Raw genomic sequence first — 57,671 nt, 5'->3', positions numbered from 1 at the left:
ATTTTCGGAACACGATATTCCTGATTCAGTGATATTGGGAGTTGGAACCTCAAAAATAGTTCTAAATAAAGGGTCTACCACTACAGGGGTATCTCCAGCCAGAAGGCTGAATTTAGACCACTTGTTAGGATGAATCGTTTGGCTATCAACTTTGACCTGGAACAGAAAACCGATATCATTTTTTTGCCATGTAAATTGTGCTGCTCTAGTCATTCATATACTCCCTGTATGACACTGATATCCCCGTCAGGTCATGAATAAGAACTGATAATTTATGTTGCCACCTTCCCTTTTCACTACCTCTATGGGCATCTGTGTAATCAGCCCAGTTCACTAAACTTTCCCTATGGTATTTGTTTAAGTAAAGATTAGGACGCTTATTGCTTTCGTCCCACACCCTGTAACTTCCTGAGTGGCTCCATTCTGTAATTAGAACGCCATTAACAACCATTATTAAAGCACTATGCCGTGGTTGGGCTCCTGACAGCTTGGCGTATGTGTTACGCCCGCCTTGCAGGAAGTTGCTTGCTTCTCCATAAGCACTAGTGCCTAAAGCTACCCATGCTTCTTGGATATGGCCGTTTTTCAGATACGCATTCCAGAATCGCTTTCTGTATTTCCAATGTTTATCGGCCATGGAGTCTGTTTTAGCAACATGACTCAACAGATTGAAGAAGTCGTGCATAGTGTTCTCCACCATCCAGCTTTTCATAACATCTACAGTAGTTGAATTTACACCGAGCCACGATGACTTTGATGTTCGAGGATCTCCATATTGGTCTAGAAAAAAGTCTGTAAGAATATTTTTTAATTGTGGGCTGGTCTGATGTTGCGAGAATGACGAAAGTAGCCCTTCAGCGAGATTTACTCTCAAGGATGGGTATTTTAATGAATCATCTTGATTAAGGAAAAAACGGATACAATCAGAAGTGATCTTTAACTGTAATCCGTCATTAAATGAACTTAAATCTGACTCTAGTTGCTTCAACAAATGGGAGAGGCTGGCTATCGCGAACCTCCCATACTCCAATCCTTTGGATAGTCTGTAAGTGGAGAAGGAAGATTGAAAATCTGAATCGATGATCTGCTGGCTACAAAGCTTATGGCCTCCCTCATCCAAAATTCGTGTGCTGTTTACCCATTGTTTTACGGGATTAAGTCTAATGTGCTCGCTCCCAATGACTAGGTCTAGAAGCTGATCCCTTAACCGATTAAACTGCTTTGACTTTAGGGGATACTCCTGAAGAAATACCTGTATAAAAGGGTTCACTGTATCTAACTTAGATTTGCGTTTGATATAGTTAAACAACAAGGGGGTGAAGTCTTCATTTTGAAAGAGGGGCGGGTTGCCATCGATTGGCAACATGAATGCCCAAGGAACCAACCTCCATTCCTTTTTCGACAAGGAGAGCGAGAGCAATTGATATTGAAGAAATTTGTGCAGCTTCGTATAAACGGCTTTGATGTCAGTTTGAGCGGGCGTTTCTACTAAAAAAAAACCATGTCGATCCTTGACTTTCGCTACCTCGAAGACAAGAAGTGATTCTGAAATGTCTGGTGCTTTTCTTGACCTGAGAGTCGTGAAGTCACTTAGATATTCTTTTAAAGACACTATTTAACTCCCTTAGCGACTAGAGCTCTTTGCGGCTCAGTCAGAGCTGGTGGAGTCATGATAAAACGCAAGTCAATTCGTCGGTTTGCACCATCTGGTGTTGGTTTTTCGTGGTTGTGACCAGCTACAGGTCTTCCTTCTCCGTATCCACTCACTGAGAAGATGGGCTGTCCCGAGGTGTTTTGAAGATTTTCTAACACGCTGTTAGGTACTACTAATCGATAGGCAGCTATGGCTCTATTTGCTGAAAGTTCCCAGTTGTCATTCATGCGGCTTGACCTCATCGGAACGTTGTCGGTGTGCCCTTCTATAAAAATCGCATCGATTTTACCTGTAGTATGACTGAGAGCTGAGCACGGTATATCATTTGGGGGATTTCCTGCATAGCAGGGGATTACCTCATTTAAGACGTTACCAATAATCTTAATGTTATTTTTGTAATGGTCGCTCAAAGTATCTGCTGCGGTTTTGAAGAGAACGGCTTTTTCAGTTAGCCTTAGCACACCATGATGTGTATCGATCTCAACTTCAATATTCTCTTTCTTGAGTCTATCTTTAAGGTTTTGTAAGAGTTCATTTCGAACTTGCTCAGAGTTTGTTAGCTTTCGAACAACCTCTTTTCGTGTTTCTGTCACCTCATTTTGTTTTTGCACGGCATCTTGAAAGTTGATGATGAAGGCGACAAGGGTAATGATGAAAACCAGAAGTAACCCCGACATCATGTCAGATACTGAAATCAGGTAACCAGCACCTTCGTCTTCTAAGAGTTCATGGTGTTCGCTCATGCATTATCTCCTTTACTGCTCAGACTGAAGGTTGGCTTTAGCCATGCCACGAAGATCTACTTCAAAGCTTTTCAACTTTTCTTCAGCGGAGTTGGAGATAGTAGTTACAGATGACTCAAATATTTCTACTTTCGAATCCAGAGCTTCTCCTAACGAGTCGACAGCTTCAGATATTTCCTGAGCGGCGGCAGCAAGGCTTTGAACTACATCTGAAGCGTGCTTATCAAGCCCTAAAACATACTCATCAGTTTGTGATGCGTAACGCTCTAAACCAGTGCTGACATTCTTAAATACATTTTCAAGAGTTGTGTCTAAGCCAGAGAAGCGTTCTTCATAATCACTCCAGATATGGGTCATTTCCTCTTGCACTCGTCGTAAAGTATTTAGCGTTGAATCGACACTTGAGGTGGACTCAGTGAGTTGAGCTGATGTTTGGTTTAGTGACTGAATATAATCTTGAAATGTACTAGCAGTACGTTGAAAGTCCAAATTTGTTTGATTGGCCTTCTCCGAAAGCTCACCAATGGTTTCAATAGATTGAGAAATTTCGCTGTAAAGAGTCTTGTTAGCATCAGTCATTGTTTGATATTGAGTTGCTGTTTCAGTAAGTTTTCCTAGAATACCATCAAACTCCTGTAAACCTTCCTTCAGGTTGTCTGCCAGTTTTTGTGAGGCGGTATCAAGCTGGATTGTTACGTTATCAATGGATTTTTCGACGCTTTCTAGCAAGGCATCAACAGCTTCATCAATTCCAGCATTTATTTTTTCACTTCCCTCGGTCATCGCCACTGACATGCCTGTAACGGCACTTTGTGCCGCCTTTTGCATCTCATCTTGTCCTTTTGTTAAAGAATTAACTTGCGACTCAAGGCTATCGCTCATAGTTTTGATTGTGGAAGCGAAGGCTTTCATTTCATCCCCCGCAGCTCCTGCAATTTTGTCTGCAAACTCACCCATCACTTTTGTTACCGTTTCATCGCTAGCCGATTTTTGATCAGTTCTTAATTCATCTATGGCTCTAATCATAGGTTGAGTTACATGTTGCTCTATGACTTGACCTAGGGATACCGCAAGATCATTGGCAAATGTTTGAAGGGCCATCGATTGCTTTTGAGCCTCGGCTAAACTCTTACTCGCGAGGCGTTCAGCTGAGAAATACTCTACACGTGCATCCAATGCTGAGTTCAATTTCTGGCAACTACTATTGAATAGGTGGATGTATTTTTTTTCGTAAGCTGAGAAAACTAACGATGTTAGTAATCCCACAATCGATGTAATAAAGGCGAGTGATGCTCCATCAAGAAGTATGTTTAGAGCTTCTTTTGCATCCTTTATATCGTTTGAGTTTAGTCCTGGAGCTGCAAGAGATATCCCGACGGTTAGGCCTATGAATGTACCGACGATACCGAGCCCAGTTAGGATATTTGGTAATGCGTTATAGAAACGCACGTTGATATTCGGCAAGAGAAGGTTTTTCTGATTAAAGTATACAGAAGGGAGGTGAGTATTCATGATGACCTCTTTGTCATCATCAAAGTCTTCTCCTGGCAGCAATAGCGTTTCTTCGAATTCCCTCCAAGAATCTTTCAGATACTTATCACTACTCATCCACTCGCGAAGTTCATCGTAATATTCAGGAAATTCGAGTTTGTTTTTAGGTGTTGATTTGATTTTTTTAAGAGCGCTGTTTAATGAATTTCTTACAGGAGAAAATCTAAGCCAAAAACCCACACCACTCCAAATCGCGATGACAAAAATGATGCCGCAGTAGAAATATATAAAGTTTGTAGACGTGATGAAAATCATCACGTCATTTAAATTCATGTTCATTAAGTTGTGTTCCCAGCCATTAATTATGCTGCGTTGCTATTTGTAAAAAATGCACACAGTTTCTTATCGTTCAGCATCATATTAGAGCAGGCTTAATGTGAAAGAAACTGATCAGGCGTCAAGGAAATAAGTATTGATTATTCAGCTAGATGGGAATTAGTTGGGGTAAAGTGATGTTCGAGGTTATAACCCTCCTTTCATAATTTGATGCATAACCCAGTAAAGTGTACTTGGCCAACTTCGTAAACTTAAAGGGGGAACGCCTTGGAATTGTCATAGGCCGAGTTACTTGGACGAATCTGGTCGACTAAAAGTTCTGATGCACCTTGTTTGAAAGAAGTTATTGATTGCAATAATTAGAGTCTTCATCTAATCGGATTTCAACCTCTTCGCCATTCAAGTATGTTATGTCTTTTTTTAACTTACCATTACTACAATAAACGGTGTAATTTCCATTCATCTTACCATTTAAGTAGTTACCTTTTAGAAAGATGTTACCATTCGAATATATGTTCTCAAAATCCCCATGTCTTACGTTATTCTTGTATGATTTTTTCCTAATGGAGCCATCAGTACGGTACACTATAATTTCACCATCATAAGCGAATTTATCTCCAAACATAATACTTTCGATTTTATTAGAAGACTTAAAAGGCCTTGCGTCGTCAGATTCTAAATAGCCTATTTTTCCGACTAGTTTCCCTGTCTCTTGATTGTAGCGTTTAGCTGATCCATTTTTAAAAGTTGTTACTCGCCTTAAGCTGAAGTCAGCGGCATACTCTTTCATCGACTGTATATTTCCCTGATTGAAGATAATTTCTGACTTTTTATAACTTGGTTCCGCATAGGAACCGACTCGCTCAACATAAATAGTTGTTATTCCATCTCGTAAACCTTTATTGAACTCAATACTATAACGGTAGATCAAAGACCAGTCGTTATCTTCATTTTGCTTGTATTCGTACTTTCCTTCGTAAACGCCACTAAACGGAGACTGTGTATTTAAATCATAATAGACACCTTCACGATTTTGAACATTGTCATTTGCATAACTAAACATAGATAGTGTCATTAAAAATATAACAAAAGTGTTCTTCATAAAAGTCTGTCCTATATAACGTATTAAATACAAGTGGCTAAAAGTAGATTGGCCTCAGAGGTTAGGCATACAAGCAAACAACTAAACCTTCTAAACCGCAGCCAATGTCAGAGATACTCGATGAAGGTTTTGTCGTTTTAACAACCTTCTCCATCGACGCTAATCAGTGTTCAGTGGTCGATCAGTATAATTCGTTCAACTCTATATGGAATGATGGAAGCGAATCTGCTTTCAACATCAAAATCACAAGATACAGACGAAACACCAACCGTGTGTCCTTCGACTTTTATCGGTTTTGCTAGCTCTGAATTATACTAATGAACGTTGAAATGATCTTGGCTCAGAATGAGTATCAAACGAACCAATTGCAGTACAAAAAGCACGACAAGCGCTTCTATAGCGTCCATTGATGTCGGTATCAAAACCTTCGAGAAACCTGGCTAATGTTTATACAATACTTTAAACAGATCTCCTTTGGTAGTCATGCTTTCTTTTTGTTCTTCATAAAAAAGAATACGCCTGTCTTCTAAGAAGGTGACTAATTTTGTTGCTAACTGCTTCTCGGTATCTTTTGGATACTGAAAACCAAGGACAATATAATTCTTATAGCGTAGAGGGTAGATGAAAGGGCATTGGATAGTAGGCCTCTGTACAATTTCCCGTCCACCGATCGTACATTCGCAAGCTGCGCCGTTCTGCGTTTTACAATATCCACAAGTTATTTAAAGGCTAGATTGTAACTGAAAAGCTCAACTAGCTTATGACTATAAGCTAGATCCATCCCTCTATCTAAAGTTAACGACTTTCGATATCCAGCAGGCATATTATTAAAAACAATTAACAGCGCTGTATAGACCGACTCAGCGTCTTTTTCTGCAAGTTTTAGGATGACCTGCGCTTGAGGGAAAAATAGATGTGTTTAATGCAGAGGTGAGGATATAGATAGCGCTGCTTCCGCATGAAAGTTAGATTGGGGCTTTGTTGCGAAATTCGGACAGAAAAACAAACTGCCTGAAATTGAGCGATTCTTATTCAACATACTGAGTTTCAGGCATACCAAGCCCTGCAAGCTTGTTCAGCGCTTTAATCATGGCATAATTTTCACTAACTTGAGCATTGTAATTTCTCAGGCTTCACCTTCAACCTAGCAACTGATTCACTATGATACCATTCACTTTCTCTGTAAACATTAAAGCCTTTAGCATCAATGGCTAGGTGTAGTATCGCATTTCTGGTTTTTGTCTTAAATGAGACTTCAAGTTGCTTAGCTCTAAGAATGATACAACTGTAATGTGAACAGGTAAGAGGAAATTTAGCCAACTTAATCAGAGAGTCTATAAATCTCTGCAATGTTCTCAGTGGCATTTAGAAGACTCGTATCACTATCAGTGTGGTAGTAGTGATAGAAGTAGCAGAAACGGCGGCGTCTGAGACGCTTATTCTGCTTGCTTTGTTTTCACTCACTTTGGATTCTTCACTATTACAGAAATTGAGTGAACCACGGTTGATAAGGCTTTGTCGTCCTATTTCCAGTTTGTTGTTTTGTAAAGAGGTTTCGACATAGGACTACGCTGGTTGACCGATGTAGCCGTTCAGATCGTAAGTTCCTGATTCAGTTCCAGCGAATTATGCAACTAAACCCCGTAGATCTTGACGACAACCGTAAAATGCTAACCAAGATGCTTGTTGAATGTGACTTGACCTAGTATTTAGTCTTATCGTTGCAGATCATTCAGGTTAATTGTTACTGTCAAAAATTAACCAATCGGAAAAGATCAGTTGAACCCTACAAAAAGCTGCTGATACTTTGTCAAGTAGTGACAACAAATTTGAAAACGCCTAATGAGATGACTTGTTAGTGTTGATCTTCCGTTGGTCTTGTTAAATAAACTATGAAACCAGTAATAACGATTATTGGAACAGCAACATAAGTTAAGTAAACTCCAACGTAGCTTACAAAATATAGTGTTAAAGCATAAGTGACGAAGGTCAACCAGAAAATCACTAAACATTTATCATATAGCCATTTTTTCATGCAAATACGCCTTTAGAAGTACTTTTTATCAAATGTTCAATTGAAATGCCTATCGTAACAAATCGACATGATAAAAGCCTTCAATTTGGGGCAAAGCTGAAGAGTTTATAGTGAGTCAGGCAAGCAACAGGTAAGGATTTCTTACCTGTTGCGGTAAAGTTTAACAGAGCCCGAACCAAACAAGCTCACTTAAACTTAAACTTAAACTTAAACTTAAACTTAAACTTAAACATTAAAAATGAGGAGAGCAGGGTACCCTCCTTATGAAAGTTAGACTTGAGGGATTACCTGAGGGCTGAGTCGATCTATAAGCTCAACGTGCCCTCCAAATATCCTAATACTTAAAGCGTCAATAACAACGCCACTAGCCACTTGAAGTAGATCTAACTGTTTAAATTGATTCTTATACTCTTCAATGATTTCAAGTTTTCGAGCAGCATTAAGCTCAAATCGATATTGAGGATGGCCATCTTGGTCTTCGTATAGAATGACCAGATACTGAGAGTTGCTATCAAACAACGACTTGAAAATTTCGAACAGCTCTTCAACGCGTTCAGCATCCTCGGGTAAAAAAGAGAATGCTTGGTTACCAAAATCAAAATCTTCAATTTTTAAATTGTTAATAAGCGTTAGCGTTATCATGTGACAGATTAACCTTGGGGCTAGAATGTAGTTTAAATCTTCGGGAGATCTTTCTGATATGTGCAACCTTGAGATGTTTTTGTACTTACGATAATGAAGAAAGGCGAGTTCAAGAGCTTCGTTTATATTGAATTTTATCATTTATATCACCTTGTCGGACGCGTTTGAAGGGGCGTGTTAAGCACCCTCCGTTTTATTTGAACGAGCTAGTTATTAGCCAACAATGAACATAGATTTAGTTAGTTTTGCTATAACTAAAAACCAAGTTTTTGAAGTGACTAAAACCGCCTAGCAGTGATCTGATTTTTTGAGTTGAGAACTTCATAATGTGGCAAAACTGATCCTCTGTGATTTTTGGGTGCTCTAGAATCATTAGAGTTGCATCAGTTAGCTCTTCAAGCTGTACGCTGGAAATTCCAAGATCTGTTGAGTTCGGATATTGTGAGAAAGTTTGTTTCTCGTCTGTTTCTGCACAAATGCGGCACACAGCCTGCTGTCGCTTACATAGAGACATAGTCAACATGTTATCTTCCTTTGCTAGATTTATAGTCATTGGCAAAATGAAGGAACAGCGAGTACCACCGTGAAATAACAGTGCACTAATTATGAGATTGTTTGCGAAGATTTTTGATTTCAGGCTCATTTTAGTTCCTCCATTTAAATGCCAATACGAATATCATGTGGCCGTTTAGACCAAGGTGCATTGCGCACCATACATTTCTCTTATTCGTATTTTTATCTCAATGTGGATACCGCTGAACCAGAAGTATCTATAGCTCGGAAAGGACAATAAAACTAATCCCACTAAAAGTTTCTATTCGTCAGTGGAAGTTGCATTTATGCCAAAAGCTCATTTTAATATACTGTATGTTATAACAGTGTGCAATAAGTAAGTCATTAGTTTTTCGATAATAACTAATTTGAGTGAAGTCAATCACATACCTATAACATGGAGTAAGTTGTACTGATGTTTAGATAAAAATCGTGATTAATTCTTCTGATTATGCTCTGGCGACAGAAAAACTAGTTTGACAGTCTGGCTAGGGTGCTTGGACACAATTGTCAAAGAGCGATCTAACGTCGTTTTGCGGTTTGTAGACAATGAAGGCTGATTGTAGAATGCGGTTTTGATAGTTCTTTACGGTTCTAGGCAAAGGTGTGGAATAAAAAAGCCCCCTTGAAGCAAGGCATTGCGCTTTGCTGGTGCCAGCAGACTAAATAAATCCCTCTAGGAATGGTTCTTAGTGAGATTTTTTGTGACAAATATCAGGCTAGGTGTCATTACTGAGGGATCCTGACAGGACAAGAGCGATTCTTCTAACTCAAAGATGGACAGTTTCGTGTTAGGAATGGAACCTGTAATAATGCTGTTTATATACGAAAACATAAAACCTATAGACGTGATCAATTTCTTGCTGAGCCATCACAAGCAAACTAAAGAGCATCGTTTGGCTTTTTTTGATGTGATTGATTTTTCCATTCATCAACAGCATTTTGTTGCTCTGTGGTTAACTTTAAATCCCTTCTTTTTAGAAGGTGTATCCCGATTCTCTTATTCAGCCTTTGTTCCTGTTCAGACTCCCATTTTTCTAACTCTTTCTGAAGATGTGTTTCTCTAACTTGCGACTTCTTAAGAGACTCTTCAGCTAAGTTAGCTATACTTTTATCGATGGATTTGATCCCATCTTTCATAGCCTTAAAAAGGTTAGTTGAACGACTATTAGTATTGATTTGCTTAGAATATTTTTTCGCTTTGAAAATATCTTCATGCTGTTTTACACCACCTACGGAAATATTTAACCCGATGTTCGGTAATGGCCGTAAAAACTCTTCAAGCTGATAGGCTTGCTTCTCAAATTCTTTAGGGAAAGACTTATAGATGTAGAACAGAATGTTATCTGAATTTTGGTTGAAGTAGGTTTGTAGTTTATAATTCACGTGCTCACCTTCCCGTAATGCGGAAAAATGCTGACTCTTTCTTCTTTCAATATTCGTCGTAACCCCTATATAGCCTTCATCTAAATCATATTTTTTATCTGCTTTGACAATATGATAGACGTGGATAACTATAGAATCAGCTCTATTTTTAGTGCAATTATCATTTTTAACTAGTGATTTAGGCAACTCAGGAAGACTGATCATTATAAACGCTCCTCTAATATATGTTATTGGGTATATTGCGGTGGAGTTATCTGATATGGAAACCAATTGCACACCTCATTGATTATTGTTAAGCATGAGATGGTTTTTTAGTGATTTAGATGGTTCTCAACAATTACCTTGACGAAATAAACTAAGACTGTGGTTCTTTTTAAGGTTCATAGCTTTATTTAAAGTGATGAGCACCGCATTACTGAGGCCTCTGTAATAACTTAAATAACAAACACAACGCTTAGTAGAATGCCATACATTGCGAACTATTCTAAAACTATTTATACGCAGATATATAGAAACCGCTAGTGCTTTATCATAACGCTTAACCTTATCAATCAGAGTTTTGTATGCGCTCAATCATCATTTTTTTCTGAAATAGCTTTTGCAAGCTCATGGATAGTAATTAACAGACGGTCAGAATCAGTTTTTAGACCAACTAACCTTGTTTCAAATGACGAGCGACTTTTACACCTTGAAGTATTCATTGCTTCCTTTGAAATAGCTTTTGCCTGTTTACACTGTAGTGGTTCATAGAAATTGACCTCCTTATTGGAGGTTTTATTATTAGCTATTAGGGTCAAAAGTCGGCTTATTTTCATCAGCATAATACACGTTGTGACTCGTCTTGGGGCAGCAATGAGTTTGGCCTAGGAGGATTCCTTCTCGGTTGCGCACATAGCAAAGGGCAGTCGGAGGTGGTTAAGGGGTGAACTAACGAAGTTTATCTAGTAATAAGCCTAGTTTTTGGATAATAGGTGAGCCGTTACTTATAATAGAAAAATCGGATGAATCGAGTGATACTAGTGAACGATCTAGAAGATGACATTATGATAACTACTTTTCTGAGTCCAATTAGTTACTAGAAGGCGTTGACATTGACTACTGAGAAATCGAGAGCTCAATAATGAAACTGAAAATAGACCTTGAAAGGATGAGTGAAGCAGAAGTGAGATCAAAGCTTTGCGAGTATGGCTACGAGTTACCATCTGGTTTTAATTTTTTTCAGCACATCTCGATCATGTTTGATACAGAGCTTGGAAGAGTTGTTGCAGTCGAAAAATGGCCTTTTAGTTGCGAGGAATCAATTGATAAGCTGAAAAAAAAGATGGGAACAGCAGACAAAGAATGGGTCTCATTCGGTAAGAGCTTAGAAAAAGCTGATAGCGACTTCCTGACGGAGCGAGTCGATGTTTTTGATGCTCAGCTTGAAATCGAAGAAGATGAGATAGACCGAGAACTCGTCAATAAAAGAATAAATTCGCCCGAAATTGACGTCGATTTAGATGAGCTTTGATTTAACGATGTAAAAGTAGTCATACAAAAAAGGCATTACAATCAGCTAGTCAGTCAAAAGGGGATCATTGATATCAAGTTGTGCTAAGGTGTTTGAGTATCAAATAACGAGGCTTTTGAACTATGGCTAATTCGAAAAGTTACGATGAAATGAGGCGTCAAAAGCAAGAGTCGCAGAAGCGTTTTTATGATGATTTGTTTAAATCTCGTTGTAACGGTAGCTACTCGATTGACAAAGAAAGCATGAAATCTGACGTTATAGATCCAGAAAAATTGCCTAACTATCCACCGAAAGACATTCCTGATTTCGATTAAAAATGATCGTTGATATCGATAACTTTGCGCAGATCAAAACCTTCAACAAGTTCAACGCCATTATATCCTCTCTGATTAGTCGAGTATCTTATACCGCGGCTTACGAAATCATTACAGTCATGGTTATGCCCATAAAGCCAGATGGAGATTTTTTCAGCTAACTCAGAAAACTCATTACAATCAGAGGCAAAAGCAGGGTTTAGAGGTGAGCCTTTAAATTTGGGCTGTATAGCTTCAGCAGTCGGCAGGTAATGGGTGACAATTACATTCCGTTTTTCGGCAGCTTCTTTCACCGATTTATAAAGCCAGTGCCTAGATTCAGCATGTAAGCCTGCCGCAATTTCGGGAGTGAAATACTGACCTTTATAAGTGATTTTTCGGTAATCATTGATTGCGTTTCGAGCGTAATGGATAGAAAGAGTAGCGTTGTTACCCAGTTCAAAATCTGTCCAGAATGTTGCTCCGTGAAATCTCACCCCATCAATCAAAACACTCTCATTTTCTAGAAAATGAATGTTTGGATATCTTCTAGCTTTGTCGCGGCATTCTTGGATTAACTCATCGAACTGAGTGAAACCGTAAAGTTCATGATTTCCTAGTATATAGATAACAGGGATATCGAACTGGGAAGCCCAGTCAATCCCCCTAGATCCAGCATGAATATCCCCACTCAAAACCACAATGTCAGCATCTGTTTTAGGAACATCCATTGGGCCAAATTCCAAATGCAAATCAGAAAGATGTAAGATCTTCATTGGGAGTTCCTTTATGAAAAATATCGGTGTTAATTCTTCTGACTGCTTCAGCGTTCTCATCAAGCCAGCTTTTCAACATAGGGTCATTACGCTGAGCCTCAAAGTCAGTGTTTTCCATTAGCTCTTTGAGAGAGTATGTTTTGTTTGCTTTCTTCTTTGTCATAGAGCCTCATCATTCATTTCTAGACGATATGCGCGGCAGAGCTTGATGTCAACGTCGGTTTAACCGACAGAGTTGGAGAAAAAAATCGCGAGCATCAACTGATTTTGACTAGCTTTCATTAAATATACTTTTCATCAAATCGTGATGAATTCTGATGAATTTTTAGTGAAGAGGCTGCACCTTGTTGTTTTTATGGAAGTAATTTCTGTATTCTGACAAATGCAGCATTAGTTTTTTTAATGAGTATATGTTCGATAGTAAAACAAAGGCGAGCGGCGCTCTCCTTGTGTTGTCTTCGTTGCCGCCTACGGCGAAGTGGTCGATTTTTTCCCTCTCTTAGGGCTGTCTGAAACTGGTCTGCCACATGCATCTTCATATACCTGTCTTACTGTCGATACTGTCGCTCTCGTCGCGGACTCTGGGAGTGGATCAATTAACGATTCATCGCAGTTCTTGAATCTAGCAATCTTAGTCTCGTCGTTCTGTCCTTTAAATACAGCATAAGTTGCGTGCACCTTTTGAGCGATTGAGTCATTTTTGTATTTTTCGGTATTAAAAGATGTTGCTCCATACCCAAGTCGCTCCATGATAAACTCCAATCGCGCAGCAGCTTGTTGGATATCTTGTGCTTCATCCGCTCTTAATTGATCTACATCTTCGATATCTTCTATCCACTCGCAAAGCTCGTGAATAGATAATGCGCACTTGTGAATTTCTACATCACCAAAAATGGTGGCACGGCATCTTAGTTTTTCTATTCGTTCAGCTCTGTTTACTTCTATAGCTGCTACGCAATATTTCTTAATTTTTGCGTATTCGCGCTGCTGAAGACTCATGCTGTCTGCATTATCTTTGAAGTATTGAGTTGAAAAGTCTGATTCAAGCTCACGCTCGCTCGGAATCTTAGTAACTTTTCTTAAGTCAACTTTAATGATAGATGTAGATTTCGATCTGAAGGTCAACTCGCCATCTTCGTCATACTCTGCGACGACAACTCTCACATCAACAATGCTCGATCCAGTTTTTAATTTTGGACAGTTATATGAGACCGATACTTTTTCTTTTTTCGGTTCAGTGGAAAGTTCGTTGTTTACATTACTAATTGCTTCTTGTAGTGTCATTTTAATCACCATTTATTATTTTTATTATTAGTTTATATAAATAAATTAGCACCTAATAATATCGGCGTCAATATATATTCTGAATAAATTATTATTAATTTTAATAAGAATAATCTGACAAATGATATTAATTTAATATATTCTGAAGAATAAAAATATAGAGGAAATTATATATTATTCAAGTTAGGTTAAATGTCGGGTTAATATTAACTTTCAGAATCTATCCAACAAATAATATAATACAAGTTAGAGGGAGATTGAGTGCAATATTATTTGTTTTTTTACAGTTAGTTGCAGGGCTGTGATGATGAAAGACAAGAAAAAAGCCACCCAGAGAGGGTGGCTGGGTTTGTTTGCAAACTACATGGTTTTGATGGGTTCAAGACCATACTGCTTACATAGCGCGTTGTAGCGATTGACGTGGCCGCCTTCTCCAGCGTCTTTGATTGCATTTAGAATATCTTCAATAGTGATGACCGTGTTGCGTCCATCTTTGCGTTCATGAGCGAACTCAGGCTGCTTTTGATAGTCGCCAAGATGACTGCTGGTTTCAATTTCATAAGTGCCGAAACCAAGGAACTCTAAGAGCATTTTGATGAACTCAAGAAGCATCTCTACTGTTTGTCTATCAACTTTTGCAAGGTACTGGTCTTTGGTCATCTTGGGTTGATTAAGCCATTCTTGACTGTACTGCTCTCGATGCCATCTTTTGTTTATTCTTACTCTAAATACATAAGCATGAAGCTTTGAGTCGAACGATTTTGAACCACTTTGATTGTAGAGTTGAAGGTATGTTCTCAATAGTGAGTGACCGATGACAGCTTTGAGTTTTGCTAAGTCTTTCTCTTTGAACTTCAGCACTACATTAATATGCTGAGCGTCTGCTCTGAGAATGTTGGCTGGCTCAATAGGCGGCTTCTCGTCTTGAATGACACCGAACTCTCTCGCACCTTCTCTCAGATTCATTTTTTTGATAGCTGCTCTTTCAGATTCGTCCCAAACAAATGCTTCAGTTGCTTTTAGATTCTTAAGCGCAAATACGTCGCTGCTACCCAATTTAGAGCTTTTAAAATACGGCTTGGCACGAGCTTTGCCATTTGAGGCACGACTGTTGCCGTGTGTGGCAATTGAGCTGCTTTTTTCGTACCTATTTAATCTGTAAGACATTCCAGAAGGTTCGGTGTCGTCAAATCTTGTGTAAGTTAGCTTAACCTGCACGCCAACTGCATTAAGTTGATCTATAAACTCTAGAAGAGTAGGTTTGACATCAAGTTCGCTGTTTTGAAGTAGAACAAAATCGATTTTTCTTTTGATTTGGGCTTTGTCGCCACCTGAGTAATTCTTTGTTCTTTTGCCTTTCGGTGCGGGTGTTTCTCTAAAGCTGGTTGTTGCTGTTTGACGCATCATTTGACCTGGATTTGCGACTTCTCCAAGGTTGTATTCTTTCTCAAAACCTCTCATTAGTTCAGTTGCTTTTTTGTAGTTTTGCCACTGATTAATTATTTTCTTTGTTCTGATATCAACATGACTGTTGACGATGTGTACGTGTTGTTTGTCGGTGTCGTTATGAATAAAAGCTAGGTATTTAGTGTTTTGCATACCCATACCTTTCATGTAGTCTCTGACTAATTTCAGCCATTGCTTGCGGTCTAGATGCTCACCCTCTTTAAGGGAAATCATGCGATGCTGAGCGGGTTTATGGACACCGCGCTGGCTTTTCACTTCACCGATCTCTTCACCAATTTGTGACCAATCCATTTCATGAACTTTTATAAATGGAGTGGTGAGAGTTGGCAACGGTGATGTGATATTGCGAGCAACTAGGAACTCGGTTTTTTCGCTGAGAGCGTCTTCGTCATCATGGCCCTTATTAGTGCCTGCGATGTAGTCAGCTCTGTGGTCTTGCTCAGTGTCAAATTTGGATTTGCCTGCGCCGTAGTGGGCAAGCACCGTGGTGCGTTGCTCGACAGTTTGGCGCTTGCTTTTGTCGACTTTCACTTTGATTATTTTGTGAATCATAAGTTTACCTATTTATTATTATTGTTAGAGAGGGTTAAAATCGATTGTTCTGCCCCGTAGGGCAGGGTTGGGGCGCTGTGCGCCCCTTTTTTAGTTAATGGAGGATTGAGGCTTGATCTTCTTCTCTTAAATACTTAAAGTCAGCCATCTTTTGTAGTTGTTCAGCACTTAAGTATTTGTTTGCAATTGTTAATGCAAAGTCTGTGTTGTATTTACCCAGTTGACGTTGCTCTCTTTCGGCCATTTTTTGTTGTACTGCTGAAATTTGAGTTAATATTGCAAGTGCATCATCTTTAGAAATCTTGTCTTCAAGCATTGTGTAGCTTAGTTGAGCTGTTATTAACTGAATGCCATGATTAATGTCTTCAATCATTTCTTCCTCTTCTTCCGAAATCACTATTTCTTCAACTCGAAGTTCAGGTGTAAAATTTATAGTGACATGCTTCATGTACGTCGAGAGGTGTTTGTAGCCTAGTTTTTTTGAGCGACACTTAAGCTCGTCGGCTTCAGCCTTTGTCACGTTAATCTTGATTTGCGTGTTACTTTTGTCTTGATTCGCTTTTCTAGGGCGACCCACATGAATGCTTCCGATTTTTTCGTTTATTAGTCGAATGTGCGCAAGCTTAATCTCTTCAGATTCTTTTGTTTTTCCAGCCAAGATTGCGTCTCTGCGCTCAATTAGCTGAGTCTTTGTCATTTTGTCTAACTCTACATAGACAGAGTGTCGAAGTTCGATCATATTGTTTACCTTTTTATTATTATTATTATTTTTTAGGTTGTACCTGCTTTTCTTTTTGAGCGAAGCGATGACGCAGACCCGAAGGGGTCGAGTACCACAACGCAGTGAGGACTGGCCTCGCAGAGTAAGCTTCTAGTAGTTATGAGGTACGAATAACTATTAGTACTGGCTTGTTTCCATGTTTTTTAATAGTGTCACTGCCTGACAATGATAATATTGGTCGCTTTGACAGTGTGCGTTTCAATTAGTATTTTTCTAAAGAGATGAACTTAATATTTATCAGTGCTTACATATATATTAAAATTGGTATTTTTAATAATCAACTGATTTCAGGTTTATTATTTATTGTACTTTAATTTTTTAAAGTTTTATTGTAGAGCTAGAGTTAAATAGTAAATTCGATAAATTGAATAATAATAAATATCTGGTATATTCTGAAAAATAAATATATCGGATTAAATAAAATAATTTTTTCAGAATAAATCAGAGGATGAATATTATTGAGTCAGAAGAGTCATATAGATCGACATAATTTTTTCAGAGAAAAAGTGCGGCTGAGCATAAATGAGTCAGAAAAAAGATGAATTGCTCTGAAAGAGGACTGTGAGCCCATCTGGATGATGGGTAGGTTTTAGTATTGTTGACGTTGTTTTTTTGCGTACAGCTTGTTTAACAATAAATTTTAGGCTTACTCTCATTTACACATCCTTACCAATAATTCCTGTAAGTGTAATTAATTACGTATAATTACCTTGATTGCGTAACTACAAAGCCCTTGGTCAGTGATAACCTTGTTCACAACGAATGAGGAGGAAATCAGATAATGAACATGACTAAGGAAGAATCCATTAGATGGATCAACCACGCATTACATTCTATGAAAGTTTAGGTAAAAAACAGAAAGATCTAGCCCTAGATTTTGGTATTCCAGAATCAAGGATGAGTGAACTAAAGAATGCGCAAAAACCTCTCAAAGTTACGCCTAATCAAATGAGACAAATAATTGAACTAAGCGGTGCACCTAAAAGAAACCCTGGTCGATTTGAATATGCAGAGCTTTACGACAGCCTAAAGGTGTTTTTCAATAAGTATGTAGCGGTTACACTGAATCGGTTTCACCATGATGTTTATGAGAGTCTGTCTAACAGGTTCGTAGTAGATGAGAACCTTGATAAATGTAGTTGCCAATATGAAGGTAAAGGCCAAAAAATATCGGCCATTAATTTGTTAATACGTTCAACAGACTTCGCTGATATCTGCAAAGACACTGAGTTTAACCTTACAGTTAATGGTGCTTTGATTGAGCAGTATGAACAAGTAACCAAACTATATGGTTTGACTATCAGAGACAGGGAAACTTTCTATAAGTTACGCCAACTATGGTCTCTGCTCGATATTTATCCAGAACTAACGTTTGGCACGCAATATAACAGCGATCTCGATTTTGTAGTACCTCTGACACCATTAGTCCTTACTGGTAACTTAGCACCCTCTAAAGCTCAATAAGTTACTTTAAAAGGTAAGCTATTTTAGTCCCGTCAGAATCCCTCGGTAGTTATTGTAATGACAAAGTCGCTTGGTAATTAGGATACGACAGAATCGCTTGGTGATCACAGTCCTAGAAATACCAATTGACTCGTTTCTGTCGGATAGACGGCACCTGTTACCAGGTGCCACCCTCCTCAGAACCGTACGTGCAACTTTCACTGCATACGGCTCAAGCCTCCACAAAGGCACAGTGAAGCACCCAGTAATTAAATCGTTATAGGACTAGAGCGAGACCAAAAGTTGATCGCAACACTAGCCCTTCGTGTTAATTACCTTTGCGATACGCACTTGAAGCTTTAACACCTTGCCAATGAGCACTCAGTAGTTGAGAGACCACGGTTCGTTGTAAGAAGATGCACTAATTTCATTTGAAATCATCATTTGCTTTTCTTCTTCAATAAATTTCTTCAAACTCTTTCGCAACGGGAGACCAGTTAGAAGTCAGCTCGCTTTCGCGCCAGATAGAAATCTGTATCCACTTCATTACAAAGCGGCATTTGCTTTCTCTAACCTCCTTTACCTGCATACCTATCGGCCACCTTCACAGGTAGCTTTCCCATAGGGAGGTATACAGGCTTACCCTGTTCCGTATGTCGCGTAAAAATGTCAACTTAGATGCCCACAATGGTGCGGAGAGTACAATGACCACGAAAGAGCATTGTCCAATCTCTTTCCGACTCTCGTTGCCTTTTGGCTACAGCGTATTAACCACTTCCGCTGCTTCATCGTATAACGCGCCTTAAATGGATTCACATTACATTCATCATATTGACTCCCTAGCACTCACCCGATTTTGTGGTTATCAGGAGGAACATCCTCTCACGATTTTGCTCCCGCTCAGCCTAACGACCAAGCTTCGTTACGTTGTCAGAGCCGCTGCTTTATTCAGGCTCTTAGGGTCATCTGGTGATACAGATGGTTCACTCTGCGTGGTGAACAACGCTTCATACGACTTCAGGTCGCACGGACAATTCCGAGTTGCGTTTTTCCTAATTTAGTAAAGCATGGATTAACTGAAGTATGGCAACACTCGCTTAGTCGAGTGTCCAGTATCACTGGAGCAGATCAGCTTGATGGTGTTGTTCGTTACAGACATAGAAGAGGCTGATACGAGGGTGTGGCTGGTAAATTCATGAGTGGGTCTTGATTTGTAAAATCAGGTGCACTTAGGTATTTATGCTGTGTGCCGAGCAAGCTCGAAGAATACAATGGGATAGTTTAACGCTACCCTGTTATGCAGTCTGATATGAAAAAAGCAGCATTACAGATAAGGAGGTGCATTGTATGAACCTTGATTACATGAGTGAAGTTATCAAGATTGAAAGTGTTGAACAGCTAGGTGACATGTTAAGTCAGCATGATGAGATATTGTTAGCTATTTCTGAGGAGTGGTGTTCTGTATGCCGCGTTATGGAAGGCACCTTAATCAATGCAGCGTTTGAATTGAAAGGGAAGGCGGTTGTTCTCAAATCTAGTGTTGAGATTTCAAAATCAGTATCGGAAGAGTTGGGACTTAGGAGTATTCCTGCGTATGTTGTTTTCCATAATGGGGAAATGGCTGGAGTGATGTATGGAAGGCAGACAATTGGCGCGATGACAAGTCATTGGTCAGAAGGGAGCTTATAAACGGGCTCCCTATAACTAAGAGGCTGTCTAGGAGACTATTTCAAGTAACGGTCTTCCAAATGAGCTTTGAAGTACGCAGGATTCAATACTTCACCAGTCGCTTGTTTAACTAACTCGTCGGTTGTTAGCAAACTTCCTTTATTCCATATTTTTTCCTGTAGCCAAGTAAAAATAGGTGTCAAGTCACCACTTAGGATTGCGCCGTCAACATCAACAGTTTTCTTCATGGAAGCCATGAATTGCGCTCCATTGCTGTGACGCCCAAAGTTGTTAATTGCTTTTTCTGCAAATAACAAATTTCTTTTATTGTATAAATAGCCAACTAGTTACTTCTGAGCCTAAACTTTCATTTTCGTGCTGGTGTCTGACGAACGAAACAAATTTACTCCATTGGCTCCTATACATTTGTCCTTCTCCTGGTAGAACTTTACCATTAATAAACAGATGGTATAGCGGTTTAAGAGGGCTAGGGATTGCTTCAATATCCGCAGGAACGATTTCTGTATCAAGCGAATCGAGTTCTTTGGAATTGAACTCATCTAGATTCTCATTTTTTGAAAAACTTGTGGAATCATATATGTTTTTCATTGCTAATTTGGCTTTATCACCATCATTACTTGCATAATACTTATTTGCGGTAGCTTCGTTGTCGCCGAGCGTTGTTGCGGATAAGTACTCGCTTCCTGGTGTGTTTTTTAGAAGGGTAGCGAGTGTGTGCCTGTTATGGTAGAGAAAAGCGGATTCAGGTAATTGGAATTTTTGACGCAATGCTGCCCAGTGATATCTGTATATAGAAACGGAAGCATACCCTTCCAATGAGGTGTTTGACGGAAACATGAAACCATTCGGGTCAGATAAAGTTTCTTTATATTTGTTGACTTCACTCCAAAACAGATCATGTGGTATTTGAACTAAGCGACCGTTCTTAGTTTTATTTTGTAAGCCAAGAGGAATGAATAAAGTTTGTTTTTCAACATCAAAATTACAAGCCCAGTTTCGACGTGCTTCAATGGGGCGAATTCCAGCCAAAACACATGATGCAATAATTATCTTCCCCATAGCATTCGGGTCTCTCGGCCTGAGTTCTTTGTAAGTTTCGTTGAATTCATCTGAAAATATAAAGCTAATTACACCATGTATATCCCAGCGAAAAACTTTATTGTCTAGCTCTTGGGGTGATGGTGCTGGGTTTTTGGGAAACAGGAAATAGTGATTATCAATAGGGTTTTTGATGATGTAACCCATTGAATGGCATATATTGAACATGCTGTTAAATTTTGAATAGTAACCTCGCATAGTTCCAGTTGTCAGTCCCTGTTTTGCCCAGAGTGTTTTTAGTTCAAAAACCCACGTTTCTTCTATGTCACCAATTTTTCTATCAATATGGTTCGGGAACTGATTTAAGAGGTTACGAATAGTATCATCTGTGGGGGGATTGAAATGATGATTCTTCATTGGTTTACGTTCGCGATCTGCTGCGTAGTAACCATTTTCTAAATATTCTCGAATAGTCATTTTTTTGAAAACATGGCTCTCTCTGCTTAACTTATGCTGCTCTTCCACTAAAGTGTAAAGAGCTTTTCGAGCGAGCTTCGTATTCATAAAGCCTTTCGGAAAGTGATTACTGTCGGGTTTCTGCATCCACTCGCCAAGCTTTTGTCCCATAAGGCCCTTTTTATAGCCTTTGTAAAATTTGGGTAAAATAGGATAAAAGGTTTTTTTTGATTTTGATATTCTGAGGACTAATTTTGCACCTTCAGATTTTTCTTCATCAATACCAATATCTCTTAGGTCTATAGGGCCACCTTCACTGAGTTGCGGCAAGTTTTTTATATAGTTATCAGTAAAGTTAAATTTGCGCTCAGCTTTTCGGTTAGTGATTTTTGCTTCGGTTGCAGAAACCCCATTAAAAGTAACCTTCTTTACTGGTAAATAGTTTGCTAGATCAAACTCTGTTGCTTTAACTTTTTCCACACCACAACCCTTTTTTAAGTGTTTTCAGCATTGTAGTTTTTTTATAGTCAATAGTGCAATAAATAGTGTAATTTCTTAGGTTTAATAAATAAACACTAGTATATATTTTGGGAAATATATATTAGTGTTTATAATCTTAAATATCTGATTTTAAAGCGATAAACTTAAAATGGTTGATATGTTTAAATGGAATAAGAAAATACTTATTAATACCAGTAAATAATAACTAAGACTTAAGAGGTCCTTGTTCTATCCAGCTGAACTAAGGGGACTTTTTGTCTGAGGCGTCATTGTATACTAATCACGTTACGCATTAAATACTCACACTGCCGTTCGCTTAAAATATAAACGGTAATAAGAGCCAACAATGCTTTAATACTTCATTTTTTGTTTTATCGAATACCGGTAGCATGAATTTGAGAAACACTCACGATCCCAATCAGGTGATGATTTTGGTGCAGCACAGGTAAGGCAGTAATGTGGTTTGTATTCATAGAGTCTAAGGCGTGTGTGCACATCGCCTTAGCATCGATGTAATGGAAGTTCTTTGACATATATTGATCAACATTTTCGTTGAGATCTGCTTTGTTAGCGATAGCTCGCCTAAAATCACCATCAGAAAATACACCAACAACTTGGTTATCATCGATGATTGCAATTAACCCTTTTCCACTGAGGCATAAACAATCCACCGCATCCAATAACGAACTGTATGTAAAACAGTGCGTCCCTTCAATTTGATTATCTAATACATCTATTACTGTGGTGAGCAGTTTGGCCCCCAAGCTACCTGCAGGGTGGCTGCGAGCAAAATCATTTTGACTGAATCCTATTTGGCTCATGACGGTTAAAGCCAGTGCGTCACCCATCATCAATGTGCATAGCGCACTGGATGTTGGAGCAAGTCCTAGCGGACAGGCTTCTTGATTTATCGCCACATTTAATGCCGCGTCTGAACTTATCGAAAGGGTAGAATTTTTGTTACCAGTAATGCTGATGATTTTATTTCCCTGTGCGGCTAATAGTGGCAATAATATCCTGAACTCGTTGACCTCTCCGCTGTAACTGATAAGTAACGTGCTGTCATCTTTTCCAACCATGCCCAAATCACCATGCAAAGCCTCTGTGGGATGAATAAAGAATGCTTGGGTACCTGTACTTGCGAATGTCGCCGCGATTTTCTTCCCTATGTGGCCACTTTTTCCTATCCCCATAACCACGACCTTACCTTTGGTCGTTGAAAGTATGCGACAAGCATTCACAAATTCATCATCAATTCTCTCAAGCATATGGTTTGCTTCAGTAAGTTCATCTCTAAGGAAGGTAATTCCTAGTTTTTTTATATTCTCACTTTCATTGTTCATTATTACCCCTTTAGTGCTTTCACTGTGAAAGCTGTATTTGATGTTGTATTAATCAAGTGACACGTATTTTCTAATAATTTCTGTTTGAAAGCAAGGTTTGCGTCATTTGAAAGCTAACTGTCAATTAAATGATGTTAAATTAAGTCGATCGTGCAATTATTCTGTCCATTCAAAAGTAAATTAACCATTAATGATAATTATTGTGAAAGAGATCACTTTCAAACTGAAAGTTGAAGTGCATAATTCAGCCACCAAACAACAAAGAGGTAAAACAAATGGAAACTGTAATTTTCGGGGCTGAATGGTTTATTGGACTGTTCCAAAAAGGGGGAGAGGTCATGCTTGGCATGATGTCTGGTATTTTACCATTACTTATTGCGTTGCTCTGTGCGATGAATGCGTTGATCGCCTTCGTTGGTGAACATCGCGTTGAAAACTTGGCGAGTAAGTGTGCAAGTAATCCTGTGTCTCGTTACCTAATTCTCCCTGTGGTGGGCACATTCATTTTTTGCAACCCTATGACCTTGTCACTTGGGAAGTTTCTACCAGAATGCTACAAACCGAGCTATTACGCTGCAGGCTCATATTCTTGCCATTCGTTGAACGGTCTATTCCCACACGTGAATCCTGGCGAACTGTTTGTTTATCTCGGTATAGCGAGTGGATTGACAACACTTGGTTTGCCGCTCGCTCCACTTGCTGTGTCTTACCTTCTCGTCGGTGCTGTTTCTAATTTCTTCCGTGGTTGGGTGACTGACTTCACCACGATGATGGTTGAAAAGCAGCAAGGTATCACTCTAGAACGTGAAGTTAAATTTGGTTAATCGGGGGATTTATGACAAAGACACTTAAAGTACGCGCTGGAAAAGGCGGTTGGGGTAACGAGTTAGTAATCGACTTCCCTAAACACAAGAAAATCATGTACATGGTTGGCGGAACTCGTCCAGCATTGGTTGATCGATTGGTGGAATTAACGGGTCTAGAAGCCGTTGATGGATTTAAAGAAAGCTGTGATTACAGCGAAATGGCCTGTGCTGTTATTGACTGTGGTGGTTCGATGCGATGTGGTTTGTATCCAAAGAATAATATCCCAACATTGAATGTCATGCCGACAGGTAAATCTGGAGTAATGGCGAAACATATAAACGAAAACAATTATATTTCAAATGTTGATGAACACTGCGTCAGTATTGCGGGAGAAGCAGAGGCAGCTACGGTTTATGCGGAGAATATTTCAATAGATGTTGGAGGTGCAGGAACGATGTCTGGTGGATATATTGATACAAGCAAAAAGCTAACTGAGCAATCAGATGGCATGCTTGCACGAATTGGTATGGGCATGGGTAATGTCATGGCTACCTTTTTCCAAGCAGGACGTGACACGATCGATACAGTCATGTCTACCATTATCCCATTTATGGCCTTTGTCTCCATGCTTATCGGGGTCATTTTGGCAAGCGGAATCGGCGACAGTATTGCGCATGTACTTGTCCCTTTAGCAACGAATCCGATTGGTCTTGTTGTATTAGCACTTATCTGTTCATTCCCATTTTTGTCGCCATTCTTAGGCCCTGGTGCGGTTATCGCGCAGGTTATTGGTGTGCTTATTGGTACTCAAATCGGTTTGGGTAATATCCCTCCTCAGTTAGCGCTACCGGCTTTATTTGCAATTAATGCTCAGGCCGCATGTGACTTTATTCCTGTCGGTTTAGGCCTAGCAGAAGCTAAGCCTGAAACGGTTCGCGTAGGTGTTCCTTCCGTATTATATGGACGTTTCCTAACGGGGGCGCCAACCGTATTGTTAGCGTGGTTTGTGTCCATGTTCATCTACAACTAAGGACTGAAAAATGAGTTTGTACAATATTTCGATTATCAAAGTTGGCGAATGCGCATTGGAAGCGCTTAGTGAAGACATGTTGATTCTATTTAATGAGTCGGTTCCTGAAGATGCTGCTGAGTATTGCTTTATCCATAACCATGACACATTGAAAGGTGACATTGCTGTTGGGGGGAAAGTGGACATTGATGGAGTTAACTATCCCATCACCGCGGTTGGTGATGCGGTTAATCAAAACTTAGGCAACCTTGGTCACATTACATTGCGATTTGATGGTGCGAATACGGCAGATTTTATAGGGAGCCTCCATTTGTCGGGAGCTCAACCAAGAACGCTGGTTACAGGCTCCACCTTTACGTTTAGTTAGCTTTTAAGGGGTTTAACACCTTGTTTAAGCCCCGTTTTATTTTGTAGGAGATATCGTTATGAGAACAGCAGTAGTAATCGGTGGTGGTCAAACACTCGGCGAGTATATTTGTGAAGGGTTGGCTGCTGACGGTTATAACGTTGGCATAGCGGACTTGAATGGTCAAAATGCGGCAAGAGTGGCAGATAAAATCAATACAACATACGGTCGAATACAGGCTTTTGGTACGTCAGTAGATGCCACGGATGAGATGAGTGTTAAAGCATGTTTTGAGGCAATCAATGATAATTTAGGTAGCATCGATGTATTGGTTTATAGCGCGGGCGTCGCGAAGGCCGCAAAAGTGACAGATTTTACGCTGGATGATTTTAACTTTAACGTTGGTGTAAATTTAAATGGCTATTTTTTGTGCGCTAGAGAAGCCGCACGATATATGGTTGCTCAAGGAATCGGTGGTCGCATACTACAGATCAACAGCAAGTCTGGAAAAGTGGGTAGCAAACATAACGCAGGTTATAGTTCAGCCAAGTTTGCAGGTATTGGTCTTACACAATCTATAGCACTCGATTTAGCCGATGATAATATTACTGTTAACAGTTTAATGTTAGGTAATTTACTCGAGTCGCCAATGTTTCAAAGTCTTATTCCACAATACGCCCAAAAGCTGGGTCTTCCGGAAGATCAAGTGATGAAACACTATATAGATAAAGTGCCACTTAAAGCGGGTTGTGGCTATGATGATGTGTTGAATGTACTTAAATTTTATGCGAGTGATGGTGCAAAATATTGTACGGGACAGTCGATTAATATTACTGGTGGTCAAGTAATGTTTTAATGTTAGTAGGGGAGCTAGTCATAGCTCCTTTTTTATTTGGTGATAATATGGACGCGATTTATGTGCTTATCTTCATTTTCGGAATGAGTTGGGCAACTAAAAAATTTCTTGAGTACATGAAAGCAAGAGCTTTTAAACAATGATAAAAAGGTGATGTATGGATTCGATTTCAACTCTGATAGTGATTGCAATTATTGCATGGGCTTTACAGATCGGGTTTACATTTTTCCAAATCAGGGCATTTAATCATATGTTGCAAGCCATGGCGGTCAAAGGCACTGTTAAAATGGGGAAAACAACAAGTCGCTGGAAGGCCCGTACTATAGTCGTTTTGGTTGAGTCCGAAGATAAACGCATTGTCGATGCCAAAGTATTTAAAGGATGGACTGTTTTTGCTCGACCTAAAGTTCTACCTAATGTTATTGGTGAGCGTTATCCTTTTGCACAGCACGTCACTCTAGGTTTTGATAACGGAATTCAAGAAGCGTTAGAGGTTGCATTTTCAAAGTAACTGCCTTAGATTTTTATTTTTTTAATATGAAAGCTTTTTCGTGTATTATAAAAGCTATCGCATAAAAATGAGACAGCAATGAATATTATTGATAGAAGAAATGAGTTGGTTGCTTATTTAAAAGAGAATGGCAAAACGGCTGTAAATGAATTAGCCGACATTTTTGATACCTCTGGTGCCACAATCAGAACGGATTTACGAAAGCTTGAAGAAGATGGTGTTGTGGTTCGCCGTTATGGCAGTGCAGAAGCTTGTTTACCACAAGTTGTTGCTGCTGAAGAGTTCGCTATGGATGAGAAAAAGACCATCAATCTTGAGAAAAAAATACGAATTGCAAAAAAAGCGGTTCAGTTAGTGAACGATGGAGATTCGATAATACTCGATTGTGGTAGCACGACACTTCAGATGGTGCCTGAGTTAGATAGCTTTATGTCTTTGACATTAATGACAAATAGTATGGATATTGTTAATACGATGGCAGAACTAGATTCTGATCATACGATTATCATGCCCGGAGGCTCATATCGGAAAAAATCGGCTTCATTCCATGGGGGGTTAGCAGAGCGTGCCTTTAGTCAGTTTTCATTTGATAAACTATTTATTGGTGCTGATGGCTTTGATCTGTCTCAGGGATGTACTACATATAATGAAGCATATCAGGTTAGTCAAGCTATGTGTCAGTCAGCCAAAAATATTATTGTAGTAATAGATTCATCAAAATTTGGCCGTCGAAGCCCAAATGTTGTGGTTCCTTTGGACCGTATTGATGCTGTCATTACTGACACGGATTTTAGTGAAGAAGAGGCTTTGGGTCTCGAAGATAAAGGTATAAATGTCTACCGAGTATAGTTAATGTCGTTATTTCTTGAGTAAATTGTTACTAAAATTTGTCAATGAGTGACTATTTTGCATTCACTTTGAAAGTTATTAAGCGTCATTGTTCACAAAATGAAAGTGATGACTATCCAAAACGAACATTATATTTAATAATCATACGCACTACTCTTTATTTGTTGTGGATGTTATGGATTTTGTTATTTTTGGGGCTGAGTGGTTTATAGGATTGTTTGAAAAAGGTGGTGAAATTTTTGTCGGAATGGTGACCAGTATTCTGCCTTTATTAATCTGCTTACTGGTTGCTATGAATGCGACTATCCGCTTTATTGGACAAAAGAGAATAGAAGCTATTGCACAAAAATGCGGTAGCAACCCTGTTTCTCGATATCTTCTTTTACCCTTCATCGGTACGTTCATATTTTGTAACCCTATGACATTAAGTTTAGGGAAGTTTCTGCCTGAGCGTTATAAACCATCCTACTACGCTTCAGCTTCCTATAGTTGTCATTCAATGAATGGTTTGTTCCCTCATGTAAACCCCGGCGAATTGTTTATTTATTTAGGCATAGCTAGTGGGATAACTCAGCTAGGTTTGCCATTAGGTCCTTTAGCCGTTAGTTATCTATTGGTTGGTTTGGTGACGAATTTCTTTAGAGGATGGGTGACAGATTTTACCACTGCATTGGTTAGCAAGCAGCAGGGTAAAGTACTGCCCAAAGTCGTTGATTTTTCGGAGAAGGAGTAGTTGATGAGTCAGTTGCTATACGTAACTTCCGGTGATGGTGGATGGGGAGGGCCGTTATCCATTCCAGTCGAATCTGGAAAGAAAATACTCTATATAACAGCAGGGATCAGGCCAAGTTTGGTTGATCACATCTGTGCATTAACGGGATTGGAAGCCGTCGATGGCTTTAAGACAGTCGTGCTAGATGAAGATGTAGCATTAGTTATCATCGACTGTGGAGGGACACTACGTTGTGGTTTATATCCGAAGAAAAATATTTTCACGTTGAACATACATGCGACTGGGAAAAGTGGCCCATTGGCTGAATTTATCCATGAAGATATATATGTTTCATCAGTAAAAATAAGCGGTATCCAAATTATTAATGACGACGTGCGCTCTACAACTTCACATAGGGCTACAAATCCAATAACACCAAAGTATGATGAGACAAAAAAAATAAGCCAACAAAGTACGGGGATGGTTGCAAAAGTCGGTGTCGGTATGGGCAGTGTAATGGCTACCTTTTATCAAGCTGGACGAGACACTATCGACATAGTATTAAAAACTATTCTGCCATTCATGGCATTTGTGGCTATGTTAATTGGCGTCATTATGGCTTCTGGTATCGGTGATTGGATTGCGCATGCGCTTACACCGTTGGCACAAAATCCTCTTGGCTTAATGACCTTAGCATTAATTTGCTCCTTTCCTCTTCTCTCTCCTTTTCTTGGTCCTGGTGCCGTTATTGCACAAGTCATTGGTGTTTTAATCGGAGTTCAAATTGGCGTTGGAAATATTCCCCCACATTTGGCGCTGCCTGCTTTATTTGCGATCAACGCCCAAGCGGCGTGTGATTTCATTCCCGTAGGATTGGGGCTTGCGGAAGCAAAACAAGAGACGATCGAGATCGGTGTGCCATCTGTTCTCTATTCTCGTTTTCTCACGGGAGCACCAACCGTATTAGTTGCGTGGTTTGTATCGATGTTTATTTACCAATAAGAATTAATATGGAATTTCAGTTTAGAGCGACAATCACTCACATAGGTAAATATGCAGAAAGTGCTTTGGAGGATAATATGCTGATATTATTCAATAAAAGTGCACCTGAAGATGTGGCAGAGTACTGTATTATTCACGACCAAGGCAAGGACGTTGGATTGATTACGACAGAAAGCACATTGCTACTTGCAGGTAAGGACTACATTGTGACGGCGGTTGGTTCGGTAGCAAATCAAAACCTTGAGATGTTAGGGCATATTACCATTAAATTTGATGCTCAGTCGGTCGCTGAGTATCCTGGGACCATACATGTAATAGGTCATTACCCTCCGGCATTAAAATGTGGTGATTGTATTTTATTTGGTTGAATGTCTTTAATATTAATCATCCCCTCGAGTTATTGTGAAGCTATGCCACTCCCCCTCTTATTTAAAGCAATGTTTTCATGCGTTTTTACTTTTTTTTGTATCTTATTTTCTTCCAAACGCAGTTGGAGCGTGAATCTTTTGGTAAATATGAAGTAGGTCAATAACGAAAATACGTTCGCCTGTATAGGTCACTGAATTCATATGATTGGCGTGTTAAATTATATTTAAATGATAACCATACCGAATGGCTAGGGTAGGCACATTATGTTTACATCAAGAAAACTAAAACTTGAAAATGACCTTTTGAAGCAAGAATTAGCAGCGTTAAAAATTCAATATCAAGATGAGGTCGAATCTTTACGAAAACAACTGAAAACGTCGTCATTAGAAGTGACCGTTGCTAAGGGAAAATGTGACTTGGGAACGGAGTTGATGCTAAGCAGCTTGAAAGGCGGCACCATGCTTGAAGCCATCCGAGTAGGAATGGCGACAAGTGCCGAATCGCTTGAACAGGAAAATCATGAGCTTACATTACTTGATGACATGTTTAGCCAAACTCATCAAGCGCTAGCTCGACTAGAGAATCGATCGGAAAAAATAGGTAGTCAAGCAAGCAGTAGTATGGAAGCCGTGACAGTTTTGGATGATACGGCGAACTCGATTGGGCACCTTGTATCGACAATACAAGAAATATCAGATCAAACGAATCTGCTTGCACTTAATGCCGCCATAGAAGCGGCAAGGGCAGGAGAAGCGGGCAGAGGATTTGCAGTAGTCGCGGATGAAGTTAGGACGCTAGCAGGGAAAGCCCATGACGCGAGCAAGCAGATTGATAAGCTCGTTAACCAAGTACTCACTCAGGTAGATTCAATCAAAAACACTATTGATGAAAACCATGTTTGTGCCGAAGAGGTTTCCGCATCATCTGCCCAAATTGGCTCGATAGTTAATGAGGTCATTTTAAAATCTGAACATATGCAAGATGTGATTCATGTTGCCTCAACAAGGGCATTTTTAGACACCGTCAAACTTGATCATGCCGTGTGGAAAAGCAATATATACAGTCATCTAGAAAAGAAAGCGTTTAACGAGGCGGTAAATACTCACACTGAATGCAGGTTAGGAAAATGGTATTACAACGGTGGTGGTGTTCAATATAAGAATCTTCGCAGTTATTCTTTGCTCGAGGAGCCGCATCGTTTGGTGCACGAACATGGCAGGGAAGCGATGAAATCGGGTAACAATACGAACATTGGCAAGATAATCAGTTCAGTGCACGCGATGGAAGATGCCAGTACTCAAGTCGTTTATCAACTCGATGGTTTGATGGACGAAATAATCAATTCGAAATAGTATTTGAATGCAGAAATAATAAAACCATTCTTCGATTGCGTGTTTATTCACTCCTATACCACAGGATATCCGGTTCTCGGATATCCTAGCTCAGGCGTGTCCGTCTGGATTTACTTTCATTAAAACAAACCACTTAAGTCATGATGCTATCGTTTTTGAATGCTTAGGTGAGTTAATTATCCGCGACATACGCAAATTTTTCAGATCTAAACTAAAGTGTATTAGCGGATCTGCGCAACACTAGGCTTTAGTGAAAAATCATAAGTAGATTGCACTTTATATATAACTATTAATGGAATAAAAAATTCGGTCATAAATAGATTGAATGAACAACAATGGAAAACTACATGCACTTCAACGTCAAACAAAAGCTCATGCTGGTCATTCTGCCTTTGCTGATAGCTCTATGCTATTTTTCAGGTACAAAAATAATCGTCACCAATCATTCTAAAAACTCCGCTTCAGAGATTTATAATTTCGTAGAGCTCTCAGCTTTCAATAGTCGGCTTGTTCATGAGCTGCAAAAAGAGAGGGGAATGTCTGCAGGATACCTAGGTTCGAAAGGCAATAAGTTTGTTTCAAAACTACCCATTCAGAGAGAGGAGACAGACAAACGACTCTTGGAACTACAAGGATACCTTAATGAAAATGATCTGAATCTAAAGCGCTATCCAGAGCTTTGGTCGGTTGTTGAAGAAGCAAATAGAATGATTGCTAATATCCAGTCGATGAGAAGCGGTATTACAGCGTTATCAACACCACTTGGAGACGCACTTAAGTATTACACTACATTAAATGCGAGATTGCTATCTGTACCTGGGTTGGCAGTGCGGATATCGCATGTGGCAGATATTAGTCGGTCTCTTGCTGCCTACTACGAGTTTCTACAAGGAAAAGAGCGGGCTGGCATCGAGAGAGCGGTTTTAAGTAATACCTTTGGTCAAGGACAGTTTTCTCCGGGAATGTTTAAAAAATTTGTTCAGTTAGTTAGCGAACAAAATAGCTATTTAAGCACTTTTCAAATTTACGCGACTGATGATCATATCAACTATTTCAAGCAGTTAGAAAAACAACAACCATTTGGTGAGGTTGCCGAATATCGGGTCAAAGCCTATGCGAATGACCTGAATCAAAATGCTGAGTCATGGTTTGTTGCTTCAACTAACAGAATTAATTTATTGAAAGAGCAAGAAGAGAAGTTAACCACTGAAATACTCCATTTTTCTGCAAATATAGTGAGTAATGAAACGAAAGCATTCTGGTTTTACCTTATTTTATCTACGGTATTATTGTTAGTGACAAGTTACTTTAGTCTGTTATTAATGAGAGGCCTCTCAAGGCAGGTGTTAGATTTGAATAGCACTATGGCTTATGCCGCTGAAAAGAACTTGGTGTTGCGTTGTGAGGTTACGGGGAACGATGAGTTAGGTACTATCGCTAAAAATCTAAATGTGATGTTGGACTCTTTAACGGATGCGGTACATGTAATCGCGAGCTCTAGTGATCAGTTAGCGACGGCGGCAGAAGAGTCGGAAGTGATTGTAAACCAGAGTGCATCTATTCTAAAAGATGAACAAAAACAAGTTTTACAGGTGGTCAGTGCCATAGAAGAGATGAGTTCCTCGGTAAAAGAGGTGGCGTTAAGTATTCACTCAGCATCCGATGAAGCGAATCTCGCCAATAATTTAATATCTGAAAGTAGTCGGATTGTCGAAGAATCATCAGGGTCGATCAATCAGGTATCGTTAAAAATTGATCGTGTTTCCTCTACCATTAGTCAACTGCATGAAAGTAGCAGTAATATATCTAGTGTTGTCGATGTCATTCATGGCATTGCCGAGCAAACCAACTTGCTGGCCCTGAATGCGGCAATTGAAGCGGCACGAGCGGGCGAATATGGCCGGGGATTTGCGGTTGTTGCCGATGAAGTGCGTTCTTTGGCTCAGCGTACTCAAGACTCAACCCAAGAGATAGAAGCGATGGTGAAAAAGCTTCAATCAGACAGTGATAGCGCGTTTGAACAAGTGAGTGATACAAAAGAGCTTGCACTGTCTAGCGTAACAAAGTCGTCAGAGGTGCAAGAAACGCTAAACACGGTGGTGGCTTCTATCGACAGAATACGACAAATGGCCACTGGAATAGCAACCGCTGCGGAACAACAAGTTATTGTAAGTACGGATATTTCGTCTAATGCACAAAGCATAAGTAATAGCGTTCAGATTAGTGTGGAAAGTGGTGAGCAAATCGCTTTGGCCGCCAAAGAACAGACAGTACTTGCAGACAAGTTACAAAGCCTCTCCAATCAATTCAAAACATCGTAAAATCAAAAAGGCCAACTAGATAGATATCTACTTGGCCTTCTAATTCATTCTATTTACAAGCTTGACGCACTTTTACGCAAAATCATCACAGATAACTCAACGAATCTCTTTATGCATGACATCCCCAATTTGAATGCTCTGCGCTAATTGCGGTTGATCTATATTTAGCTCCGCTTCTTGGTCAAATATTCTTGCAACGGTAAGTGTGATTTCGCTTTGGGAAACTCGGTTTCTAGGGAGCCCTGCTTGGTCGATAAACGACCCGGTATGCCATAGTTGCAACTTATCCCCTACCTTCACGCCATGTATTCTGCCTAAATTTATCATGACTTTATCGCCACGGATGTCGACCACTTCAGGTAGCGTGATTTTACACGAGAGTTCTGATTCTAGGTCCAGCATGATATTGCGACTCACCCTTAAGAGCATTTGACCATATGTTGATGCCCAGAACCGAGCGCTTCGCGTATCGACCTGACTGGTTTTTGGAAAACCCCATACCGCCACTTCTCTATAAGCACGGCGATACACCTCTTGTCCGGTCTTACCGTCATAGATCTGCATTTCCAAAGCAAACTGGCGATTGGTGATGTCGTCTTTTAACATTTTCTGATCAACGGTTGCGGTTAAGTCAGTGATTTTTCCGCCAATGATATATTGCGCATTAGCGTCTTGAGCAATCATTTGGAGCATGGAAGGATTGCGTTTATCTATTTCGTAATCGGTGGTTCCAACAGAGACGAAACTGATGGACTCTTGGTCCAACTGCCGGTTGACTACATGGCTAAAGTCGTCACCTATGTCGTAGATCTGCCCCATGACAGCCTGTTGAGGTGAAATAAGATCAATATTACCCACTAGGAACGTTTTTTTGTATTGATCAACATGGCAACCCGTTGCCGAAGGGTAGATGTCTAATTGAACACGCAACACCATGTTGCCGTCATTAGATTTTGAATTTAATACTCTAATGTATCTCACTTCATGGTTAGTAAATTGATATTCGTTTCGTTTCTCTTCCAGAAATGGACGCAACGTACTCAGTGAGCCTATGTCTGCACCAGAGAATTTCATCGCCTGGTATATCGCATCCTCTAACGCATAGATTCTTGCCGTTTCTTCAGAAGATACATAGGTTGAAGAACCATTGACTTCATACCACTCTGCGAAGACTATCTTGCTAAACAATAGCGATATTAAAAACAAGAAAGTACTGATTTTTAGTTTTTTCATTTGTGTTTCCCAAGTGGGTATAGTTCTTGCAACTTGTTTGGTTAGTTGATTTAAGATGTCAATTTTCATTATAAGCAAATATTGAAAAGCAAAGATTGTTCCACAATGGTTTATGAGAGTTAAACTTTGTTAAAGAACATACGGCATCAAGTATATCTGGAGATGAAGACAATGAGAAAATGGTTTATTGCAGTAGTGAGTGTGCTTATAGCATCGTGCTCATATGCACCCATTTATAACGGTAAAGAACCCTACGCTGGAAGTCGTTTTATGCTGATGGAGAATCCTCGACATACAATGGACTTTTTTGTAGAAAGCCTGACCGATGAATTAATTGTAACCAATACCAGTATTTCTGCACGAACGCCTATCGCGGTGACATCGTTTGTGGATTTGCAAGAATTAGATACCTCTAGTTGGCTAGGGAACTCAGTGTCTGAAGCATTTATATACCAGCTTCAGCAACGTGGCTTTCAGGTGGTGGATTTCAAAACAACCGGGTCAATAAGAGTCACGCAGCAAGGTGATTTCGCGTTAAGTCGTGATTGGCAAGATCTCGCTCAAGAACAACAGGTGACCTATGTCTTGACAGGAACGATGCTGCGTCAAGAAGGTGGCGTATTAGTGAATGCAAGAGTTGTGGCAATGCGTAGCCGTATTGTGGTCGCAACGGCACAAGGTTTCCTACCTGCGGATCGAATTGGCCGTGACTTAGACACCTTGAACACTATTCGAACCGAAGATGGGTTAATAATTCGTTCCGACCCTACTCGTTCATCTAAAAATACCATCATTTTGCGCCCATAGGAGCTTATTATGTATTTGAAAAAGTTATTGCTAATAGTGTCTATGTTGATTGCAACAGGATGCCAACCGCTCCAGAAGATGAATGCGGATAATGTACTAACGGCAGTGGGCTACGCGAGTGTTAGTGAGCAGAAAGGCGAAAGTGTAGAAGAGCAACGCATTAGAGCCATGCGGGCCTCAAAAATCGATGCTTATCGTGAACTAGCAGAGCAAATCTACGGTATGCGGGTAAGTGGTCGAGCAAGCCTACAAGACCAAAGGTTAGGCACGGAGCTAACAACAGGTTCAGTAGATGGTGTAATCCGTGGTGCAGAAGTAGTGCGTAGTTATCCCGTTGGCGACAGTTATGTTACAGAGCTTGAATTGGACGTAACCAAAATGGACAGATTAAAAGATTACGGAGAAGTACAACAAGTACCATCTAAGCGGCAGCAAACGCTTTTTTAATTATCAACGTTCTCTCCAGACAATAAAAACGGCAATATATGCCGTTTTTTTTGTATTTGAAATATTAAAAAACTACGCTTTGATATTTGTTCCGAGAGTAGAAACTGTCGATGTGTGACCATCAGAGGTATAGGTCATTCCTATTTTTCCTCTGCTTTGCTGCATCAAGTTATTCAGTTTATTGTAGCTTAGTTGGGCTCGCTGAAGCGCTTCGCCATTAACTTCATTTGCTTGTTGGCAGTCATGTATTACAGAGCGGATCAGTTCAACCTTCGACTTTAATGATTCATCCGTTTGTAACTGCTCTATATCGGTGTGATTAGCAATACGTTGATCGCTTTGTTGAAGTTGAGTAATCAGCTGGAGTTTTTCTTTAGCCAGTACTTCTATATCGGAAGATGTGCGTGAGGTGATCGCCACTTTCTCCTTTTCTAAAAGGACAGAAAGCTGTTGCGCGTTTTCTAATTGGTAATTAACTAAATCAACAAGTTTTGCCATGGGATTATAAGTTAGGCTGAATTACAGCCCACCTAATTCATTTTCAAATTTCATCATATTCTCCGCCAATTTTTCTGGGTCGACACGGTAAGAGCCGTTAGCGATGGCATCTTTTATCGCGGCTACTTTAGCACTATCGAAGCTTGGCTGAGAAGCCATGTCTTGATGAAGTTGTCCGATGGCTTTTCCTTGCTGGCTTAGGGAAACGGAATCTTTACTACTCTTAGGTTCTGTAACAGAACTAGAGTTAGAAGATCCAGATTCAGAGCGAGTCGCACTACGACCAGTTGTCATTGTGTGGCTCGATCGAATATTGTCTATACCTGCCATAATTGAAGCCTTTTCGCGTATTTAGTAAATGTCATGTATAAGATATCGGCCAACTTAGCACGAACTTTAATTATTTGTTGCGTTTTTTCTGACTTTTCTCTCATTATTCTTTGTATCGGCCAGTTTGTTAGAAAGTGAACTAAAAATACACCGTTATTTCTGAAATTCCGGTTACAACACCTTCTATTATACGTTTAGACTTGTCATTTTTCACCCTTATTTGGTCACCGGTGGAGCCGTCAGAGAGTGCCGTGCCTTTCGTTGTAATCGTTAGTTCGCCTTTGAAGGCTTTAATGATGACTTTTTCATTTCTGCATACGACACAAATATCATTTCGTTCAATTACTTCACCGACACGAACGTTTTTTTTCATTTTTGCGCCCGCGACGTTTTTTATTGCATCAAAACCTTGTCGGCGATAAGAATTCAGTTCTATCATTGATATGGTGAGATCAAATTTATCGATAATTTCGCCGCGAACCAATGAACGATTTGCCGTCACCAGTGGTAATGATAGTTTGGTGCGAACGGGCACATAAACGCGCCAGTTGTCCTCTTTACACTCAACTAAAACGGTTATATTGCTGGTGGAGTGACCTTTAGAAGTTGATGAGGTGGTTAAGATGGTTGGGCAGATGGTCGCTTTTATTCTAGAATCGATACTCGCCGCGGCAACCACTAGGTCACCGTCAGCAGGCACTTGAGTCACTTGAATAACGTGATCTTCCGCTGCTTTTTGAATTAACTCTATCTGTTCAGTGGTGGCGGCATATGAAAAAATGCTAAAGAAAAAGATAAAAAGACCGATAGATTTATCAAGAGAGTTATATAATGCCTTGCATACACAGATAAAATACATATTAGAATTCCCTTATTACAGCATCCATATTGTGCTTTCTTGTAAAATAGCTCAATTAGGTTAACATTTTTTTATTCAGAAGTTTTTAAATGGAGTTGAGTTTATGACCGGTATTATGGATTCAGTGAATCAACGTACACAATTAGTAGGTCAGAATAGATTAGAGCTACTGACATTTCGACTTATGGGACGTCAAAGATACGGTATAAACGTATTTAAAGTGAAAGAAGTGCTCCAATGCCCTAGACTTACATCAATGCCTAACTTGAATCGACTCGTTGTTGGGGTTGCGCATATACGTGGGAATACGATTTCAGTTATAGACTTAAGCTTGGCAATTGGTGGACGACCTACAACCGATCTAGCAAATTGTTTTGTTGTTATTTCTGAGTTTAACAGAACGGTACAGGGCTTCTTGGTCACGTCTGTTGAACGCATTATCAATATGCATTGGGAAGCTATACTTCCTCCACCAGACGGGGCCGGTAGTGCTCATTACCTAACAGCCGTAACCAATATAGACAACGAACTGGTAGAGATATTAGATGTCGAAAAAATCTTGGCTGAGATCTCGCCCGTAGAAGAAGAAATGAGTACGGATATAGCACAAGAAATTGCTGACGCAGAACAAAAAGCAGAAAAACAAATTGTTCGTCGTATACTGATAGCTGACGACTCGACCGTTGCACGAAAACAGGTGCAAAGAGCGGTTGAATCTATTGGATTTGAAGCCGTTTTAGTTAAAGATGGCAAGGAAGCGTATGATAAACTCGTGGAAATGGCCTCAGAAGGTAGTATCTACGAACAGATTTCTCTGGTTATCTCTGATATCGAAATGCCTGAAATGGATGGTTATACGTTAACGGCGGAAGTTCGAAGACACCCAGACCTAAAAGATCTACATATCATTTTGCATACCTCGCTGAGTGGTGTATTTAACCAAGCTATGGTAGAACGTGTAGGTGCCAATGAATTTATCGCTAAGTTTAACCCTGATGAGTTGGGTGCAGCAGTAAAAGCAGCAGTAGTAAAATAATAAAGAGAAATTAATGACAGCTATTACGATAAGTGATCAAGAGTACCGTGACTTTAGCCGCTTTCTGGAATCACAATGCGGCATCGTATTAGGTGACAGCAAGCAATACCTTGTGCGTAGCCGTTTGAGCCCGCTAGTTAATAAGTTTAAGCTCGATTCGTTATCTGATTTATTGAGAAATGTGGTCACAGGTAGAAACCGCGAATTGCGGATTGCAGCAGTCGATGCAATGACAACGAATGAAACGCTATGGTTTCGCGATGGTTATCCCTTTACTGTATTGGCAGAGAAGCTTTTACCAGAAGTCGCTGAGCGTAAAAGACCAATTAAGATCTGGTCAGCGGCGAGTTCTTCTGGTCAAGAAGCGTATTCAATGGCAATGACAATATTAGAGACCCAGCAAAAGAGACCGGGTCTGATTCCAAATGTTTCTATAACTGCGACGGATATTTCTGCCAGTATGCTCGATATGTGCCGCGCTGGTGTCTATGATAGCTTAGCGCTGGGAAGAGGGCTTTCTCCTGAACGTCGACGTACCTATTTTGAAGATGCAGGCGACGGCAGAATGAAAGTTAAAGATAACGTTAAGCGATTCGTTAATTTTCGCCCTCAGAATTTAATGGAAAGCTATGTGTTGCTAGGAAAGTTTGACATTGTTTTTTGTCGAAATGTTCTTATCTATTTTTCGCCAGACATGAAGTCTCAAGTTCTGAACTCAATAGCGAACTCGCTGAACCCAGGAGGGTATTTGTTACTGGGTGCTTCAGAATCGTTAACTGGGCTCACTGACCGTTTTGAAATGGTGAGATGTAACCCGGGTATTATTTATAGACTTAAATAGATTGAAATGTAATAACACTGAAGATGAAAAAAAGGAGTGGCTATTATGCCACTCCTTTTTTTATTTTTGATCGGTTCGTAGAATCGAATTCATTTTGATCGCATAATTATTGGAATTGATATCATTGGCTACTAAAGCCTGAATTCGATTTTGTTAAGATTCGCCCTTCTTGCTACATTCCGCTATTCTTAGATCGACATTTCAAATAGAGTTCAATTTCTTGGCTTAATTGTTGCAAATGTTTACTTGCAACAATTCGTTGCATCACTGAGAAGAGAAGAAATTGACGTGTTTTTGTATTTTGGCATGAAGATTGCTTTTAATTTCAGTAGTAAGTCATTTTTATGGTAGAGGTACGGCATGGCCATTTCTTTTAACAACGCTTTAGGTATTCACCAACATACTGTTGGTACGCGTGAACGCAATGCAGAGATAATCTCTACAAACATTGCGCAAGCGAATACGCCGGGCTATAAGTCAAAAGGAATGGATTTTCAAAGAGCACTTCAGGCGGCAACGTCAGAGGCAAGCTTTGGTCTTAACCGTACCAACGAGCGGCATATCGCTGCCTCTTCCAATGTGACTGGGGATGTGAAGTACCGAGTTCCTACACAGCCTGACACTGGTGATGGCAATACTGTAGATGTGGATTTGGAGCGTAACTTGTTTATGCAGAACCAGATCAGACACCAAGCATCACTAGATTTCTTAGGTGGTAAATTTAAGAATTTAACCAAGGCAATAAGAGGGGAATAATTAGATGAGTTTATTTAACGTATTCAATGTGACGGGTTCTGCGATGAGTGCTGAGTCTGTTCGTCTAAATACAACCTCAAGTAACCTTGCCAATGCAGACAGCATTAGTGGCTCAGCAAAAGAGACATATAGAGCTCGTCATGCTGTATTTGGTGCAGAGTTAAATAAGGCCGGTTTTAACCGTGACCATAATGTTCCGGTTAAGGTGTTAGGAATTGTCGAGAGCGATAAGCCTCTTCAAGCGGAGTATAACCCCGAACATCCACTCGCTAACGATGAAGGCTATATTTACAAGCCAAACGTTAATGTAATGGAAGAAATGGCAAACATGATTTCTGCTTCCCGTTCATATCAAACGAATGTCCAGGTTGCAGATGCAAGTAAACAAATGCTGCTGCGTACGCTGCAGATGGGTCAATAAGGATAAGGAGATAGCGTAATGGCAATCAACGACGTTGGTCAGAGCGGCTTGTCCTATGTAGACCAGCTTAAAGCGCTTCAAGATCAAAAAAAGCCTACTGAGACAACAGGTAAGCAAGAACTCAAACAAGAGGACTTCTTATCACTGCTCACTAAGCAACTTGCTCAACAAGACCCCTTTAAGCCGGTCGGCAATGACCAGATGATTGCGCAAATGGCTTCATTTGCGACCGTTGATGGCATCAATCAGATGAATGGACAGTTTGAAAACTTAAATTCATCGATGACCTCTAATCAAGCATTACAAGCTTCAACGCTAGTAGGGCGTGATGTATTGGTTCCTGGTGTCGCAGGCCTTAAAGCGGAAAACGCTGGCATGGCGGCCATGGTTAAGTTACCTCAGTCTGTCGATAATCTTTTTGTCAGAATCGAGAATGAACTTGGCCAGTTAGTACGAACACTTGATGTTGGTGCTACCCCTGCGGGTGATAGCCGTGTTGAATGGGACGGTAAAGACGAAAACGGTGTTCCGACGCCAGCCGGTAAATATAATGTTAAAGCCGGTGGCCTAATGGAAGGACAAAGCACAGAGTTTGAAGTTTCGACTTATGCGAATGTGAATAGTGTTCTTTTAGGTAAAGGCGATGGGAATGTACTGCTCAATCTGGCTGGCTTTGAATCGCCAGTTAAACTTGCTGAAGTACTAGAAGTTGGCAAAGCGTAAACGCTAGCTAGATAAGAGGAAATTGAAATGTCATATGTAGCTTTAAGCGGTTTATCCGCTGCTCAATTGGATCTAAATACAACCAGTAACAACATTGCTAACGCAAACACTTTTGGCTTTAAAGAGTCACGTGCAGAGTTTGGTGATGTGTATTCGAGTTCAGTATTTACTAACGCAAAAACCACGCCTGGTGGTGGTGTTCAACCAAGTAAGGTTGCTCAACAATTCCATGAAGGTTCTAGTGTTTATACTAACAACCCTATGGACTTACGCATTGGTGGTACAGGTTTCTTTGCTGTATCAAAAGATCGTATGGTTCCACAGCAAAATGAAATAACTCGAAATGGCGCTTTTCACCTGAACAAAGATAACTATATGGTCACTTCTGATGAAGAGTTCCTATTAGGTTATCAAGTGAATAAGGATACCGGTGATGTACTGTCATATGAGCCATCGCCTCTTCAAGTTCCGCCTGAGTTTGGTAAACCGAAGCAGACGGCGAACGTAGAAGTGGGTGTGAATTTACCGGCGAATGGTGACTTAAAAGATCCAGCTCTGTTTGATTTTTCAGATAAAGAGACATATAACCGCTCAACTTCCTCAACCATCTATGATTCGATGGGTCAGTCTTACAAATTGTCATCGTATTATTTGAAAGATATGACCCAGCCCAACACATGGCAAACGTATTATACGGTCACGGACAAAGTGGGTGAAAAACCGCTGAATATTACCGGCGGTGATGCACAAAATGCAGCCGGTCATATTGGACATACAGTCAAGTTCAACACAGACGGTACACTTGCTAGTATCAACAGCGGTAATAATATCGTTACTGAACAGCTAGGTGTAGGGCCAAATGCAATAGACTTGAATGGTGCCGATACGACGCAATTAATGTCATTTAAGCTGGATGGAGCGACACAGTTTGCTGCCCCGTTTGAATTGACCAAATTTGATGAAGATGGCGCAACAACAGGTTTTCTTACTAAACTAGACTTTGATGAAACAGGCAGTATTTTAGGGACTTATTCTAACGGTGAGAATGTCACGTTAGGTCGAGTCGCACTAGTACGGGTTGCTAACGAACAAGGCCTAGATAAAAAAGGAGGCACTCAGTGGGATTCCACTCAGTTCTCTGGTGATAAAATTTGGGGTGAGTCTAACAAAGGGTCATATGGCACCATTTCTAACGGTACATTAGAGCAGTCAAACATTGATATGACACAAGAGCTAGTGGATTTGATTTCTGCGCAACGTAACTTCCAAGCAAACTCCCGTTCGCTAGAAGTACATAACCAGACTCAACAGACTATCTTGCAAATTCGTTAACGCAATCTTCTGAGATACCCAATCGTTTTATAGCGTTTGGGTGTCGTTGCCGCTCAGGCAGCAAACTTCCCTTCTTCATCTGCCATGTAATAACTCTTTTTTAGTTTATGCTCTTATCTTATTGTTTTTTATCAATAAAAATAATTGGCACGTCTCTTGCTTTATTAGGTTCAGTAACTGAATTTTTGGAGCAAAATTATGGATCGTGCACTGTTTCTTGCCATGAGTGGCGCTAAGCAAAACATGCAAGAGATGCAATTAAGAGCGAACAACCTAGCAAACGTGAGTACGACAGGTTTTCGCGCCGATCTCGCACAAGCTCGTTCTATGCAAGCCTACGGTGAGGGTTTGCCGTCTCGTGTATTTAGCATGACAGAACGCCCAGGCCAAAATTTTGCTCAAGGTAGTGTTATTACCACAGGACGTGATCTCGATGTCACGATTGAGGGTGATGGTTGGATATCGGTATTAGATAAAACGGGTAAAGAAGGCTTAACTCGTAACGGCAATCTACATATTGATGAGTCAGGGTTATTGACGAATGGTACTGGTCATCTAGTGCTCGGTGAATCTGGCGCGCCAATAACCTTACCGGTACCAATTGCGAAAATTGAGATTGGTCGTGATGGTACGATTTCTGTATTGCCTAAAGGTGCGCCACCCAATGCAATGGAAGAGGTGGATCGTATTAAGCTGTCACGTCCAAATAACCGCGACCTATTCAAAGATTCTAATGGTTTATTCAAAGCAAAAGACCCAAACCAGTTTTTCGAAGCAGATGCAGGTGTGAGCATTATGACTGGTGCTGTCGAAGGCAGTAACGTAAGTGCCATTGGCGAAATGACAAGTTTGATCGATATACAGCGTCAGTTTGAGATGCAAGTAAAACTGATGAGCAGCGCAGAAGAGATGGATAAAGCATCTGACTCTCTGCTACGTATGAGCTAACGGATTGAGTGAAGGGGATTAGTTATGCATCCGGCATTATGGGTAAGTAAAACAGGTTTAGATGCTCAACAAACGAACATCTCGACCATATCAAACAACTTGGCTAACGCCTCAACCATAGGCTACAAAAAGAGCCGACCTGTTTTTGAGGATCTCTTTTACCAGAATATTAATCAGCCCGGCGGCCAATCATCACAAAATACTGAGCTGCCGAGTGGTCTTATGTTAGGTGCGGGTTCTAAAGTCGTCGCAACGCAAAAAATACATACCAATGGTAATGCGCAAACCACGACTAATTCACTAGATATGATGATAGAAGGGGATGGTTTCTTCCAAATCGTCTTGCCAGACGGCAACATGGGTTATAGCCGAAATGGTCAGTTCACACTCAATGACGAGGGGGCAATTGTCACCTCAGGGTCTGGCTATTCGTTGGATCCAGAAATTATCATTCCCGATGATTCTATCTCTATCACTATCGGCAATGACGGTGAAGTGTCTGTTCGACTTAGAGGACAGCAAGATAACCAAGTCGTTGGTCAAATAACAACGGTCGACTTTATTAACCCCGGTGGTTTAGAGCCGATAGGTCAGAACCTTTATTTACCGACCGGAGCAAGTGGTGAGCCAACCGAGGGTGTACCCGGATTAGATGGTTTAGGCTCAGTTCGTCAATCGATGCTAGAGACTTCCAACGTGAATGTGACGGAAGAGTTAGTGAACATGATTGAGGCCCAACGCGTTTACGAAATGAATTCAAAAGTCATCTCTGCGGTAGATAAGATGCAGAGCTTTGTGAATCAACAGCTATAACGTAAGTCATAAATTGAGATGAGTAAGTCGCTATGAAACGTATATTTGGGTTAGTTTTGATCATGACAATGTCGGGTTGCACTATGTTATCGCCAACGGACGAAGGCACCGACGTAGAACAGAGTACAACCTTGGTTGACGCCGTTGAAGGTGATCAGTCGGAAGCAGAAGACTCTGGTCTTATTGATGTTTTGAGAACTCGAGATGACCCTATTGCGGGCGATCCTGCTTGGGCTCCTATTCATCCAAAAGACAAACCTGAACATTATGCAGCGGCGACAGGATCACTTTTTAATACCGGTTTTGCTACCAATCTATACGATGATTCTAAGCCTCATGGCATTGGTGACATAGTAACTGTGATGATGGAAGAACAGACCAAAGCGGCGAAAAGTGCTGACGCTGACCTTAGTAAGAGCAATGATTCGTCAATGGACCCACTTGCGGTTGGCGGCAAGCCACTGACGATTGGTGACTATGATTTTTCCTATGAGTTAAGCAATGACAATAAATTCAGTGGTGAAGCGACAGCCAATCAGAGTAACAGCTTGAGTGGTTCTATCACCGTCGAGGTTATTGAGGTGTTGGCTAACGGCAACTTAGTGATTCGTGGGGAAAAATGGTTAACATTGAACGCTGGAGATGAATACATTCGTTTAAGTGGCACCATTCGACCGGATGATATTAGCTTTGACAATACCATTGCATCAAATCGAATTTCTAACGCTCGAATTCGCTATTCTGGTACCGGAACACAACAAGATATGCAAGAACCTGGATTCTTGGCACGATTCTTTAATGTCTCTCTATAATAGAGCGGGATAGTCGAAGATTTGACGGTTAACATAAGGCTTATGCGATGAACAAATTAGCGGTAATGGTAGTAGGTATAGCAATGATGGCAACATCTGCTTATGCCGCACGAATTAAAGACGTCGCAGAGGTAGCGGGGGTTCGTAGTAACCAATTAGTCGGTTATGGTTTGGTCACTGGTTTACCGGGTACGGGTGAGTCTACACCGTTTACCGACCAGAGCTTCAATGCGATGCTGCAAAATTTTGGCATACAATTGCCACCCGGCACCAAGCCTAAAACGAAGAATGTGGCTGCCGTTATCGTGACGGCTGAATTACCTGCCTTTTCAAAGCAGGGTCAAAAAGTGGATGTCACGGTATCGTCTATTGGCTCTGCAAAAAGTTTACGCGGTGGAACATTAATCCAAACCTTCCTAAAAGGTCTGGATGGTGAAGTCTATGCGATTGCCCAAGGTAATCTTGTGGTAAGTGGATTCAGTGCGGAAGGCGCTGATGGCTCAAAATTAGTTGGGAATAACCCAACGGTTGGTCTGATTTCCAGTGGGGCGAGTGTGGAACGTGAAATTCCAAGCCCATTTGGTCGTGGTGACTTTATAACGTTTAATTTGGTTGAGTCAGATTTTACTACAGCTCAACGTTTGGCGGACGCCGTGAATAGTTTCCTTGGCCCGCAAATGGCGTCGGCTATTGACTCTACATCTGTTCGGGTTAGAGCACCTCGTGATGTAAGTCAGCGTGTCGCATTTCTTTCTGCAATCGAGAATCTTGAGTTTAACCCAGCAGACGGTGCAGCAAAGATTATTGTTAATTCAAGAACAGGGACGATTGTTGTTGGACAACACGTAAGGTTAAAGGCCGCTGCCGTTACCCATGGTGGAATGACGGTTGCGATTAAAGAGAATCTAAATGTGAGTCAACCAAACGCATTCGCTGGTGGTCAAACGGTGGTCACTCCGGACTCAACGATTGAAGTGACAGAGAAGCAAGGCAAGATGTTTAATTTTCAGCCGGGGCTAACATTGGATGACTTGGTGAGAGCAGTGAATGAAGTAGGTGCGGCACCGTCGGATCTAATGGCGATTTTACAGGCATTAAAGCAAGCGGGCGCGATCGAAGGTCAGCTGATTATTATTTAAGGGCAACATGATGATAAATAATGCAAATGACGTCGGTTTTATTCACGATATTGCAAGCTTAGATAAGCTTCGTCAAGACGCAGTGAGCAGTGATGATGGTGATAATAAAGAGGCATTAAAAGCCGCGGCAAAACAGTTTGAATCCATTTTTACCGCTATGCTTTTCAAGTCAATGCGTGATGCTAATTCAGCTTTTGAATCTGATTTGATGAAGAGCCAAAATCAAGATTTCTATCGTCAAATGCAAGATGAACAGATGGCCAGTGAGCTCAGTGCCACAGGTTCTTTGGGGCTTGCGGATATGATTGTTGCTCAATTAAGTTCTGGTGCAAAAACAGATGATAGTGAACTGGTTATGCGTAATGCTGCTCTTGATACGTCGTTACGTTTGCCGGTAGAACAATCAAAAGCGGGTGAAGTAGCGGATGAAGCCCTTTCCGTTATGGCGGCTAATAAAGTTCAATCCAATGGCAGATTTGATAGCCCAGAGCATTTTGTGCAGTCTCTGCAACCTTACGCTGATAGAGCAGCCAAAGCACTTGGCGTCGACCCTTCTATCCTTATCGCTCAAGCGGCGTTGGAAACCGGTTGGGGTAATAAAGTGATTCAGAACTCGGTTGGTAGCAGCAACAACCTTTTTAATATCAAAGCGGATAGAAGCTGGAAAGGCGATAAAATTGCGACTCAAACCTTAGAGTTTCATGACAATGTACCAGTGAAAGAGAAAGCGGCATTTCGTTCTTACGATACCTACGAAGAAAGTTTTAACGATTTCGTTCGTTTTCTTAACCAGAATCCACGATACGAAACAACGCTCTCACAGAACAATAACTCTGAATCGTTTATCAGAGGCTTGCATCAAGCGGGTTATGCAACGGATCCAGCGTATGCGGACAAAGTTCTGCAGGTTAAAGAACGAATCGATAAGATGTAACGAAAAGAAGCGGCAACGCTTCTTTTTTATTGTGTTGCCCTTCCTCCCTACTTTACAGATTTTTATGTTTATTTCCCCTCAAATTGATGCGACCTCCGCACATTACGAACTTGGCACATACCTTGCTACATACTCATTAAGTTAATCAAAAACATCCATTTTAAGTAGTTTCACTGGGGGCATTATGGCGTCGGACTTGTTGAATGTTGGTACTCAGAGCGTATTAACTGCTCAGAGACAACTCAACACCACTGGTCATAACATATCGAATGCGAATACCGAAGGCTATAGTCGCCAATCGGTAATCCAGGGGACAAATTCGCCTCGCCAATATGGTGGTGAAACTTATGGCATGGGCGTGCATGTGGAAAATGTTCGCCGCTCTTGGGATCACTTTGCCGTCAACGAACTTAATGTTTCGACAACAAGCAAAGCGTTACGTGAAGATGATGAAGAAAACTTGGGCATGTTGACGAGTATGCTCTCTTCGCTTGCTTCGAAAAAAATACCAGAAAATATTAATGAGTGGTTCGATTCAGTCAAAACGTTAGCCGATTCCCCTAATGACATGGGTGCACGTAAAGTGGTGTTAGAGAAGGCAGGGCTGGTCAGCCAAAATCTTAATACGTTTTACGAAACGGTGCGTCAACAGTCTTCAAATATTAATAAAAAACTTGACCTATCTGTCGAAAGAATAAATCAAATTGGTAGTGATATCAAAGATTTACATAGGTTAATGATGCGTACTCCTGGTCCGCATAATGACTTGATGGATAAGCATGAAAAGTTAGTAAAAGAGCTATCGGAATACACAAAAGTAACGGTTACGCCGCGCAACAATAACGAAGGTTTCAATATACATATTGGCAGCGGACATAATCTCGTTTCTGGGGTGGAATCGAGTCGATTGACCATGATTGATGGTTCACCCGACCCACAGCAGCGCGAACTCGCGTTAATCGAAGGCAAGGGAATAAAAGCGATTAATCATAAAGGCATAGACGGCAAACTAGAGTCTCTTTTTAGAGTGAGAGATGAGTTTATTCCTTATGTTCAGGATGAATTAGGCCGCGTTGCTACTTCTATTTCTTATGCCGTTAATGAGCTACAAGCTCAAGGTTTAGATTTAAAAGGCGATATCGGTTCTCTTGTGTTTACCGATGTGAACTCCGAACGTGTCGCGAAATCTCGAGTTATATTGGAGAAAAACTCGCAAGCCGATTTGGCGGTTTATATTGATGATATTTCGAAGATAAATCCAGGTGATTACCATCTTAGATATGACGGTAGTGACTACACCGTGATTAAGCCAACTGGAGAGGTTGTGCAGGTAGAGCCTAAAGATTCCGCACTGTATATCGATGGCATGAGAGTTGAAATGAATAACTCTCCTCGTGCAGGTGAAAAAATAATTCTGCGTCCGGTAAGATTTGGTGCGGAACAGATGAAAGTTGTCATGAATGATCCGGCAACTATTGCCGCTCAAAGCTACGAGAGTTCGGCTACTTTTGAACAAGGTGATGCCGACTTTCATGTGTTAGTTGCTGGCGAATTAAAAGAATTTCAAGTAGTGATCTCTCCAAAAGGTGATCAGTTTGCCGTATTGGATATGGATGGAAAGGTACTGCTAAAACCACAAGATTACCCATCTTCTGGGCCTGTTACCGTTCAAGGTACAACCTTTGAACTAACAAAAGGGGCTATTGCGAATGATAGATTTGCGGCAAACCTTACTGCTTCAGAAGGTGACAACGGCAATCTGCGCAAAATGCAGGATCTTCAGACAGCAAAAAACTTGAACGACAATAATTCTACGATTTTACAGCTTTACCATGACCTCAATACCAATATGGGATTGAAGATGTCTACCGCCTCTAGACTGTCAGATGTGGCACGTCTTGAAAACGAATCGGCACAAGAACGTGTTGCCGAAATCTCCGGTGTAAATTTAGATGAAGAAGCGGCCAATATGATGAAGTTCCAGCAATCGTATATGGCATCATCTCGTATCATGCAAGCTGCAAACGATACGTTTAACACCATTTTGGCATTGCGGTAGGAGGGTAATTAGATGGTAGGAAGAATATCAAGTTTTCATAATTACCAAGCGGTTCAAAACGATCTTCGTAGGCAAGAGGCAAAGATTGTCCACAATCAGGCGCAATTGGCTTCCGGTAAGAAACTACTCAACGCCAGTGATGATCCACTTGCCACGCACTATATTCAAAATCTTGGGCAGCAATCAGAACAGCTTCGTCAATATATGGATGCGATCGTACTTACCCGAAACCGCCTTGAACACCATGAAGTATTGGTAGCGAACTCTGAAGAGTACGCGGATCAGGCAAAAAGAACGGTTATGGAGATGATCAATGGTTCGCATTCAAAGGAAGATCGATTAGCGAAAACCCGAGAGATACAAGAGACATTTAGCAATCTGCTTAACCTAGCGAATAGCCAAGATGAGTCAGGTAACTATATTTTTGCAGGTACGAAACCTAAAAATCAGCCTTTCTTTCGAGACAATGAAAACAATGTCACTTATTCCGGAGATGATTATCAGCGCAAGATGAGAATTTCGAATCAACTGGAAATGGCATTGAATGACCCTGGTAGTAAGTTGTATATGGAGGTTGATAATCCATTTGGTGATTACAAACCGAGTTATCAGTTACAGCCTGCATCAGAATTATTGCTTGAGCGCGCAACCAATCTAGACAGTACGGATGATTCCCAATATACGATTACCTTTGTTGATATGGGAACGGGGAAATACGGTTACCAACTAGATAAAGATGGTAGTGCGGTACAAACAGAAGAGTTTGACCCGAGAAAAGGGATTAAATATGAAGACCTATCGATCCTGATTCGTGGACAGATAACGGCGGGTGATTCTTTTACGTTGGAACCCAAAGAAACCGTGAATATTTTTGATAGCTTTAAACAAGTTATCGAACTTTCAGATGCCTCCGTATCCGATGCGTCGGCAACGGCTGAATTGCATAGACTGACCAAAGAATTTGACGCCGCGTTTATTCATCTTGGTAAAGCTAGGACGGATGTTGGTGCGCGTCTGAATACGCTCGATATTCAAACGGACTTGCATGAAGATTTTAAGCTAACACTAGCAAAGTCAAAAAGTGCCTTTGAAGATCTTGATTATTCACAAGCGGTGATCGAATTTAATGAGAACTCGCTTGCACTGGAGGCATCACAAAAAGCTTTTGGCAAAACGAAAGACCTGACGTTGTTTAACTATATCTAATTTTCCTTTGCCATATGTGCTAGAGCCATATGTGCGGAATAATGACCAGTTATATGACAATCAGTTAAAGAGGCAATAGTTGTCATAGCATGAAAAGACAGCAAATTATTGCCGTTTTTCAAAGTACCGCAATGAACAAATAAAGGTAGAGTTTAAATTTTTTGTAATATAACCATTTGAAAATAAATAATAAATTTAATTTTTAAAATAAAACAAAAAAGTGGCACACTACTTGAATGTATACAAGTAGACAAAATAATTGGTAATGAATTAAGTGAGAACAGTGGCACTTAGTTCAGCAAGTAAATATACGGTCAGTGCTTATCCAAATGAGACTAAAGCTGACCGCTTCGCAGAAACCTTGCGAACTCAATAGGAGAGCATAAAATGGCTGTAACAGTAAGTACTAACGTCGCGGCGATGACGACTCAGCGCTACTTAAATAAGGCGACTGAAAACCTAAACACGTCAATGGAACGTTTGTCATCTGGGCACAAAATAAATAGTGCTAAAGATGATGCTGCGGGCCTACAAATTTCGAATCGATTGAATTCGCAATCTCGCGGTCTTGATGTTGCTATGCGTAATGCTAACGATGGTATTTCCATTGCTCAGACGGCAGAAGGCGCAATGAATGAGTCATCGGCAATTCTAACCCGCATGCGTGATTTGTCACTTCAATCGGCTAATGGTTCTAACTCTTTGTCTGAACGCGTTGCGATAAACGAAGAAGTGACTGCTCTACAAGATGAGCTTAATCGTATTGCAGAAACCACCTCGTTTGGTGGCCGTCGACTTCTGAATGGCTCCTTTGGTGAAGCGGCGTTCCAGATAGGCGCTAACTCGGGTGAAGCAATGATCATGGGATTGACCAGCATTCGTGCTGATGATTTCCGCATGGGTGGCGAGACATTCAATGCAGAGCTTCCTGAAGGGAAGGTCATTGGCAGCGATTGGGGTGTACCGGCGGATAAACTCGATATCAAGTTTACCTTCGCAGCTGACGCCAACAATGAAGAGTTGGTAATAGATATCCAAGCGAAAGCGGGTGATGATATCGAAGAGCTTGCGACCTACATAAATGGTCAGACAGACAAATTGTCGGCATCCGTTGGAGAGGGTGGTAACTTACAGCTCTTTGTAGCGAATCCAAAAATTGCGGGTGGTCTTGATATTTCAGGCTCTCTTGCTTCAGAGATTGGTATCGCAGGCTCAGAAGCGCGCGTTACCACCGCACAAGATATTGATGTGACAAGCGTTAAGGGCTCACAAAATGCAGTTGGTGTTATTGATGCTGCCCTTACCTATGTTGACAGCCAGCGTGCAGACTTAGGTGCACAACAAAACAGGCTTAGTCACAGCATTAATAACTTGTCCAATATTCAAGAAAACGTGGAATCGTCGAAGAGCCGGATCAAAGATACTGATTTTGCCAAAGAAACGACGGAACTTACGAAAAACCAAATTTTGCAACAGGCAGGTACTTCCATACTTGCTCAAGCAAAACAATTGCCAAACTCTGCATTGTCGCTGCTTCAGTAGTCGATATTACAGATTTAGCATTACTCTGCATTAGTTGGCGCAGACGTGAACCGACGTTGAGTAAAGTTATATTGGCAATGGCATTTTAAAATGAAGTCTGGCGGCTCTCTCACTCTCACTGCCAAAAGACAGAAAGTTAAAATGTTATCGTTAAGCCAGTTATGTGTTATTTCTCTCGATCTCCACATAGGCAATCTGGCTTGCGACCTGACCGGCCCCAGTTCTCTCAAAGGAAATGGGGCTTTTCTCTACCTGAAATTCAAGCTCGATTTACAAATTTGTTTGAGAAAAGCACGGTGTTAGGTTTGCTCACCTTTCAACCAACAAAGCCTCGACAAATGTCGAGGCTTTGTTGGTTCTATAATAATCTAAAATTTAATTCAATTTATGGCCATTGAGGGCAACTCAGTGACCATTCAATGTTGATTATACCTGTGGAGGCGTTCCTTCACAGTTAGAAACCACGGCATCAATCTGAATCAAAGCATCCATTGGGATAGCGGAAACACCTACGGTTGTTCTTGCTGGAAGGTCACCATTGAAGAATGTGGAGTACACCTCGTCGACGGTATCAATATCGGTGATATCTTTAAGCTGAATATTAATTTTCACAATGTCATCCATCACGTGACCGACACTTTCCACAATGGCCTTGATATTGTCTAGGCATTGTTTCGCCTGGTCATTAACATCACCCAAAACCATTTCACTAGTTTTTGGATTCAAAGGTAATTGGCCTGAAATATGATTGTAGTGGGAAAAAGCGACCGTTTGAGTATGTAGAGTGCATTTTGGTGCATTTTCCGTATTGTGTGCTCTGATAATAAGACCATGTCTATCTTCAACCGCTTGTGGTGGAGTACCATCTCCGTGAGACACAACGGCATCAATTTGTACCAACGCACCCATCGGTAAAGCGGAAGCGGCAACAGTGGTTCGCGCAGGCACATAGGCTACGCTCCGAGCGATTGACGAATCTGGAAAGAATGTTGAGTAGACGTCGTTTACTGCATCCATATCCGAAAGGTCTTTAACAAAAAGATTGATTTTGACAATGTCGTCAAAAGGCACATCGATACTGGTTAAGACTTCCTTGATATTTTGTAGACACTGCTTAGTCTGCGCTTTTATACCACCTTCAACAATTTCACCCGTTTTAGGGTCGACAGGTAGCTGCGCTGAAATATTGTTGTAATGAGAAAAAGCGACAGTTTGTGTCGAGACAGAGTTTATTGGTGCATTCTCAGTGTTGTTTGACAGTTTAATAAGGTCGCAAGGATCTTGTGGTGCAGTGCCTTCGCCGTTTGAAATAAGGGCGTCCATTTGCACTAAAGCATCACTCATAGGCAAAGCCGCAATCGCGACTGTGGTACGGGTAGGAAGATCGCCTTGGAAGAAAGCGGCGTAGACATCGTTAACAGCGTCAGTATCTGAGATGTTTTTAAGGAATACATTGATTTTAACAACGTCGTCCATCACGTGATCGATGCTTTCTACAATGGCTTTAATATTGGCTAAACACTGCCTTGCCTGCTCTTTTACATTCCCCGTGACAAGTTTGCCTGTTTCAGGGTCGACAGGTAATTGCGCTGAAATATTATTGTAATGAGAGAAAGCGACGGTTTGTGTAGAGGCAGTACGCTTCGGTGCATTGTCTGTGTTTCTTGAAACTTTAATGATATTTCCACTCATATCTATATTTCTCCTATTTGATATAAAATGTTTATGTGAATGTCAGTTCGACTGTGTGTTAAATGAATAGTAAATTGAATAATCAAAATCTTTTAAATAAGAATTGATGTGTTGCAAGTCTTTGCGGTCTAAATTAGGAGGCCATAAATATCAAATTAACATTTCAAATAAAACAATTAAAAAAAATAAATCAAAGTGAGTTGATTAAAAGCAAATATCGGCACTTTGGTAGAAATGTCGTATATAAATCAGATGTTTATACAAGAAAATCATTACTTTTGTTTATTCTTTTCAATAAGTGGTTCTGATCTCGGAATAAGTCAAAAATATCGTTAAACTGAAGTAGTGTCAGGTTGATTCTTGATGATATTGAAATTAAAGTCATTTTCAATATAGGCCAAAAAATCCGTTCGGTGTTGCTAATTCTCTTCGTTATATTAAGTCTATTTGTTCCTTGCTCAAATTAAGTATATTCAAAAGTTGCTGAGTTTACCTTCTGATGAACCGTCACGAATGCTACTCAGTGTTCGTTATCTACCTATCTATTGAAGAAACAAAAACACAAATTTAATGCAGCAAGGCTGCTGACTTGTGGCGCTATCTTATCCTAATATTTTTTTTAAAACCCCTTGCTCTCGGCGATTTAAATAAAATCTTTAGCTCTATTGGTAGGCTTTGTTTGATTTTTATGAGAAAGGTCACATTTGTAGGTGGCTAGAAATAATTAGTAAAAAAAAACGAATTTTTTTCTAAAGGATTCTACATATGAGCCGTTAATGAAAGTAACTTTGAGAGAACTACTTGGTTTTCTGAGACGTCGGAAACCGCTTTAACGGAAAATCAATTGGAGAATCACCATGGCAGTAAATGTAAATACAAACGTAGCCGCAATGACAGCACAACGTCACTTGTCTGGCGCCGCGAGCGACCTAAACAGCTCAATGGAACGCCTATCTTCTGGCTTTAAAATCAACAACGCAAAAGACGATGCAGCGGGTCTACAAATCTCGAATCGTTTGAATGCACAAAGCCGTGGCTTAGACGTAGCAGTACGAAATGCAAACGACGGTATTTCGATTGCCCAAACCGCTGAAGGTGCGATGAAAGAAACATCGAACATCCTTCAACGTGTTCGTGACTTGTCACTTCAATCTGCCAACGGCTCTAACTCAAAACAAGAGCGTGTAGCGATTCAAGAAGAAGTAACGGCACTGAACGACGAATTAAACAGAATAGCGGAAACCACATCATTTGGTGGTAACAAACTGCTTAACGGTACGCACGGAACGAAATCTTTCCAAATCGGTTCAGATAATGGTGAAGCGGTCATGCTAAGCCTAAAAGACATGCGTTCAGACAATGCGATGATGGGCGGTAGCGCTTACAAAGCTGAAAACGGTCAAGGTAAAGACTGGGCTGTATCGAAAGATGCAACGATGGTTATCGGCTTGACGAACAAATCTGGCGATGTACAAGAGTTTACCGTTAATGCGAAAGCTGGCGACGATATTGAAGAGCTAGCAACGTACATCAATGGTCAGCAAGATGCAGTGAGTGCTTCGGTTGATGAAGACGGTCGTCTGCAAGTTTTTGCTGGTAACAATAATGTTGAAGGCGAAGTGTCATTTAGTGGAACCTTAGCGGGTGAGCTTGGTATGGGCCCAGCAACAGCGGTAACGGTCGATACTCTTGACGTGACTTCTGTCGGTGGAGCGCAAGAAGCGGTCGCTGTTGTAGATGCTGCGATGAAGTATGTGGACAGCCATCGAAGTGAGCTTGGTGCATTCCAAAACCGTTTCGACCACGCAATCAATAACCTAGACAACATTAACGAGAATGTTAACGCGTCTAACAGCCGAATTAAGGATACTGACTTCGCGAAAGAAACCACCGCGATGACTAAGTCTCAAATCCTACAACAGGCGTCAACGTCAATACTTGCTCAAGCGAAGCAAGCACCACAGACAGCACTTAGCCTACTCGGTTAATTCTGACAGCAACATCCGTTGTCACTTCTTTGAACCCGGCCTATATGGCTGGGTTTTGTTGTTTTAAGAGCATAAGAAAGTGACCTGAGCATTGAATCGAGGAAGGGATAACGTGCGCGTTCAACAGGAATACCTGCTCTCGTGTCGGAAACGTGCCTAAAAAATTCGACTTATAAGGGGGGCAATGCTGTTGCTTAAGACTTCATACTCTGTCATCTCGATGAAAATTGCCCTATTTTCACGAAAACTAATTTCATCACATGAAAACCAGCGTCATCCTCACTAAAACCAGCGTCATCCTCACGAAAGTGGGGATCTAAACTCACCAAGATTCTCGTTTGCGCGGGAATAACGAAGTATTTAGCACTAACCGAACAGCATTAGCCATAAGGGTGGTTGTTTATCATACATATTGTGATCAATTTCACACCATTATTTATTTCAGAAGAATTTTAAATAATTTCCTAAAGGTATTTCTTATCCCGCCGTTACAAGGGACGAGAGAAATAAAACTAGATGTGCCTAAGCGAGGTGAGAGACGCGACGGCCCATCACCCTATTATGCCTAAGGAGATCAATTATGGCTATGAATGTAAACACTAACGTGTCTGCAATGACCGCTCAACGACACCTGTCGGGTGCTGCTGACGGACTCAATAAATCGATGGAACGCCTGTCTTCAGGCTATAAGATTAATGGCGCGAAAGATGATGCCGCTGGTCTACAGATATCCAATCGACTTACCGCTCAAAGCCGTGGTTTAGACATGGCTGTCCGTAATGCTAATGATGGTATTTCTATTGCTCAAACCGCTGAAGGTGCGATGAAAGAAACGACCAATATTATGCAACGCATGCGTGACCTTTCCTTACAATCGTCTAATGGTTCGAATTCTCGTTCTGAACGTGTTGCGATTCAAGAAGAGATCTCTGCGCTTAATGACGAACTTAATCGTATTGCAGAAACGACGTCATTTGGTGGTAACAAACTGCTGAATGGCTCTTACGGTACCAAATCATTCCAAATTGGTGCGGATTCCGGTGAAGCTGTCATTTTATCTATGGGTAATATGCGCTCGGATGATTCGGCTATGGCTGGGAAGAGCTATACCGCAGCAGAAGGCAAAGATGAAAACTGGGCTGTGCAAGCGGGTTCCAACGACCTTATTATCTCCTATAATGATGAGTCAGGCGAAGCGAAAGAGATCACTGTTAATGCGAAAGCTGGAAATGATTTGGAAGAGCTTGCGACGTACATTAATGGTCAAAATAGCGATGTTAAAGCCTCGGTTGGTGAAGAAGGAAAACTTCAAGTGTTTGCTTCTAATCAAAGTGTTCAGAATGGTGATGTAAGCTTTAGTGGCGCATTAGCAGGCGAACTTAACATAGGGGCGGGTACTGAACAGAGTGTCGATGATATCGATGTAACCACTGTTGCTGGATCTCAGCAGGCGGTTGCTATACTGGATGGTGCATTGAAAAACGTAGACAGTCATCGTGCTGGTCTTGGTGCCTTCCAGAATCGTTTTAATCATGCGATCAGCAATTTGGATAACATTAACGAAAATGTTAATGCTTCTAGAAGTCGGATTATGGATACCGATTTTGCTAAAGAGACGACCCAGATGACTAAATCTCAAATTCTTCAGAATGCGAGTACATCGGTGCTAGCTCAGGCGAAGCAAGCGCCATCAGCCGCGCTAAGTTTGTTGGGATAAGTAAGTGTAGGCTTCGAGCCTGTGCTTACCGTCAATAGTGATTAATCGCTTACCAACATAGGTGGAAGGGAGATCGGTATGGATATATCCACATACACATCGAACATCCAATCGTATGGCGAACCAAACGGGAAGTTTGGTAACGCCAGCGGTAATAATGGTGGCATAAATCTTGCTTTGGATAGTGATAGCGCGACTAATAAATCAGTGTCTACTCAAAAGGATGTCAGTAAAGCAGTGAGCGAAACTGACATGGCAGAAAAAACGAAAGCAGTTGAAGAATTGGTTCAAAAAAGAATTGATATCAAC

Annotated in this window: 55 protein-coding genes and 3 pseudogenes (2 of these 58 running past the window's edge); 35 read left to right on the top strand and 23 right to left on the bottom strand. The window is 40.7% G+C overall.

What is annotated here, in order from left to right; translation table 11 throughout:
- From AACW90_RS05380 to AACW90_RS05340, 9 genes and pseudogenes are all read right to left on the bottom strand, one after another.
- A protein-coding gene (locus AACW90_RS05380) for a DEAD/DEAH box helicase (RefSeq protein WP_390231868.1) crosses the window boundary here: on the bottom strand, positions 1-213 show its 5' portion. It extends 2,634 nt beyond the left edge of the window; 213 of the gene's 2,847 nt are visible here — the first part of the coding sequence; the start codon lies at positions 211-213; its stop codon lies off the left edge, out of view.
- Entirely contained in the window at positions 206-1,612 is a 1,407-nt protein-coding gene (locus tag AACW90_RS05375) for an EH signature domain-containing protein (protein WP_390231865.1), read from the bottom strand. Before AACW90_RS05375 ends, AACW90_RS05380 begins: the two co-directional genes overlap by 8 nt.
- On the bottom strand, positions 1,612-2,397 hold the full coding sequence (locus AACW90_RS05370) for an OmpA/MotB family protein (RefSeq protein ID WP_390231862.1): 786 nt from the start codon (positions 2,395-2,397) through the stop codon (positions 1,612-1,614). The genes AACW90_RS05375 and AACW90_RS05370 overlap by 1 nt, the downstream gene beginning before the upstream one ends.
- Positions 2,398-2,409: 12 nt before the next feature.
- Positions 2,410-4,227 (bottom strand): anti-phage ZorAB system protein ZorA, encoded by a 1,818-nt coding sequence (gene zorA / locus AACW90_RS05365; RefSeq protein WP_390231859.1) that lies wholly within the window; start codon positions 4,225-4,227, stop codon positions 2,410-2,412.
- A 340-nt stretch (positions 4,228-4,567) separates the two neighbouring features.
- Positions 4,568-5,326 (bottom strand): toxin-antitoxin system YwqK family antitoxin, encoded by a 759-nt coding sequence (locus AACW90_RS05360; RefSeq protein ID WP_390231856.1) that lies wholly within the window; start codon positions 5,324-5,326, stop codon positions 4,568-4,570.
- A gap of 1,167 nt (positions 5,327-6,493) precedes the next feature.
- Positions 6,494-6,888: pseudogene (locus tag AACW90_RS05355) on the bottom strand (transposase); the annotation flags it as partial.
- 743 nt (positions 6,889-7,631) lie between these two features.
- A complete protein-coding gene (locus AACW90_RS05350; protein ID WP_390231853.1) occupies positions 7,632-8,144 on the bottom strand; it encodes a hypothetical protein in 513 nt (170 codons plus the stop codon).
- A 94-nt stretch (positions 8,145-8,238) separates the two neighbouring features.
- The gene (locus AACW90_RS05345) at positions 8,239-8,646 is read right to left on the bottom strand and encodes a hypothetical protein (RefSeq protein ID WP_390231851.1); all 408 of its coding nucleotides are present in this window, start codon (positions 8,644-8,646) and stop codon (positions 8,239-8,241) included.
- 791 nt (positions 8,647-9,437) lie between these two features.
- Positions 9,438-10,145, bottom strand: coding sequence for a GIY-YIG nuclease family protein (locus AACW90_RS05340; RefSeq protein WP_390231848.1), 708 nt, complete (start codon positions 10,143-10,145; stop codon positions 9,438-9,440).
- 916 nt (positions 10,146-11,061) lie between these two features.
- Between AACW90_RS05340 and AACW90_RS05335 the strand changes: the two genes are divergently transcribed.
- Complete coding sequence (locus AACW90_RS05335) at positions 11,062-11,451, top strand: hypothetical protein (protein ID WP_390231845.1); 390 nt, start codon at positions 11,062-11,064, stop codon at positions 11,449-11,451.
- Between the two features lie 122 nt (positions 11,452-11,573).
- The gene (locus tag AACW90_RS05330; RefSeq protein ID WP_390231842.1) at positions 11,574-11,765 is read left to right on the top strand and encodes a hypothetical protein; all 192 of its coding nucleotides are present in this window, start codon (positions 11,574-11,576) and stop codon (positions 11,763-11,765) included.
- On the opposite strand, the gene AACW90_RS05325 is transcribed toward AACW90_RS05330, so the two are convergent.
- The 5 genes from AACW90_RS05325 to AACW90_RS05305 all read right to left on the bottom strand — a co-directional run bounded on the left by AACW90_RS05325 (position 11,762) and on the right by AACW90_RS05305 (position 16,562).
- Entirely contained in the window at positions 11,762-12,520 is a 759-nt protein-coding gene (locus AACW90_RS05325) for a metallophosphoesterase (RefSeq protein ID WP_390231839.1), read from the bottom strand. The two genes, AACW90_RS05330 and AACW90_RS05325, sit on opposite strands and share 4 nt — an antisense overlap.
- Entirely contained in the window at positions 12,498-12,683 is a 186-nt protein-coding gene (locus AACW90_RS05320) for a hypothetical protein (RefSeq protein WP_390231836.1), read from the bottom strand. Before AACW90_RS05320 ends, AACW90_RS05325 begins: the two co-directional genes overlap by 23 nt.
- 305 nt (positions 12,684-12,988) lie before the next feature.
- Positions 12,989-13,804: a hypothetical protein gene (locus tag AACW90_RS05315; RefSeq protein ID WP_390231833.1), complete on the bottom strand. Its 816-nt coding sequence runs from the start codon at positions 13,802-13,804 to the stop codon at positions 12,989-12,991.
- A gap of 360 nt (positions 13,805-14,164) precedes the next feature.
- The gene (locus tag AACW90_RS05310) at positions 14,165-15,823 is read right to left on the bottom strand and encodes a relaxase/mobilization nuclease domain-containing protein (RefSeq protein ID WP_390231830.1); all 1,659 of its coding nucleotides are present in this window, start codon (positions 15,821-15,823) and stop codon (positions 14,165-14,167) included.
- Positions 15,824-15,917: 94 nt separating this feature from the next.
- Entirely contained in the window at positions 15,918-16,562 is a 645-nt protein-coding gene (locus AACW90_RS05305) for a hypothetical protein (RefSeq protein ID WP_390231827.1), read from the bottom strand.
- Positions 16,563-17,414: 852 nt separating this feature from the next.
- On the opposite strand from AACW90_RS05305, the gene AACW90_RS05300 reads away from it, so the two are divergent.
- Positions 17,415-18,068: a hypothetical protein gene (locus AACW90_RS05300; protein WP_390231823.1), complete on the top strand. Its 654-nt coding sequence runs from the start codon at positions 17,415-17,417 to the stop codon at positions 18,066-18,068.
- 436 nt (positions 18,069-18,504) lie between these two features.
- On the opposite strand, the gene AACW90_RS05295 is transcribed toward AACW90_RS05300, so the two are convergent.
- A complete protein-coding gene (locus AACW90_RS05295; protein ID WP_390231820.1) occupies positions 18,505-18,636 on the bottom strand; it encodes a hypothetical protein in 132 nt (43 codons plus the stop codon).
- A gap of 758 nt (positions 18,637-19,394) precedes the next feature.
- Here AACW90_RS05295 and AACW90_RS05290 point away from each other — a divergent pair.
- A complete protein-coding gene (locus tag AACW90_RS05290) occupies positions 19,395-19,736 on the top strand; it encodes a thioredoxin family protein (protein WP_390231816.1) in 342 nt (113 codons plus the stop codon).
- 35 nt (positions 19,737-19,771) lie between these two features.
- On the opposite strand, the pseudogene AACW90_RS05285 reads toward AACW90_RS05290, so the two are convergent.
- The 3 genes and pseudogenes from AACW90_RS05285 to AACW90_RS05275 all read right to left on the bottom strand — a co-directional run.
- Positions 19,772-19,981 (bottom strand): annotated as a pseudogene (locus tag AACW90_RS05285) (carboxypeptidase M32); the annotation flags it as partial.
- Positions 19,982-20,039: 58 nt separating this feature from the next.
- Positions 20,040-21,710 carry a site-specific integrase gene (locus AACW90_RS05280; protein ID WP_390231813.1) on the bottom strand — a complete coding sequence of 557 codons (1,671 nt, stop codon included), beginning with the start codon at positions 21,708-21,710 and terminating at the stop codon, positions 20,040-20,042.
- Positions 21,711-22,102: 392 nt separating this feature from the next.
- The gene (locus AACW90_RS05275) at positions 22,103-23,074 is read right to left on the bottom strand and encodes a KpsF/GutQ family sugar-phosphate isomerase (protein ID WP_390231809.1); all 972 of its coding nucleotides are present in this window, start codon (positions 23,072-23,074) and stop codon (positions 22,103-22,105) included.
- A 275-nt stretch (positions 23,075-23,349) separates the two neighbouring features.
- On the opposite strand from AACW90_RS05275, the gene srlA (AACW90_RS05270) reads away from it, so the two are divergent.
- The 12 genes and pseudogenes from srlA (AACW90_RS05270) to AACW90_RS05215 all read left to right on the top strand — a co-directional run bounded on the left by srlA (AACW90_RS05270) (position 23,350) and on the right by AACW90_RS05215 (position 33,229).
- Complete coding sequence (srlA, locus tag AACW90_RS05270; RefSeq protein ID WP_195703998.1) at positions 23,350-23,898, top strand: PTS glucitol/sorbitol transporter subunit IIC; 549 nt, start codon at positions 23,350-23,352, stop codon at positions 23,896-23,898.
- 11 nt (positions 23,899-23,909) lie between these two features.
- Entirely contained in the window at positions 23,910-24,911 is a 1,002-nt protein-coding gene (gene srlE, locus AACW90_RS05265) for a PTS glucitol/sorbitol transporter subunit IIB (protein WP_390231805.1), read from the top strand.
- 10 nt (positions 24,912-24,921) lie between these two features.
- A complete protein-coding gene (locus AACW90_RS05260) occupies positions 24,922-25,278 on the top strand; it encodes a PTS glucitol/sorbitol transporter subunit IIA (protein ID WP_195703996.1) in 357 nt (118 codons plus the stop codon).
- Between the two features lie 58 nt (positions 25,279-25,336).
- Positions 25,337-26,113, top strand: a complete 777-nt coding sequence (gene srlD / locus AACW90_RS05255) for a sorbitol-6-phosphate dehydrogenase (protein ID WP_390231801.1) — start codon at positions 25,337-25,339, stop codon at positions 26,111-26,113.
- A 157-nt stretch (positions 26,114-26,270) separates the two neighbouring features.
- Complete coding sequence (locus tag AACW90_RS05250; protein WP_275134510.1) at positions 26,271-26,624, top strand: transcriptional regulator GutM; 354 nt, start codon at positions 26,271-26,273, stop codon at positions 26,622-26,624.
- A gap of 78 nt (positions 26,625-26,702) precedes the next feature.
- The gene (gene srlR / locus AACW90_RS05245) at positions 26,703-27,473 is read left to right on the top strand and encodes a glucitol operon DNA-binding transcriptional repressor SrlR (RefSeq protein WP_390231798.1); all 771 of its coding nucleotides are present in this window, start codon (positions 26,703-26,705) and stop codon (positions 27,471-27,473) included.
- 175 nt (positions 27,474-27,648) lie between these two features.
- A complete protein-coding gene (srlA, locus tag AACW90_RS05240; protein ID WP_390231795.1) occupies positions 27,649-28,206 on the top strand; it encodes a PTS glucitol/sorbitol transporter subunit IIC in 558 nt (185 codons plus the stop codon).
- Positions 28,207-28,209: 3 nt separating this feature from the next.
- Positions 28,210-29,187, top strand: a complete 978-nt coding sequence (gene srlE, locus AACW90_RS05235) for a PTS glucitol/sorbitol transporter subunit IIB (RefSeq protein ID WP_390231792.1) — start codon at positions 28,210-28,212, stop codon at positions 29,185-29,187.
- 8 nt (positions 29,188-29,195) lie between these two features.
- Entirely contained in the window at positions 29,196-29,555 is a 360-nt protein-coding gene (locus AACW90_RS05230) for a PTS glucitol/sorbitol transporter subunit IIA (RefSeq protein ID WP_390231789.1), read from the top strand.
- A gap of 264 nt (positions 29,556-29,819) precedes the next feature.
- Positions 29,820-30,491 (top strand): annotated as a pseudogene (locus AACW90_RS05225) (methyl-accepting chemotaxis protein); the annotation flags it as partial.
- A gap of 39 nt (positions 30,492-30,530) precedes the next feature.
- Positions 30,531-30,908 (top strand): CZB domain-containing protein, encoded by a 378-nt coding sequence (locus tag AACW90_RS05220; RefSeq protein WP_390232073.1) that lies wholly within the window; start codon positions 30,531-30,533, stop codon positions 30,906-30,908.
- A gap of 335 nt (positions 30,909-31,243) precedes the next feature.
- Complete coding sequence (locus AACW90_RS05215) at positions 31,244-33,229, top strand: methyl-accepting chemotaxis protein (protein ID WP_390231786.1); 1,986 nt, start codon at positions 31,244-31,246, stop codon at positions 33,227-33,229.
- Between the two features lie 96 nt (positions 33,230-33,325).
- Here the strand turns inward: AACW90_RS05215 and AACW90_RS05210 are convergent, their stop codons facing one another.
- The gene (locus AACW90_RS05210) at positions 33,326-34,462 is read right to left on the bottom strand and encodes a flagellar assembly protein FlgT (protein WP_390231783.1); all 1,137 of its coding nucleotides are present in this window, start codon (positions 34,460-34,462) and stop codon (positions 33,326-33,328) included.
- Between the two features lie 171 nt (positions 34,463-34,633).
- Here AACW90_RS05210 and AACW90_RS05205 point away from each other — a divergent pair, with 171 nt between their 5' ends.
- Together AACW90_RS05205 and AACW90_RS05200 are read left to right on the top strand one after the other, a co-directional pair.
- Positions 34,634-35,269, top strand: a complete 636-nt coding sequence (locus AACW90_RS05205; protein ID WP_390231780.1) for a FlgO family outer membrane protein — start codon at positions 34,634-34,636, stop codon at positions 35,267-35,269.
- Between the two features lie 9 nt (positions 35,270-35,278).
- Entirely contained in the window at positions 35,279-35,716 is a 438-nt protein-coding gene (locus AACW90_RS05200; protein ID WP_390231777.1) for an LPP20 family lipoprotein, read from the top strand.
- 72 nt (positions 35,717-35,788) lie between these two features.
- On the opposite strand, the gene AACW90_RS05195 is transcribed toward AACW90_RS05200, so the two are convergent.
- From AACW90_RS05195 to flgA, 3 genes are all read right to left on the bottom strand, one after another.
- Positions 35,789-36,214 (bottom strand): flagella synthesis protein FlgN, encoded by a 426-nt coding sequence (locus AACW90_RS05195; protein ID WP_390231775.1) that lies wholly within the window; start codon positions 36,212-36,214, stop codon positions 35,789-35,791.
- A gap of 21 nt (positions 36,215-36,235) precedes the next feature.
- A complete protein-coding gene (flgM, locus tag AACW90_RS05190) occupies positions 36,236-36,544 on the bottom strand; it encodes a flagellar biosynthesis anti-sigma factor FlgM (RefSeq protein WP_275134499.1) in 309 nt (102 codons plus the stop codon).
- 139 nt (positions 36,545-36,683) lie between these two features.
- Positions 36,684-37,403, bottom strand: coding sequence for a flagellar basal body P-ring formation chaperone FlgA (gene flgA / locus AACW90_RS05185; protein WP_390231771.1), 720 nt, complete (start codon positions 37,401-37,403; stop codon positions 36,684-36,686).
- Between the two features lie 103 nt (positions 37,404-37,506).
- Between flgA and AACW90_RS05180 the strand changes: the two genes are divergently transcribed.
- The 14 genes from AACW90_RS05180 (at position 37,507) to AACW90_RS05115 (ending at position 51,965) form a co-directional block, all read left to right on the top strand.
- Positions 37,507-38,439: a chemotaxis protein CheV gene (locus tag AACW90_RS05180; RefSeq protein ID WP_390231768.1), complete on the top strand. Its 933-nt coding sequence runs from the start codon at positions 37,507-37,509 to the stop codon at positions 38,437-38,439.
- A gap of 13 nt (positions 38,440-38,452) precedes the next feature.
- Complete coding sequence (locus AACW90_RS05175) at positions 38,453-39,280, top strand: CheR family methyltransferase (protein WP_195703981.1); 828 nt, start codon at positions 38,453-38,455, stop codon at positions 39,278-39,280.
- Positions 39,281-39,640: 360 nt separating this feature from the next.
- Positions 39,641-40,036 carry a flagellar basal body rod protein FlgB gene (gene flgB, locus AACW90_RS05170; RefSeq protein ID WP_390231764.1) on the top strand — a complete coding sequence of 132 codons (396 nt, stop codon included), beginning with the start codon at positions 39,641-39,643 and terminating at the stop codon, positions 40,034-40,036.
- Positions 40,037-40,040: 4 nt separating this feature from the next.
- Positions 40,041-40,457: a flagellar basal body rod protein FlgC gene (flgC, locus tag AACW90_RS05165; RefSeq protein ID WP_195703979.1), complete on the top strand. Its 417-nt coding sequence runs from the start codon at positions 40,041-40,043 to the stop codon at positions 40,455-40,457.
- A gap of 18 nt (positions 40,458-40,475) precedes the next feature.
- Positions 40,476-41,180: a flagellar hook assembly protein FlgD gene (locus AACW90_RS05160; RefSeq protein WP_275134496.1), complete on the top strand. Its 705-nt coding sequence runs from the start codon at positions 40,476-40,478 to the stop codon at positions 41,178-41,180.
- Between the two features lie 27 nt (positions 41,181-41,207).
- Positions 41,208-42,512 (top strand): flagellar hook protein FlgE, encoded by a 1,305-nt coding sequence (gene flgE, locus AACW90_RS05155; protein WP_390231760.1) that lies wholly within the window; start codon positions 41,208-41,210, stop codon positions 42,510-42,512.
- Positions 42,513-42,710: 198 nt separating this feature from the next.
- Complete coding sequence (locus tag AACW90_RS05150; RefSeq protein ID WP_275134494.1) at positions 42,711-43,460, top strand: flagellar basal body rod protein FlgF; 750 nt, start codon at positions 42,711-42,713, stop codon at positions 43,458-43,460.
- Positions 43,461-43,484: 24 nt separating this feature from the next.
- Positions 43,485-44,273, top strand: coding sequence for a flagellar basal-body rod protein FlgG (gene flgG / locus AACW90_RS05145; RefSeq protein ID WP_195703975.1), 789 nt, complete (start codon positions 43,485-43,487; stop codon positions 44,271-44,273).
- 32 nt (positions 44,274-44,305) lie between these two features.
- Complete coding sequence (gene flgH / locus AACW90_RS05140; RefSeq protein ID WP_390231755.1) at positions 44,306-45,085, top strand: flagellar basal body L-ring protein FlgH; 780 nt, start codon at positions 44,306-44,308, stop codon at positions 45,083-45,085.
- Positions 45,086-45,132: 47 nt separating this feature from the next.
- Positions 45,133-46,224, top strand: coding sequence for a flagellar basal body P-ring protein FlgI (locus AACW90_RS05135; protein ID WP_275134492.1), 1,092 nt, complete (start codon positions 45,133-45,135; stop codon positions 46,222-46,224).
- A gap of 10 nt (positions 46,225-46,234) precedes the next feature.
- Entirely contained in the window at positions 46,235-47,158 is a 924-nt protein-coding gene (gene flgJ, locus AACW90_RS05130) for a flagellar assembly peptidoglycan hydrolase FlgJ (protein WP_390232070.1), read from the top strand.
- 184 nt (positions 47,159-47,342) lie between these two features.
- On the top strand, positions 47,343-49,217 hold the full coding sequence (gene flgK, locus AACW90_RS05125; protein WP_390231751.1) for a flagellar hook-associated protein FlgK: 1,875 nt from the start codon (positions 47,343-47,345) through the stop codon (positions 49,215-49,217).
- A gap of 12 nt (positions 49,218-49,229) precedes the next feature.
- Positions 49,230-50,423: a flagellar hook-associated protein FlgL gene (gene flgL, locus AACW90_RS05120; RefSeq protein WP_390231748.1), complete on the top strand. Its 1,194-nt coding sequence runs from the start codon at positions 49,230-49,232 to the stop codon at positions 50,421-50,423.
- A 387-nt stretch (positions 50,424-50,810) separates the two neighbouring features.
- The gene (locus AACW90_RS05115) at positions 50,811-51,965 is read left to right on the top strand and encodes a flagellin (RefSeq protein ID WP_390231745.1); all 1,155 of its coding nucleotides are present in this window, start codon (positions 50,811-50,813) and stop codon (positions 51,963-51,965) included.
- A gap of 426 nt (positions 51,966-52,391) precedes the next feature.
- Here AACW90_RS05115 and AACW90_RS05110 read toward each other — a convergent pair whose 3' ends face one another.
- Positions 52,392-53,657: a Rid family detoxifying hydrolase gene (locus tag AACW90_RS05110; RefSeq protein ID WP_390231742.1), complete on the bottom strand. Its 1,266-nt coding sequence runs from the start codon at positions 53,655-53,657 to the stop codon at positions 52,392-52,394.
- An 857-nt stretch (positions 53,658-54,514) separates the two neighbouring features.
- Here AACW90_RS05110 and AACW90_RS05105 point away from each other — a divergent pair.
- From AACW90_RS05105 to AACW90_RS05095, 3 genes are all read left to right on the top strand, one after another.
- Positions 54,515-55,645, top strand: coding sequence for a flagellin (locus AACW90_RS05105; RefSeq protein WP_390231739.1), 1,131 nt, complete (start codon positions 54,515-54,517; stop codon positions 55,643-55,645).
- A 580-nt stretch (positions 55,646-56,225) separates the two neighbouring features.
- Complete coding sequence (locus tag AACW90_RS05100) at positions 56,226-57,362, top strand: flagellin (protein ID WP_390231736.1); 1,137 nt, start codon at positions 56,226-56,228, stop codon at positions 57,360-57,362.
- Between the two features lie 78 nt (positions 57,363-57,440).
- Positions 57,441-57,671, top strand: the 5' portion of a protein-coding gene (locus tag AACW90_RS05095) for a flagellar protein FlaG (RefSeq protein WP_390231732.1). The gene runs 228 nt beyond the window's last position; only the first 231 of its 459 coding nucleotides appear in the window; its start codon is at positions 57,441-57,443; its stop codon lies beyond the right edge, outside the window.

The sequence above is a fragment of the Vibrio frigidus genome (assembly GCF_042465995.1).
GTDB lineage: Bacteria > Pseudomonadota > Gammaproteobacteria > Enterobacterales > Vibrionaceae > Vibrio.
This window is presented reverse-complemented; position numbering and strand designations above follow the sequence as displayed.

Bases quoted from the DNA above. Each gene is read 5' to 3' on its own strand.
- AACW90_RS05180 (WP_390231768.1), top strand. From the start codon at position 37,507: ATGACCGGTATTATGGATTCAGTGAATCAACGTACACAATTAGTAGGT.
- AACW90_RS05275 (WP_390231809.1), bottom strand. From the start codon at position 23,074: ATGAACAATGAAAGTGAGAATATAAAAAAACTAGGAATTACCTTCCTT.
- AACW90_RS05250 (WP_275134510.1), top strand. From the start codon at position 26,271: ATGGATTCGATTTCAACTCTGATAGTGATTGCAATTATTGCATGGGCT.
- AACW90_RS05260 (WP_195703996.1), top strand. From the start codon at position 24,922: ATGAGTTTGTACAATATTTCGATTATCAAAGTTGGCGAATGCGCATTG.
- AACW90_RS05335 (WP_390231845.1), top strand. From the start codon at position 11,062: ATGAAACTGAAAATAGACCTTGAAAGGATGAGTGAAGCAGAAGTGAGA.
- AACW90_RS05340 (WP_390231848.1), bottom strand. From the start codon at position 10,145: ATGATCAGTCTTCCTGAGTTGCCTAAATCACTAGTTAAAAATGATAAT.
- srlA (WP_390231795.1), top strand. From the start codon at position 27,649: ATGGATTTTGTTATTTTTGGGGCTGAGTGGTTTATAGGATTGTTTGAA.
- AACW90_RS05290 (WP_390231816.1), top strand. From the start codon at position 19,395: ATGAACCTTGATTACATGAGTGAAGTTATCAAGATTGAAAGTGTTGAA.
- AACW90_RS05360 (WP_390231856.1), bottom strand. From the start codon at position 5,326: ATGAAGAACACTTTTGTTATATTTTTAATGACACTATCTATGTTTAGT.
- AACW90_RS05150 (WP_275134494.1), top strand. From the start codon at position 42,711: ATGGATCGTGCACTGTTTCTTGCCATGAGTGGCGCTAAGCAAAACATG.
- flgE (WP_390231760.1), top strand. From the start codon at position 41,208: ATGTCATATGTAGCTTTAAGCGGTTTATCCGCTGCTCAATTGGATCTA.
- AACW90_RS05310 (WP_390231830.1), bottom strand. From the start codon at position 15,823: ATGATTCACAAAATAATCAAAGTGAAAGTCGACAAAAGCAAGCGCCAA.
- flgJ (WP_390232070.1), top strand. From the start codon at position 46,235: ATGATAAATAATGCAAATGACGTCGGTTTTATTCACGATATTGCAAGC.
- AACW90_RS05330 (WP_390231842.1), top strand. From the start codon at position 11,574: ATGGCTAATTCGAAAAGTTACGATGAAATGAGGCGTCAAAAGCAAGAG.
- AACW90_RS05175 (WP_195703981.1), top strand. From the start codon at position 38,453: ATGACAGCTATTACGATAAGTGATCAAGAGTACCGTGACTTTAGCCGC.
- AACW90_RS05370 (WP_390231862.1), bottom strand. From the start codon at position 2,397: ATGAGCGAACACCATGAACTCTTAGAAGACGAAGGTGCTGGTTACCTG.
- AACW90_RS05195 (WP_390231775.1), bottom strand. From the start codon at position 36,214: ATGGCAAAACTTGTTGATTTAGTTAATTACCAATTAGAAAACGCGCAA.
- flgK (WP_390231751.1), top strand. From the start codon at position 47,343: ATGGCGTCGGACTTGTTGAATGTTGGTACTCAGAGCGTATTAACTGCT.
- flgC (WP_195703979.1), top strand. From the start codon at position 40,041: ATGAGTTTATTTAACGTATTCAATGTGACGGGTTCTGCGATGAGTGCT.
- srlR (WP_390231798.1), top strand. From the start codon at position 26,703: ATGAATATTATTGATAGAAGAAATGAGTTGGTTGCTTATTTAAAAGAG.
- srlE (WP_390231805.1), top strand. From the start codon at position 23,910: ATGACAAAGACACTTAAAGTACGCGCTGGAAAAGGCGGTTGGGGTAAC.
- AACW90_RS05200 (WP_390231777.1), top strand. From the start codon at position 35,279: ATGTATTTGAAAAAGTTATTGCTAATAGTGTCTATGTTGATTGCAACA.
- AACW90_RS05220 (WP_390232073.1), top strand. From the start codon at position 30,531: ATGCAAGATGTGATTCATGTTGCCTCAACAAGGGCATTTTTAGACACC.
- AACW90_RS05345 (WP_390231851.1), bottom strand. From the start codon at position 8,646: ATGAGCCTGAAATCAAAAATCTTCGCAAACAATCTCATAATTAGTGCA.
- AACW90_RS05160 (WP_275134496.1), top strand. From the start codon at position 40,476: ATGGCAATCAACGACGTTGGTCAGAGCGGCTTGTCCTATGTAGACCAG.
- srlD (WP_390231801.1), top strand. From the start codon at position 25,337: ATGAGAACAGCAGTAGTAATCGGTGGTGGTCAAACACTCGGCGAGTAT.
- AACW90_RS05350 (WP_390231853.1), bottom strand. From the start codon at position 8,144: ATGATAAAATTCAATATAAACGAAGCTCTTGAACTCGCCTTTCTTCAT.
- AACW90_RS05215 (WP_390231786.1), top strand. From the start codon at position 31,244: ATGGAAAACTACATGCACTTCAACGTCAAACAAAAGCTCATGCTGGTC.
- flgB (WP_390231764.1), top strand. From the start codon at position 39,641: ATGGCCATTTCTTTTAACAACGCTTTAGGTATTCACCAACATACTGTT.
- AACW90_RS05295 (WP_390231820.1), bottom strand. From the start codon at position 18,636: ATGCAGGTAAAGGAGGTTAGAGAAAGCAAATGCCGCTTTGTAATGAAG.
- AACW90_RS05210 (WP_390231783.1), bottom strand. From the start codon at position 34,462: ATGAAAAAACTAAAAATCAGTACTTTCTTGTTTTTAATATCGCTATTG.
- AACW90_RS05305 (WP_390231827.1), bottom strand. From the start codon at position 16,562: ATGATCGAACTTCGACACTCTGTCTATGTAGAGTTAGACAAAATGACA.
- flgA (WP_390231771.1), bottom strand. From the start codon at position 37,403: ATGTATTTTATCTGTGTATGCAAGGCATTATATAACTCTCTTGATAAA.
- AACW90_RS05230 (WP_390231789.1), top strand. From the start codon at position 29,196: ATGGAATTTCAGTTTAGAGCGACAATCACTCACATAGGTAAATATGCA.
- srlA (WP_195703998.1), top strand. From the start codon at position 23,350: ATGGAAACTGTAATTTTCGGGGCTGAATGGTTTATTGGACTGTTCCAA.
- AACW90_RS05320 (WP_390231836.1), bottom strand. From the start codon at position 12,683: ATGACAAAGAAGAAAGCAAACAAAACATACTCTCTCAAAGAGCTAATG.
- srlE (WP_390231792.1), top strand. From the start codon at position 28,210: ATGAGTCAGTTGCTATACGTAACTTCCGGTGATGGTGGATGGGGAGGG.
- flgH (WP_390231755.1), top strand. From the start codon at position 44,306: ATGAAACGTATATTTGGGTTAGTTTTGATCATGACAATGTCGGGTTGC.
- flgM (WP_275134499.1), bottom strand. From the start codon at position 36,544: ATGGCAGGTATAGACAATATTCGATCGAGCCACACAATGACAACTGGT.
- AACW90_RS05110 (WP_390231742.1), bottom strand. From the start codon at position 53,657: ATGAGTGGAAATATCATTAAAGTTTCAAGAAACACAGACAATGCACCG.
- AACW90_RS05100 (WP_390231736.1), top strand. From the start codon at position 56,226: ATGGCTATGAATGTAAACACTAACGTGTCTGCAATGACCGCTCAACGA.
- AACW90_RS05325 (WP_390231839.1), bottom strand. From the start codon at position 12,520: ATGAAGATCTTACATCTTTCTGATTTGCATTTGGAATTTGGCCCAATG.
- AACW90_RS05315 (WP_390231833.1), bottom strand. From the start codon at position 13,804: ATGACACTACAAGAAGCAATTAGTAATGTAAACAACGAACTTTCCACT.
- AACW90_RS05205 (WP_390231780.1), top strand. From the start codon at position 34,634: ATGAGAAAATGGTTTATTGCAGTAGTGAGTGTGCTTATAGCATCGTGC.
- AACW90_RS05300 (WP_390231823.1), top strand. From the start codon at position 17,415: ATGGATCAACCACGCATTACATTCTATGAAAGTTTAGGTAAAAAACAG.
- flgL (WP_390231748.1), top strand. From the start codon at position 49,230: ATGGTAGGAAGAATATCAAGTTTTCATAATTACCAAGCGGTTCAAAAC.
- AACW90_RS05135 (WP_275134492.1), top strand. From the start codon at position 45,133: ATGAACAAATTAGCGGTAATGGTAGTAGGTATAGCAATGATGGCAACA.
- zorA (WP_390231859.1), bottom strand. From the start codon at position 4,227: ATGAACATGAATTTAAATGACGTGATGATTTTCATCACGTCTACAAAC.
- flgG (WP_195703975.1), top strand. From the start codon at position 43,485: ATGCATCCGGCATTATGGGTAAGTAAAACAGGTTTAGATGCTCAACAA.
- AACW90_RS05115 (WP_390231745.1), top strand. From the start codon at position 50,811: ATGGCTGTAACAGTAAGTACTAACGTCGCGGCGATGACGACTCAGCGC.
- AACW90_RS05105 (WP_390231739.1), top strand. From the start codon at position 54,515: ATGGCAGTAAATGTAAATACAAACGTAGCCGCAATGACAGCACAACGT.